General features: G+C 66.2%; 54 protein-coding genes and 2 pseudogenes (1 of these 56 running past the window's edge). 22 read left to right on the top strand and 34 right to left on the bottom strand.

Translation table 11 applies throughout. The features are described 5' to 3' along the window. Together AC3A6P_RS23470 and AC3A6P_RS23465 are read right to left on the bottom strand one after the other, a co-directional pair. A protein-coding gene (locus AC3A6P_RS23470) for an ArsR/SmtB family transcription factor (protein WP_487694250.1) crosses the window boundary here: on the bottom strand, positions 1–41 show its beginning. Its footprint begins 346 nt before the window's first position; the window shows 41 of its 387 coding nt (coding positions 1–41); the start codon lies at positions 39–41; the stop codon falls past the left edge of the window. 68 nt (positions 42–109) lie between these two features. Next, positions 110–463 (bottom strand): ArsR/SmtB family transcription factor, encoded by a 354-nt coding sequence (locus tag AC3A6P_RS23465; protein ID WP_487694249.1) that lies wholly within the window; start codon positions 461–463, stop codon positions 110–112. A gap of 108 nt (positions 464–571) precedes the next feature. Here AC3A6P_RS23465 and AC3A6P_RS23460 point away from each other — a divergent pair, with 108 nt between their 5' ends. Continuing rightward, entirely contained in the window at positions 572–2,527 is a 1,956-nt protein-coding gene (locus tag AC3A6P_RS23460; RefSeq protein WP_487694248.1) for a heavy metal translocating P-type ATPase, read from the top strand. Here AC3A6P_RS23460 and AC3A6P_RS23455 read toward each other — a convergent pair. From AC3A6P_RS23455 to AC3A6P_RS23445, 3 genes are read right to left on the bottom strand one after another with little or no spacing between them, the layout of a single operon-like run. Further along, the gene (locus tag AC3A6P_RS23455; RefSeq protein ID WP_487694246.1) at positions 2,506–2,661 is read right to left on the bottom strand and encodes a hypothetical protein; all 156 of its coding nucleotides are present in this window, start codon (positions 2,659–2,661) and stop codon (positions 2,506–2,508) included. The two genes, AC3A6P_RS23460 and AC3A6P_RS23455, sit on opposite strands and share 22 nt — an antisense overlap. Positions 2,662–2,681: 20 nt before the next feature. Beyond that, positions 2,682–3,422 carry a FadR/GntR family transcriptional regulator gene (locus AC3A6P_RS23450; RefSeq protein WP_487694245.1) on the bottom strand — a complete coding sequence of 247 codons (741 nt, stop codon included), beginning with the start codon at positions 3,420–3,422 and terminating at the stop codon, positions 2,682–2,684. A gap of 54 nt (positions 3,423–3,476) precedes the next feature. Further along, the gene (locus AC3A6P_RS23445) at positions 3,477–4,124 is read right to left on the bottom strand and encodes a M15 family metallopeptidase (RefSeq protein ID WP_487694244.1); all 648 of its coding nucleotides are present in this window, start codon (positions 4,122–4,124) and stop codon (positions 3,477–3,479) included. 109 nt (positions 4,125–4,233) lie between these two features. Between AC3A6P_RS23445 and AC3A6P_RS23440 the strand changes: the two genes are divergently transcribed. Then, complete coding sequence (locus AC3A6P_RS23440; RefSeq protein WP_487694243.1) at positions 4,234–5,121, top strand: NAD(P)-dependent oxidoreductase; 888 nt, start codon at positions 4,234–4,236, stop codon at positions 5,119–5,121. A 28-nt stretch (positions 5,122–5,149) separates the two neighbouring features. On the opposite strand, the gene AC3A6P_RS23435 is transcribed toward AC3A6P_RS23440, so the two are convergent. Together AC3A6P_RS23435 and AC3A6P_RS23430 are read right to left on the bottom strand one after the other, a co-directional pair. Next, the gene (locus AC3A6P_RS23435) at positions 5,150–5,980 is read right to left on the bottom strand and encodes an SDR family oxidoreductase (protein ID WP_487694242.1); all 831 of its coding nucleotides are present in this window, start codon (positions 5,978–5,980) and stop codon (positions 5,150–5,152) included. A 91-nt stretch (positions 5,981–6,071) separates the two neighbouring features. Beyond that, complete coding sequence (locus AC3A6P_RS23430; RefSeq protein WP_487694241.1) at positions 6,072–6,974, bottom strand: enoyl-CoA hydratase; 903 nt, start codon at positions 6,972–6,974, stop codon at positions 6,072–6,074. Between the two features lie 161 nt (positions 6,975–7,135). On the opposite strand from AC3A6P_RS23430, the gene AC3A6P_RS23425 reads away from it, so the two are divergent. Both AC3A6P_RS23425 and AC3A6P_RS23420 read left to right on the top strand, forming a co-directional pair. Continuing rightward, positions 7,136–7,300 carry a hypothetical protein gene (locus AC3A6P_RS23425; protein WP_487694240.1) on the top strand — a complete coding sequence of 55 codons (165 nt, stop codon included), beginning with the start codon at positions 7,136–7,138 and terminating at the stop codon, positions 7,298–7,300. Then, positions 7,301–8,848: an alpha,alpha-trehalose-phosphate synthase (UDP-forming) gene (locus AC3A6P_RS23420; RefSeq protein ID WP_487694239.1), complete on the top strand. Its 1,548-nt coding sequence runs from the start codon at positions 7,301–7,303 to the stop codon at positions 8,846–8,848. A gap of 13 nt (positions 8,849–8,861) precedes the next feature. Here AC3A6P_RS23420 and AC3A6P_RS23415 read toward each other — a convergent pair whose 3' ends face one another. The 12 genes from AC3A6P_RS23415 to AC3A6P_RS23360 form a co-directional block, all read right to left on the bottom strand. Then, on the bottom strand, positions 8,862–9,356 hold the full coding sequence (locus tag AC3A6P_RS23415; RefSeq protein WP_487694238.1) for a mammalian cell entry protein: 495 nt from the start codon (positions 9,354–9,356) through the stop codon (positions 8,862–8,864). Then, entirely contained in the window at positions 9,356–10,084 is a 729-nt protein-coding gene (locus tag AC3A6P_RS23410) for a mammalian cell entry protein (RefSeq protein ID WP_487694237.1), read from the bottom strand. Before AC3A6P_RS23410 ends, AC3A6P_RS23415 begins: the two co-directional genes overlap by 1 nt. Beyond that, complete coding sequence (locus tag AC3A6P_RS23405) at positions 10,084–11,781, bottom strand: MCE family protein (protein ID WP_487694236.1); 1,698 nt, start codon at positions 11,779–11,781, stop codon at positions 10,084–10,086. The genes AC3A6P_RS23410 and AC3A6P_RS23405 overlap by 1 nt, the downstream gene beginning before the upstream one ends. Beyond that, complete coding sequence (locus AC3A6P_RS23400; RefSeq protein ID WP_487694235.1) at positions 11,781–12,953, bottom strand: MCE family protein; 1,173 nt, start codon at positions 12,951–12,953, stop codon at positions 11,781–11,783. The genes AC3A6P_RS23405 and AC3A6P_RS23400 overlap by 1 nt, the downstream gene beginning before the upstream one ends. A 2-nt stretch (positions 12,954–12,955) precedes the next feature. Further along, entirely contained in the window at positions 12,956–14,407 is a 1,452-nt protein-coding gene (locus tag AC3A6P_RS23395; RefSeq protein WP_487694234.1) for an MCE family protein, read from the bottom strand. Further along, the gene (locus AC3A6P_RS23390; RefSeq protein WP_487694384.1) at positions 14,404–15,465 is read right to left on the bottom strand and encodes an MCE family protein; all 1,062 of its coding nucleotides are present in this window, start codon (positions 15,463–15,465) and stop codon (positions 14,404–14,406) included. Before AC3A6P_RS23390 ends, AC3A6P_RS23395 begins: the two co-directional genes overlap by 4 nt. Continuing rightward, complete coding sequence (locus tag AC3A6P_RS23385; RefSeq protein ID WP_487694232.1) at positions 15,452–16,489, bottom strand: MCE family protein; 1,038 nt, start codon at positions 16,487–16,489, stop codon at positions 15,452–15,454. Before AC3A6P_RS23385 ends, AC3A6P_RS23390 begins: the two co-directional genes overlap by 14 nt. 15 nt (positions 16,490–16,504) lie before the next feature. Further along, on the bottom strand, positions 16,505–17,707 hold the full coding sequence (locus AC3A6P_RS23380) for an MCE family protein (RefSeq protein ID WP_487694231.1): 1,203 nt from the start codon (positions 17,705–17,707) through the stop codon (positions 16,505–16,507). 7 nt (positions 17,708–17,714) lie between these two features. Continuing rightward, positions 17,715–18,569, bottom strand: a complete 855-nt coding sequence (locus AC3A6P_RS23375; protein ID WP_487694230.1) for an MlaE family ABC transporter permease — start codon at positions 18,567–18,569, stop codon at positions 17,715–17,717. Beyond that, a complete protein-coding gene (locus AC3A6P_RS23370; protein ID WP_487694229.1) occupies positions 18,566–19,330 on the bottom strand; it encodes an MlaE family ABC transporter permease in 765 nt (254 codons plus the stop codon). Before AC3A6P_RS23370 ends, AC3A6P_RS23375 begins: the two co-directional genes overlap by 4 nt. A 277-nt stretch (positions 19,331–19,607) precedes the next feature. Further along, complete coding sequence (locus tag AC3A6P_RS23365) at positions 19,608–20,543, bottom strand: 3-oxoacyl-ACP reductase (RefSeq protein WP_487694228.1); 936 nt, start codon at positions 20,541–20,543, stop codon at positions 19,608–19,610. Positions 20,544–20,556: 13 nt separating this feature from the next. Next, complete coding sequence (locus AC3A6P_RS23360) at positions 20,557–20,748, bottom strand: ferredoxin (RefSeq protein WP_487694227.1); 192 nt, start codon at positions 20,746–20,748, stop codon at positions 20,557–20,559. A 188-nt stretch (positions 20,749–20,936) separates the two neighbouring features. Here AC3A6P_RS23360 and AC3A6P_RS23355 point away from each other — a divergent pair, with 188 nt between their 5' ends. The 6 genes from AC3A6P_RS23355 to AC3A6P_RS23330 are packed head-to-tail and all read left to right on the top strand — an operon-like array spanning position 20,937 to position 28,158. Next, positions 20,937–22,118: an acyl-CoA dehydrogenase family protein gene (locus AC3A6P_RS23355; RefSeq protein ID WP_487694226.1), complete on the top strand. Its 1,182-nt coding sequence runs from the start codon at positions 20,937–20,939 to the stop codon at positions 22,116–22,118. Between the two features lie 11 nt (positions 22,119–22,129). Then, a complete protein-coding gene (locus AC3A6P_RS23350) occupies positions 22,130–23,227 on the top strand; it encodes an acyl-CoA dehydrogenase family protein (protein ID WP_487694225.1) in 1,098 nt (365 codons plus the stop codon). A gap of 3 nt (positions 23,228–23,230) precedes the next feature. Then, the gene (gene fadD17 / locus AC3A6P_RS23345) at positions 23,231–24,772 is read left to right on the top strand and encodes a long-chain-fatty-acid--CoA ligase FadD17 (RefSeq protein WP_487694223.1); all 1,542 of its coding nucleotides are present in this window, start codon (positions 23,231–23,233) and stop codon (positions 24,770–24,772) included. 1 nt (position 24,773) lies between these two features. Then, positions 24,774–26,324, top strand: a complete 1,551-nt coding sequence (locus AC3A6P_RS23340; RefSeq protein ID WP_487694222.1) for an FAD-binding protein — start codon at positions 24,774–24,776, stop codon at positions 26,322–26,324. Then, positions 26,321–27,451 carry a 3-ketosteroid-9-alpha-monooxygenase, oxygenase component gene (locus tag AC3A6P_RS23335; protein ID WP_487694221.1) on the top strand — a complete coding sequence of 377 codons (1,131 nt, stop codon included), beginning with the start codon at positions 26,321–26,323 and terminating at the stop codon, positions 27,449–27,451. Before AC3A6P_RS23340 ends, AC3A6P_RS23335 begins: the two co-directional genes overlap by 4 nt. Next, positions 27,448–28,158 (top strand): DUF6597 domain-containing transcriptional factor, encoded by a 711-nt coding sequence (locus AC3A6P_RS23330; RefSeq protein ID WP_487694220.1) that lies wholly within the window; start codon positions 27,448–27,450, stop codon positions 28,156–28,158. Before AC3A6P_RS23335 ends, AC3A6P_RS23330 begins: the two co-directional genes overlap by 4 nt. Here the strand turns inward: AC3A6P_RS23330 and AC3A6P_RS23325 are convergent. Together AC3A6P_RS23325 and AC3A6P_RS23320 are read right to left on the bottom strand one after the other, a co-directional pair. Next, positions 28,095–28,490, bottom strand: a complete 396-nt coding sequence (locus AC3A6P_RS23325; RefSeq protein ID WP_487694218.1) for a VOC family protein — start codon at positions 28,488–28,490, stop codon at positions 28,095–28,097. The two genes, AC3A6P_RS23330 and AC3A6P_RS23325, sit on opposite strands and share 64 nt — an antisense overlap. 58 nt (positions 28,491–28,548) lie before the next feature. Continuing rightward, positions 28,549–30,104: pseudogene (locus tag AC3A6P_RS23320) on the bottom strand (acetolactate synthase large subunit). 50 nt (positions 30,105–30,154) lie between these two features. Between AC3A6P_RS23320 and AC3A6P_RS23315 the strand changes: the two are divergent. Next, positions 30,155–31,246 (top strand): DNA alkylation repair protein, encoded by a 1,092-nt coding sequence (locus tag AC3A6P_RS23315; RefSeq protein WP_487694217.1) that lies wholly within the window; start codon positions 30,155–30,157, stop codon positions 31,244–31,246. A gap of 5 nt (positions 31,247–31,251) precedes the next feature. Here the strand turns inward: AC3A6P_RS23315 and AC3A6P_RS23310 are convergent, their stop codons facing one another. The 3 genes from AC3A6P_RS23310 to AC3A6P_RS23300 form a co-directional block, all read right to left on the bottom strand. Then, entirely contained in the window at positions 31,252–32,742 is a 1,491-nt protein-coding gene (locus AC3A6P_RS23310; RefSeq protein WP_487694216.1) for an arylsulfatase, read from the bottom strand. Between the two features lie 106 nt (positions 32,743–32,848). Further along, positions 32,849–33,970: an NAD(P)H-dependent flavin oxidoreductase gene (locus AC3A6P_RS23305; RefSeq protein WP_487694215.1), complete on the bottom strand. Its 1,122-nt coding sequence runs from the start codon at positions 33,968–33,970 to the stop codon at positions 32,849–32,851. Continuing rightward, the gene (locus tag AC3A6P_RS23300) at positions 33,967–35,634 is read right to left on the bottom strand and encodes an acyl-CoA synthetase (protein ID WP_487694213.1); all 1,668 of its coding nucleotides are present in this window, start codon (positions 35,632–35,634) and stop codon (positions 33,967–33,969) included. Before AC3A6P_RS23300 ends, AC3A6P_RS23305 begins: the two co-directional genes overlap by 4 nt. 60 nt (positions 35,635–35,694) lie before the next feature. Between AC3A6P_RS23300 and AC3A6P_RS23295 the strand changes: the two genes are divergently transcribed. Further along, complete coding sequence (locus AC3A6P_RS23295; protein ID WP_487694212.1) at positions 35,695–36,495, top strand: crotonase/enoyl-CoA hydratase family protein; 801 nt, start codon at positions 35,695–35,697, stop codon at positions 36,493–36,495. Between the two features lie 51 nt (positions 36,496–36,546). Here AC3A6P_RS23295 and AC3A6P_RS23290 read toward each other — a convergent pair whose 3' ends face one another. The 3 genes from AC3A6P_RS23290 to AC3A6P_RS23280 all read right to left on the bottom strand — a co-directional run bounded on the left by AC3A6P_RS23290 (position 36,547) and on the right by AC3A6P_RS23280 (position 39,584). Then, positions 36,547–37,749: a cytochrome P450 gene (locus tag AC3A6P_RS23290; RefSeq protein WP_487694211.1), complete on the bottom strand. Its 1,203-nt coding sequence runs from the start codon at positions 37,747–37,749 to the stop codon at positions 36,547–36,549. Positions 37,750–37,777: 28 nt separating this feature from the next. Next, complete coding sequence (locus tag AC3A6P_RS23285; protein ID WP_487694383.1) at positions 37,778–38,461, bottom strand: acetoacetate decarboxylase family protein; 684 nt, start codon at positions 38,459–38,461, stop codon at positions 37,778–37,780. Between the two features lie 91 nt (positions 38,462–38,552). Continuing rightward, positions 38,553–39,584, bottom strand: coding sequence for an LLM class F420-dependent oxidoreductase (locus tag AC3A6P_RS23280; RefSeq protein WP_487694209.1), 1,032 nt, complete (start codon positions 39,582–39,584; stop codon positions 38,553–38,555). A 49-nt stretch (positions 39,585–39,633) separates the two neighbouring features. Here AC3A6P_RS23280 and AC3A6P_RS23275 point away from each other — a divergent pair, with 49 nt between their 5' ends. The 7 genes from AC3A6P_RS23275 to AC3A6P_RS23245 all read left to right on the top strand — a co-directional run bounded on the left by AC3A6P_RS23275 (position 39,634) and on the right by AC3A6P_RS23245 (position 45,800). After that, on the top strand, positions 39,634–40,611 hold the full coding sequence (locus AC3A6P_RS23275) for a Zn-ribbon domain-containing OB-fold protein (protein WP_487694208.1): 978 nt from the start codon (positions 39,634–39,636) through the stop codon (positions 40,609–40,611). Positions 40,612–40,623: 12 nt separating this feature from the next. Next, positions 40,624–41,691, top strand: coding sequence for a thiolase domain-containing protein (locus AC3A6P_RS23270; RefSeq protein ID WP_487694206.1), 1,068 nt, complete (start codon positions 40,624–40,626; stop codon positions 41,689–41,691). Then, on the top strand, positions 41,691–42,860 hold the full coding sequence (locus AC3A6P_RS23265) for a thiolase domain-containing protein (RefSeq protein ID WP_487694205.1): 1,170 nt from the start codon (positions 41,691–41,693) through the stop codon (positions 42,858–42,860). The genes AC3A6P_RS23270 and AC3A6P_RS23265 overlap by 1 nt, the downstream gene beginning before the upstream one ends. Beyond that, the gene (locus AC3A6P_RS23260) at positions 42,857–43,255 is read left to right on the top strand and encodes a nuclear transport factor 2 family protein (protein ID WP_487694203.1); all 399 of its coding nucleotides are present in this window, start codon (positions 42,857–42,859) and stop codon (positions 43,253–43,255) included. Before AC3A6P_RS23265 ends, AC3A6P_RS23260 begins: the two co-directional genes overlap by 4 nt. A gap of 139 nt (positions 43,256–43,394) precedes the next feature. After that, on the top strand, positions 43,395–44,042 hold the full coding sequence (locus AC3A6P_RS23255; protein ID WP_487694202.1) for a hypothetical protein: 648 nt from the start codon (positions 43,395–43,397) through the stop codon (positions 44,040–44,042). Between the two features lie 103 nt (positions 44,043–44,145). Further along, the gene (locus AC3A6P_RS23250; protein ID WP_487694201.1) at positions 44,146–45,324 is read left to right on the top strand and encodes a 3-ketosteroid-9-alpha-monooxygenase, oxygenase component; all 1,179 of its coding nucleotides are present in this window, start codon (positions 44,146–44,148) and stop codon (positions 45,322–45,324) included. After that, positions 45,321–45,800, top strand: a complete 480-nt coding sequence (locus AC3A6P_RS23245; RefSeq protein WP_487694200.1) for a hypothetical protein — start codon at positions 45,321–45,323, stop codon at positions 45,798–45,800. The genes AC3A6P_RS23250 and AC3A6P_RS23245 overlap by 4 nt, the downstream gene beginning before the upstream one ends. Before the next feature lie 8 nt (positions 45,801–45,808). Here the strand turns inward: AC3A6P_RS23245 and AC3A6P_RS23240 are convergent, their stop codons facing one another. Next, a complete protein-coding gene (locus AC3A6P_RS23240; RefSeq protein WP_487694382.1) occupies positions 45,809–46,600 on the bottom strand; it encodes a phthiotriol/phenolphthiotriol dimycocerosates methyltransferase in 792 nt (263 codons plus the stop codon). Positions 46,601–46,770: 170 nt separating this feature from the next. Here AC3A6P_RS23240 and AC3A6P_RS23235 point away from each other — a divergent pair, with 170 nt between their 5' ends. Next, positions 46,771–47,409 carry a sensor domain-containing protein gene (locus AC3A6P_RS23235; protein WP_487694199.1) on the top strand — a complete coding sequence of 213 codons (639 nt, stop codon included), beginning with the start codon at positions 46,771–46,773 and terminating at the stop codon, positions 47,407–47,409. 9 nt (positions 47,410–47,418) lie between these two features. On the opposite strand, the gene AC3A6P_RS23230 is transcribed toward AC3A6P_RS23235, so the two are convergent. The 3 genes from AC3A6P_RS23230 to AC3A6P_RS23220 are packed head-to-tail and all read right to left on the bottom strand — an operon-like array spanning position 47,419 to position 50,526. Further along, positions 47,419–48,561, bottom strand: coding sequence for a sulfotransferase family protein (locus tag AC3A6P_RS23230; RefSeq protein ID WP_487694197.1), 1,143 nt, complete (start codon positions 48,559–48,561; stop codon positions 47,419–47,421). Positions 48,562–48,601: 40 nt separating this feature from the next. Then, entirely contained in the window at positions 48,602–49,375 is a 774-nt protein-coding gene (locus AC3A6P_RS23225) for an SDR family oxidoreductase (RefSeq protein WP_487694381.1), read from the bottom strand. Between the two features lie 23 nt (positions 49,376–49,398). Further along, positions 49,399–50,526, bottom strand: a complete 1,128-nt coding sequence (locus AC3A6P_RS23220) for a hypothetical protein (protein WP_487694196.1) — start codon at positions 50,524–50,526, stop codon at positions 49,399–49,401. Positions 50,527–50,634: 108 nt separating this feature from the next. Between AC3A6P_RS23220 and AC3A6P_RS23215 the strand changes: the two genes are divergently transcribed. Beyond that, positions 50,635–51,537 carry an IclR family transcriptional regulator gene (locus tag AC3A6P_RS23215; protein WP_487694195.1) on the top strand — a complete coding sequence of 301 codons (903 nt, stop codon included), beginning with the start codon at positions 50,635–50,637 and terminating at the stop codon, positions 51,535–51,537. Here the strand turns inward: AC3A6P_RS23215 and AC3A6P_RS23210 are convergent. Beyond that, a complete protein-coding gene (locus tag AC3A6P_RS23210; protein ID WP_487694194.1) occupies positions 51,530–53,638 on the bottom strand; it encodes a RecQ family ATP-dependent DNA helicase in 2,109 nt (702 codons plus the stop codon). The two genes, AC3A6P_RS23215 and AC3A6P_RS23210, sit on opposite strands and share 8 nt — an antisense overlap. A gap of 128 nt (positions 53,639–53,766) precedes the next feature. Between AC3A6P_RS23210 and AC3A6P_RS23205 the strand changes: the two genes are divergently transcribed. Continuing rightward, positions 53,767–55,233: an alpha/beta hydrolase gene (locus AC3A6P_RS23205; protein ID WP_487694193.1), complete on the top strand. Its 1,467-nt coding sequence runs from the start codon at positions 53,767–53,769 to the stop codon at positions 55,231–55,233. Here the strand turns inward: AC3A6P_RS23205 and trhA are convergent. Then, positions 55,230–55,916 carry a PAQR family membrane homeostasis protein TrhA gene (gene trhA / locus AC3A6P_RS23200; RefSeq protein ID WP_487694380.1) on the bottom strand — a complete coding sequence of 229 codons (687 nt, stop codon included), beginning with the start codon at positions 55,914–55,916 and terminating at the stop codon, positions 55,230–55,232. The two genes, AC3A6P_RS23205 and trhA, sit on opposite strands and share 4 nt — an antisense overlap. A 195-nt stretch (positions 55,917–56,111) precedes the next feature. After that, positions 56,112–56,300 (bottom strand): annotated as a pseudogene (locus AC3A6P_RS23195) (4-hydroxy-2-oxovalerate aldolase); the annotation flags it as partial.

Below are 56,300 nucleotides of genomic sequence, written 5' to 3'. Positions count from 1 at the left end.
TCACCCAACCGAGCCGGGCGTGGATCCTTATCTGCATTCATACGTAGATAGTAAGCCAGTCAGACACGGAGGCAACCCGGACACCCGGAGGAATGTGGAGGACGGCGCCTCAGGCGGTGACGTCGCGGGCACCCAGGCGCAGGTGCTCGATGTGGTACACCGCTTCGTCCAGAAGCAGTGCCACGTGGTTGTCGTACAACCGGTACACGATGTTGCGACCACTGCGCTCGCCGCTGACCAGGCCGAGCGCCCGCAGCAGCCGGAGCTGATGCGATACCTGAGGCTGCTCCATCCCCACCGCTGCCGAGAGTTCGGTGACCGTGCAGGGCGATTGACGCAGCCGGGTGAGAATGAGCAGACGGTTGGGCGAGGCGAGAGCCTGCAGGGTCTCGGCGACTTTCGCCGCCGCTGCGGCGTCGAGCGACGCCGCAGGCGTCACCGCACCTTCGACGCCGTGCCCCATTCGCCCATTCAAGCACAACGGCTTGACATCACTTGATACATATACAACTGTATATGTCTCCAGGTATATCTTCGTGTGTTGAGTGGCGATTTCAGGGGGAACCGACCGATGAGCCTGACTGTGGCTGAACCAGTTGCTGCGCAACACGTTTCCCGTGGTGCGCGCTGGATCGGCATGTTGTGGTCGGTACCGTCCGTGCGCTGGGCAGCGGTGGCGCTTCTGCTCTTCTGCCTTGGGCTCATCCTGCAGGTGAGCGGCGCGCCCGAACCGTTGTGGTGGGCTGTCTACCTGGCGTGTTACGCCACCGGCGGCTGGGAACCCGCGCTGGAGGGCCTCAAAGCGTTACGCGAGCGCACGCTCGATGTGGATCTGCTGATGATCGTGGCCGCGATCGGCGCGGCGGCGATCGGGCAGGTCACCGACGGCGCTTTGCTGATCGTCATCTTCGCCACGTCGGGTGCACTGGAGGACCTTGCGACCAAGCGCACCGAGGATTCGGTGCGCGATCTGCTGGACCTCGCTCCGGAGACTGCGGTGGTGGTGGGCCACGACGGACGCGAGCACTCGGTCCCGGCCGAGGATCTGGCCGTGGGCGATGTCGTTCGTATCCGCCCCGGCGAGCGCATCTCCGCCGACGGTGTGGTGACCTCCGGCGCCTCCGACGTCGACCAGGCGTCCATCACCGGAGAACCTTTGCCCGCCTCGAAAACACAGGGCGACAACGTTTTCGCGGGAACCCTCAACGGGTCCGGCACCCTCACGGTCACCGTCACGCAGGACCCGTCGACCACCGTGGTGGCGCGCATCGTCGCGCTGGTCAGCGAGGCCTCGGCGACCAAGGCCAGGACACAACTGTTCATCGAAAAGGTGGAGCAGCGGTACTCCGTCGGGGTGGTGGTCGCCACGATCGCGTTGTTCGCCATACCGTTGACATTCGGCGCTGATCTGCAGTCGGCCCTGTTGCGCGCGATGACGTTCATGATCGTGGCTTCACCGTGTGCCATCGTGCTGGCCACCATGCCCCCGCTGCTGTCGGCCATCGCCAACGCCGGCAGGCACGGCATCCTGGTCAAGTCGGCCGTGGCGATGGAGCGCCTGGCCGATGTCACCACCGTCGCCCTCGACAAGACCGGCACGCTGACCCTGGGCTCACCGAAGCTCACTGATATCCGGTGTGCCACCGACGATTTCGACGAAGACGAGATTCTCCGGCTGGCCGCCGCAGCCGAGCAGTACAGTGAGCATCCGCTCGGCCAGGCCATTGTCACCGCGGCTCGTGACCGCGGAATCACAGTTCCGGCGGCCGATGGTTTCGAAGCGCTGATCGGCCGCGGTGTCCGCGCGCGCGTCGGCGGCCGCACCGTCGAGGTCCTCGGCCCCCGCGAGCACGCCGAGACGCCGGGCCTGGCCGAGATCGAGGCCGCCGGCGCCACCGCGGTTGTCGTGATCGATGACGGAATCCTCGTCGGCGTCATGGGACTGCGTGACGAACTGCGGTGCGATGCTGCGCCGGCCGTCGCGGCGTTGACCCGGCAGATGGCCACCCCACCCGTTCTGCTTACCGGCGACAACACCGACGCCGCTACGGCTTTGGCTCGCACAGCCGGGATCGGCGAGGTCCACGCGGGCCTGCTGCCCGACGGGAAAGCCGACGTGGTGGCCGCGCTGGAGGCGACCGGCCAACGGGTGCTGGTGGTCGGCGACGGGATCAACGATGCCCCGGCGATGGCCAGCGCGCACTCGTCGATCGCAATGGGCCGCTCGGGTTCTGATCTCGCGCTCGAGACGGCGGATGCGGTGACGGTGCGTGACGAACTGGTGGTGATCTCTACGGTGGTGGAGTTGGCGCGCCGGGCCCGCCGGGTCGTCATCGCGAACCTGGTCATCGCCGCGACGTTCATCACGGTCCTGGTGACCTGGGACCTCGTGGGCCATCTGCCGTTGCCGCTGGGAGTGGCCGGGCACGAAGGTTCCACAATCCTGGTGGCACTCAACGGGCTGCGTCTGCTGACCGACCGGGCCTGGCGACGCGCTCAAGGGCGTTACGTCTCGTCGGCGAGCTGATGCCGGTCCTGATGCTGACCGGGCGCATCAGGGTCGTCGTTCTTGTGGTTCAACTGCTCCTGTAACTCACGCTGCTCCGCGGTCGCTTTGGTGGCGTCCTCGGGCGTGGCGGGGGGATTGTTCTGCTGCTCCATGACCGCTGGGGTGCCCAGCCTCAGCCGGAAGCCAAACCCTTGTCGGCGTTGTGTGCGGCCACGGCGGCGTTGAGTCGGCAGGCGGCGCCCTCCATGTGGGTGCGCATCGCCTCGCCGGCGGCGTCGCCGTCGCGCACCTCGATGGCCTCGTAGATCGGCACGTGTTCGCGGTATGACGGTTCCCGCGACGGGGCGGCGTCCATGACATTGCGGATCCAGACGTTCAACAGCGACGAGATGCTGCTGATCATGTTCGACAGCACCGTATTCCCGGTGGCCCCGGCGATGCTGAGGTGGAAAGCGACGTCGGCGTCGACGAACTCGTCGGTGTTGGTGGCGTCCCGCATCCCGTGCAGATGGTCACGGATGATCGCCAACTGGTCGTCGCTGCGCCGCTCGGCAGCCAGCCGCGCCGTGATGGGCTCGATGTGCTTGCGCGTCTCCACGAGGTCGGACGTGCGCTGCTCTCCGACCAACAGGCCCCACTCGACGACCCTCGGCAGCAGAGATGAATCGGGCGACCGCACGTAGGTGCCGTCGCCCTGACGGACCTCCAGCAGACCCAGCAGGCCGAGGGACTTGAGCGCTTCGCGCACCACGAACCGGCCCACGCCGAACGATTCGGCGAGCTGGCGTTCCGACGGCATCCGGGTGCCCGGCTTGATCTGACCGGAGAACACCGCGTCGAGCAGAGCCTTGGCCACCTCGGACGACAGCGGCTCGCGAGGAGCCTGCTGAATACGCGCAAATTGGTCGCCCACCGAACCACTGTAGCTCAGGACCTTTCCGGCGCCGGAAGGGTCCGAGCAACCGCGTCAGTTGATCGGCACGTCGAGGATGGGGCGATCCTGGGCGGCACCCGGCCCGTCGAAATGCCACCACTCCCCCGAATACACGGTGAATCCGCCGGCTTCCATCGCCTCCCGCAGCCGGGTGCGATTCGCCTGAGCGGCTGGGCTGACACCCTCGGTTGCGTACGCCAGCGCATGGGGTGAAAAGTCATCGAACCCCGTACCCATGTCCGCCCCGGCGATGGTGACATCAACCGATCGTCCGGCGGTATGGCTGCGCGCGAACGGCCCCGGCCTGGCCACCCATGCCGGGTCCGGTGTGTGTTCGAACATCGTCACCTGCACACCATGCGGCCGGTAGCAGTCCCAGAAAACCAGCACCTCACCGTTCTCCCGCAACCTGGCTGCCGCGGTCGCCAGACCGGGTGCCAACGATTCATGGATCAGGCACCGCGCATCGGCGGGGTACAGCGGCATGCCGACAAAATTGTTCGCCGTGGCGTAACGCAGGTCGATCACCGCGTCAGGGACGGCGGTGCGGACATCGACCAGGCCGGCGGATTGCGCCTGTTCGGAGATCGGGGGTATCGGCTCGGCCGATGCCGTGCCGGAATGACCGGCTGCCGCCAGGCAGCACGCGGCGAACACCATTCCCACCCGTCGGTACCCCATGCCGGTCAACCCTCCAGTTCCGCGACCATCTTGGCAATCCGGAGGCGATCCCGTCCGGTTTGTCACCCGACGGCGCGCCCTCCTGAGCGGGAAGAGTAAACCTGGACCTGTGCGTATCGGATTCATCGGGCTCGGCAACATGGGTGCGGCGATGGCCGCGAACCTCCTCAACGCCGGACACGAGGTGACGGTGTTCAACCGCTCCGCGGCCAAGGCCGACCCCTTGGTACAACAGGGAGCGATCCGCGCCGACGGGGTGGCCGATGCGTGCGTCGGTGACGTCGTGTTCACGATGCTCTCCGACGACGACGCCGTGCACCACGTCGCCTTCGGCGACGAAGACCTGCTCGGCGGCATCGTGGACACACTGGCGCCCGGCGCCACACACATCTCGTCGAGCACCATCAGCCTGGACCTCGCCACCCGGCTGACCCACGCGCACGCCGACCACGGCCAGCGTTTCGTGTCGGCACCCGTGTTCGGCCGGCCTGAGGCGGCCGCGGCGGCCACGTTGTTCGTGGTGGCTGCGGGCGCACCGGAGGCCGTCAACGGCGTCGCTGCGCTACTGCATGCGATCGGTCAGCGGACATTCGTGGTGGGTGAGGACCCGCCGGCGGCCAATCTGGTGAAACTCAGCGGCAACTTCCTGATCGCATCGGTGATCGAGTCCCTGGGCGAGGCGATGGCGCTGGTGGCCAAGGCAGGCGTGGACAAGGGACAGTATCTGGACGTGCTGACCTCGACGTTGTTCGGCGCGCCGGTGTACCAGACCTACGGCAGGATCATCGCCGACGACGCGTATTCGCCGGCCGGCTTCGCGGCGCCGCTCGGGTTGAAGGACATCGGCCTGGTGCTCGATGCCGGTGAACGCCTGCAAGCGCCGCTACCCGTGGCCAGCCTGCTGCGTGACCGCTTCGTGACGCTGCTGGCCACCGGCGGCACCGACCTGGATTGGTCGGCCATTGCGAGTCTGTCCAGCCGGGATTCCGGGCGGTGAACGGCGGTTCCGCGCCGCTTCCGGGGCGTCACACCACCCCGCGTAGCCCTTCGGCCCCGAACACCGGCTCCAGCATCCCGGACAGGTCCGGTCCGCGGCGCAGGCCGTGGCCGCCGTCGACGTTGATGATCTGACCGGTGATGTACTCCCCGGCATCGGAGAGCAGGAACAACGCCAGGTTGGCGATATCGGCCACCTCACCGACGCGGGGCAGCGGGGTGCACGCGCGGTAGTCGTCGCTGATCTGCGGCGAGCTCATGATGGGCTCCACCATGTCGGTTCGGGTGAGCCCGGGCCGGATCCCGTTGACCCGCACCCAGGACGGGCCGAGCTCGTCGGCGGCGAGTTGAAGTAGCGCGTCCAACGCGGATTTCGCCGGGCCGTACGCACCGAACCAGCGGTGGGTGTTGCTCGAGGCGATGGAGGAGATGCCGACGAAGGATCCGCCGCCGCCGCGCACCAGCTCCCGGGCGGCGTGCTTGAGGACGTACATGGTGCCGTTGACGTTGAGGTCGACGGTGCTTCGCCACAGTTCGGAGTCGATCTGGGTGATCGGGCCGATGGTGTGGCTTCCCCCGGCGCTGTGGACAACGCCGTGCAGCCGGCCGTGCCAGGCCGTGGCCGCCTCGACCGCCCGGCTCACCTCGTCCTCGTTGGTGACATCGGCGGGTTCGTAGAGGATCGCCCCCTCGCCGCCCCCAGCCTTGATCTCGTCGGTCGCCGCCGCGAGCCGGTCAGCATTGCGGCCGATGATCATCACGTTGGCGCCGGCGTCCACCAGCGCGCCGGCCACCCCCTTGCCGATACCGCTGCCGCCCCCGGTGACCAGGTAGGTCCGATTCTCGACCGACAACTGCACGCTGACCCCTTCATCCGTGATCCGGTGTTGCTCCGGTAATGGAATCACGGTGATACCGCCGAGGTGAACAGATCGCGCAAACTGTCTACCGTCAGGGGGTGTCCGGGCGCGCCACCTTCGCAGGACCGGCCGTCCGCCAATCTTCCACGTCCGGCGGCATTCCGACCGGCGCCTTGTTCTCGTTGTGCACCGACCAGTGCGCGTGGCCGAGTTCATGGATGTGGAAGCCGTGCCTCAGCGCTTCGGTGAAGCCCATGGCGTCAGAGGCGGCGTTGACCGAATCCTTGATGAGCAGGGAGGCGATGGTGGGCACCTTCGCGATGCGGCGCGCGAACTCCAGCGTCTTGTCCTCCAGCTCATCGCGCGGGAAGACCTTGGACACCATCCCCAGGCGGTAGGCCTCCTCGGCCTCCAGCGAATCACCGGTCAGCAGAAGCTCTTTGGCTTTGCGCGGCCCGAACTCCCACGGATGCGCGTAGTACTCGACACCGGGCATGCCGAGCCGCACCCCCACCACATCGGAGAACTTGGCGTTGTCGGCGGCCACGATCAGATCGCACGCCCAGATCAGCATCAGCGCCGCCGAGATGGCGTTGCCCTGCACCTGGGCGATGGTGATCTTGCGCAGATCGCGCCACCGCCGGGTGTTGTCGAAGTAGTAGTGATACTCCTGCAGGTACAGCTTCTCCACACCGTGGCGGTTGGCGCCCCGGTCCCGAAAGCTGGGGTGCTGATTCGGGCCCGGCGTGTACTCCCCCACCGAAACCTCCGAGCCGAGGTCGTGGCCTGCCGAGAAGTTCTTGCCCCGCGCCGCCAGGATGATGACCCGCACGTCATCGTCGGCCTCGGCCCTCAGGAACGCCGCGTCCAGCTGCACCAGCAGGCCTCGGTTCTGGGCGTTGTGCGCCTCGGGGCGGTTGAGCCAGATACGGGCGATACGGCCCTCGTCGAGGGTCTCGTATTCGATGAACTCTGGAGTCGGTTGGTCGGCCATGTGCCACCTGTCTGTTCGCCGCGACGGGACTGACTGCACATTACGACTCGGCGCTGGAATGTCACGCACGGACCCGCCCCGAACCCCGGTGGGACCCCGCCGTCGGCCGCCATTCACCCGACGCCCACCACGCAGTTTCCGCCGTCGCATATGGTTGGAGAATGGCTCCGAAACCTGATCCCGCGGAAATCGATGATGTCGAACCCCTCGCCGATGACACCGCCAGCCAGGCGCGACGGGTAGTCGCCGCCTACGCCACCGACGCCGACGAGTGCAGGGTCTTCCTGTCGATGCTCGGTATCGGACCGGCGAAGCTCGGCGCCTAGATGACGGCCGGGGAGGACCGGCCGGCCGCTTCCGAGGATTCGGCCGGCCCTTCCTCGGCCACCCCGGTCGGGGACTCCGATTTCGTCGTGGTGGCCAACCGGCTGCCCGTCGACAAGGTGAAGCTGCCCGACGGTTCCACGACGTGGAAACGCAGTCCCGGGGGTTTGGTCACCGCACTCGAGCCGCTGTTGCGCAAGCGCAAGGGCGCGTGGATCGGCTGGCCGGGCATCATCGCCGAGGAGGACGACGAGACCGGCGACGTCCAGGACGTGGACCATTCCGAGCCCATCGTCGACAACGACCTGCTGCTCTACCCGGTGCGGTTGAGCGCCCAGGATGTCGCCGAGTACTACGAGGGTTTCTCCAACGCCACGCTGTGGCCGCTGTACCACGATGTGATCGTCAAGCCGATCTACCACCGGGCGTGGTGGGACCGCTACGTCGAGGTCAACCGCCGGTTCGCCGAAGCCACCTGCCGCGTCGCGGCCAAAGGCGCAACGGTGTGGGTGCAGGACTATCAGCTGCAGTTGGTGCCGAAGATGCTGCGGATGCTGCGCCCGGACCTGACCATCGGGTTCTTTCTGCACATCCCGTTCCCGCCGGTCGAACTGTTCATGCAGATGCCGTGGCGCACCGAGATCACCGAAGGCCTCCTGGGCGCCGACCTGGTGGGCTTCCACCTACCCGGGGGCGCCCAGAACTTCCTGATCCTGGCGCGCCGGCTCCTTGCCGCCAACACCTCGCGCGGCAACGTCGGAGTGCGGTCCCGGTTCGGCGAGGTGCAGTTCGGCTTCCGCACCGTCAAGGTGGGCGCGTTCCCCATCTCCATCGACTCCGACGAACTCGACCAGAAGGGCCGCGGCCGCGACATCCGCAGGCGGGCCAGGGAAATGCGCGCCGAACTCGGCAACCCGAAGAAGATCATGCTGGGCGTCGACCGCCTCGACTACACCAAGGGCATCGACGTCCGCCTGGAAGCGTTCAACGAGCTCCTCGAGGAAGGCCGGGTAGACCGCGAAGAGGTGGTGTTCATCCAGCTGGCCACCCCGAGCCGCGAACGGGTGGAGAGCTACCGGCTGCTGCGCGACGACATCGAGCGTCAGGTGGGGCACATCAACGGCGAGTTCGGCGAAGTCGGCCACCCGGTGGTGCAATACATCCACCGACCGGTTCCCCGGGATGACCTGATCGCGTTCTTCGTTGCCGCTGACGTCATGCTCGTCACCCCGTTGCGCGACGGGATGAACCTGGTGGCCAAGGAGTACGTCGCGTGCCGCAGCGATCTCGGCGGCGCGCTGGTGCTGAGCGAATTCACCGGCGCCGCAGCCGAATTACGGCAGGCCTACCTGGTGAACCCGCACGACCTCAACGGTGTCAAGGACGCCATCGAGACCGCGCTGAGCCAGGACCCGGAAGAGGGCAGGAGGCGGATGCGCGGCTTGCGCCGTCAGGTCCTGGCCCACGACGTGGACCGGTGGGCGCGGTCGTTCCTGGACGCCCTGGCCGGCAAGCCCAGCACGGAACCCTCGGAGCCGACCGGCCAGTGAGGCGCGGCCGGGCTCAGATGGGCGTGATGTAACTGATCAACCACTTGCCGCCCACCTTCTGGTAGTCGACCTTCAGACGGCTGCCGTCGTAGACGGATTCCTTGGACTTGTCGGTCACCGTCCGGTTCATGTACACCATGACCGACCCGGAGTCACGTTGCGCCTCGAGAACTCCGACGCCGACGACGTTGGCCTGGCTGACCACCTGGCGTTCACGCGCCTGCGGAATGATCTGCTCGGTGGCGCGCTGCTGGAACTCGCTCCGGTAGTCCGGCGTGAGCAGATTGTAGGCGTCGGTCAGGCTGCCTTCCACCGTCTGGTAGTCATAGCCGAAGACCTTCGGAATCTGTTCTGCCGCAAGGGGAGCCAACTCCGCACGGGTACTCTGCTGTGCTGCCGTCTGGACCCGGTCCCAGTACAGCCCGGCACCGATGGCTGCCAGTGCCACGATCCCGGCCACCACGACCACCGACAGCGACGCGAAAAACCAAGCGGCCCTGCGTCGCATCAGTTGCCTCCGTCCGGGTACTTCAGGTCATAGCCGGTCATCCGACCGTTGTCGTCCTCATGGACGATGACGCGCATCCGGTAGGCCTGCGACGGTTTGTTCACCCCGTCGATGTCGGTCACGGTGACGCGCACAGCCACCAGCACAGAACCATTGTCGGTGTCCGGGTCCACCGCCTCCAGGGCCGCACCGCTGACCACCGCCTCCGAGCTGGCATTGGTGTCACGGAACAGCGACTTGAGATTGTCCACATTGTTGTTCTGGCTCATCATGTCTCGCAGCGGCCCACTGATCCCGTCGACGAAGCGGTTCACGCTGTCGTCGACGGTGTCGGGGGTGTAGGTGAACATGTTCACCACCGTCTGCGTCGCGGTGTCGACGAACCGTTGCTCACGCGCCGCCTGAGCCTCACCGTCTCGTTGCTGATTGCTCAGTACCAACACCACCGTCGACAGCACGGCGACAACGATCAGGGCGGCGGCACCGGCCACCGCGCCCACCCGAGCCAGATTGGGCTGCCGCCGCGGCGGTGGCCCGACGGGTCGGGCGGGTTTGGCCACCACTTTCGGGGCACTGTCCACAACCGCGGTCACGGTGGTGCCGTTCACCTGACCGGCCGGCCCCGCCGCGCGAGAGGCACGCCGCCGCGCAGGTTTCCGGGCATCACCGGCCGGCGGGACATCCGCAGCGTCGTCGACGTCGGATCCCCCAGCGGGAGTGTCAGCCATCAAACCGGCCTCGGATCGAGCATGAGATCTACCCAATTCTCGGCGGGTCGGTGGTCGGAGTCGCCCGCGGCGTACACGCCGGTTCCACCCGCCGGATCGATGAACGTTCCATCCTGGTCGTAGGTAGCGTACGCCGGACCACTGGCCTGTGGTTGTGGTGCCTCCGCGGGCAACGGGCCGGCCGGCAGCGGAGCCGGGGCCGGTGGCACCGGAGCACCCGGCGGTGGCGGCGGAGCGGGCCGCCCGTACGGCGGGGCCACCTGATCAGGTGGTGCGAAGAACGGCCACGGCGGCGGCGGTGCGTTGTTGTTCGGCGGCACCGGCAACGGGAACGGCGCATTGGGCGCCGGCCCCGGACCCGGCTGCACCCCTGGCGGCAGCTGCACCACCGGTGGGCCCGGGTCGTAATCGGCTTCCGGCGGGATCATCGGGAACTTGTTGGGTGGCAGCACATTCCGGCCATCCTCGATCGGCGTTCCGTACGGGACCGGCGGACCGCGCCACGGATTGTTGCCGATCGGCACGTATCCGACCGGATCACGGCACAGCTGAATGGTCGGTGCCCGCTTGCCCGGAAACTCCTGGCACGGGTAGTTACGTGCACCGCGCACCACCGCCGGGTCGTTCTGGGCGGTCTTGCAGTACAGGTCGGTGGGCAGGTCGCGCACCGTCTCGTCACCGGGGGAACGGATCTCGGTGGCCGGGATGAAGCCGACATTGCACGTCGGCGGGTCACCGAGGTCGATCTTGAAGTCCAGCTTGCCGCCTTCGTCCACCGGGCTGCCACCACCGACCGTCAGCAACGCGGCCATCAACGCCGGGAAGATGACGAACGACTGCTCCAGCGCCTTGTGATAGATCACGCCGATGCGGCCGAGGTTGGCCAGGTTGGCCGCCAATACCGGGAAGCTGGGCCGGATCCCGCTGAATGCCGTGGACGCGGCGTCCGCCGCGCCGGGTGCGTTCTGCAGCAGTTGACGCACCTGCGGGTCGGCCTGGGTGACCTCGCCGGTGAGCCGTGCCAGCCCGTCGGCCAGGGACTTGATGTCGTCCCCGCTGCGGATCTGGGCGTCCAGGAACGGCCCGGCCTGATCGATCAGCGCCGAGGTCTGGCCGTAACTGTGGTTCGCCTCGTCGATCAGCAGCCGCGACGACTGGATCAGCCGTGCCAGTTCCGGCCCGGACCCGTTGAAGGCGTTGAACGTTTCCCGGAGCAGGTCCTGCAGACGACTGTTGTCGATACTGCTCACCAGTTGATCAGCCTGTTGCAGCATGCTGGCGATGTCCTGGCCGATGAACGTCCGGTCCTGACCGATCGAGGCGCCGTTGGCCAGCATCGTCGTCGACGGGTCCTGCGGGGGCACCAGATCGATGTACTGCTCCCCGACCGCCGAGACGCTCTTGACCGTCGCGGTGACGTTGTCGGGTACCGGTGTGCCGCTGTTGAGCCGCATGTCGGCCACCACACCGTCGGTGGTCAGCCCCACCGACTCCACCCGGCCGATGGTCACCCCACGGTAGGTGACGTTGGCGTTCTGGTAGAGGCCGCCGCCGGCAGCGAAATTGGCCTCGATCTTGTACGACCCCAACCCGACCTTCGCAGGCACGTGGAGGTAGAAGATCGCGATGGCGCCGACGGTGAGGACGGTGACGATCGCGAAAATCGCCAACTGGATACGCGAGAGCCGATCGAGCATCAGCCACCACCCCCCTCTCCGTGCTGAGTCGCCGTACCTGCCGGGATCTGGAACGGATCCGCCGCCTGGCCGGACAGGTTCGCCATCGAGCCGATCAGGAAGTCCGGCGGGTTGAGGATCTCGCTCATGTGCTTCATGTTCGGGTCGAGTCCTGAGGTGGTGAAGATCGATTCGCCGAGTCGCCGCAGCGTGAGGTCGAAGGTGACGAACACGTTGAGGTAGTCACCACGCACGGCCTGACGCAGATACTTGTAGTGGAACGGGAACGTCGGCAGGAACGCCAGGTCCTTGATGAAGTAGTCGGCGTTGTCGTTGAGCGCCTTGATCGCCGGATAGAAATCCGTCAGATCCTGCGCGAAGTCCACTTTCGTCTTGGCCAGGATGTCCGAGGCGACGCCGGCGAAACTCTGCAACGCCGCGAAGGTGTCGACGATGTTGCCGCGGTTGTTGTTCAACACCTTCAACGCCTCGGGCAGCGTGTCCAGGGTGCGGCCCAGGCTGTCCTTGCTGCGCGCGAGGATTCCGGCGAACCGGTCCAGGCCCTCGGCGGCGGCGATGATGTCACCGGTCTGCCGCTGCAGAGAGGCGGTCAGCTCGGCGAGCCGGGGAATCAGGGCTTCGAAGGTGCCGCTGCGCCCGGCGACCGACGCGTAGAGCTCCTCGGTGATGTCCTGCAGCGCACCGAGATTGCCCTTGTTCACCACCACGCCGAGCGAGGCCAGGACCTCCTCGGTGGTGGGATACCGGCCGGCGCTGGTCTCCGGGATGTTGGAGCCCTCCTGGAGTTTGGTCGCCGAAGCATCGGCGGCCGGCGGTACCAGTTCGATGTGCTGGCTGCCGAGCAGCGACGTCTGGGCCACCCGGGCCGTGGCATTCTCCGGCAGGTCGACATTCGAATCCAGCGACAGCTTGACCGCCGCGTAGAAGGTGCCGTCGGGCCGCTGCACAGCATCGATACCGGACACGCTGCCGACGGTGACGTCATCGACCATCACCGGCGAGTTCTGCGGCAACGTCGCCACGTCGGGCAGCTCCACCGTGATGGTGTACGAGCCGGAGCCGTGCCCGCGGGTGCCCGGCATGTCCAGTGAGTTCAGTCCACCGAACGAGCAGCCCGCGAGCATCAGCGCGCCGGTGCCCAGTGCGGTGGCCTGAAACAGCTTGTGTCTCATGTTCATCCTCCAGCTCCCGCAGGAGGCGGCGGCACCGGCCACGGCGGCGGAGGCAACGACGGTGTGCCCGGCGGAGGCGGTGCCAGCACACCGGGTGCATCAGGTGACACCGGCGGTCCCGGCGGGGCTCCGCTGCCGACGATGTGCGGCGGCCCGGGTGAGATCTGTCCCTCCGCGATCGGCGGCGGCAGCACCATGTCGCCCAGTGTCGCTCCCGGCGGGATCGACGGCGGCGTCACGCCCGGGGCGGGCTGCCACTGCAGGTACGGTACGGGCGTCTTGGCCTTGGCCTCGGTGGCCGGGGTGTCATAGATGATCTGACCCTTGTAGGCGGTGATGCTGTTGATCGGGTGGAACAGCAGCGGCGGGAAGTTCATCGTGATGCGCCGCAGCACCGGACCCATGCGCTGCCTGCAGATCTCGGCGCGTTTGTAGTTGTCGGGGTTGGCGCCGGTGTCGAACGTGCCACCGCAGATGAACTGCACCGGGTTGGCGAAGTTCGGCAGTGACAGCGAGCCGCCGACGGTGCCTTGTGCGGGGTTGTAGATGTTGTAGAAGTTGGCCAGGCCGTTGGGCGTGACGTGCAGGATCTGCTCGATGTCATCGCTGTGCTCGGTCAGGATGTTGGTGAAGTCGGCGAGCTTGTTCACCGAGTCGATCAGGGTCTGGTTGTTGTCGCCGACGAACTGGCGCACATCCTCGAGTGCGGTGTTGAGCGTGCCGAGGGTGGCGTCGAGACCTTGCGAGCTGTCGGCGAGCACCTGGGACACCGACGCGACGTGATTGGAGAACTGCACGATCTGTTCGTTGCTCTGTGACAGCGCGTTGACCAGAACCTGCAAGTTCTTGATGGTCCCGAACAGATCGGTGCTGGAGTCGCCGAGCCGGCCTGCCGTCTGCGACAGCTCACGCAGCGCGTTGCGGAACGAGTCGCCGTTGCCGTCGAACGTGGTCGCGGCCTGATCGACGAACTCGCTCAACGGACCCTGCAGTCCACCGTTCTGCGGGCCGAGTTGTTGGGACAGCTTGGTGAGCTCGGTCTTGACGTCATCCCATTCCACCGGGACGCCGGTGCGATCGATTCCGATGGTGGCCCCGTCGGCCAGGGTCTGCGCACCGGTGGCCGAGTCGTAGGCCGGGGTGAGTTGAATGAACCGCGCCGACACCAGGTTCGGCGCGACGACGATGGCACGCGCGTCGGCGGGGATCTTGACTGCGTCGTCGATCGACATGGTGATCTTCACATCGGACGCGGTGGGTTCGATGGAGTCGATGGAGCCCACCGGAACTCCGACCACGCGGACGTCGTCACCCGGATACAGGCCGACCGCCGAGGAGAACAGCGCCACCACCTTGTGCGTGCCACGTCCCGGCCACACCAGGTACAGCCCGACGCCCAGCGCCGCCACCAGGACGACGACCACACCGATGAGAAGACCCCTGTTGCGCGTCATGGTGACTTCGGCCTGATGATGAGTCGTTCGGCGATGAGGCCCTTCAGGTAGTCCGACAGGCTGTCCGGCAGCTTGCCGGGCTGGAAGTAGGTGTCCAGCAAGACTTCCGAGATGGTGGCGGGTGGCAGACCGTACAAGTTGATCTGGAACCCGGACGTCGAGCCCACCACCTCACCCAGTGCGGTGGCGTACGGCGGCAGGCGGCGCAACGCCTCACCGATGTGCTCGCGACGCTCGAGCAGGTTGTCCATCACCAGGTTCAAATTCGCCAGGGTGGGACCGAACTGCTCACGGTTGTCGGCCACGAAACCCGAGATCTGCTGCGACACCTCGTCGATGCCCGCGATCAGCGAGCTCAGCGCCTGCCTGCGTTCGTCGAGTGCGGCGAACAGCTGATTGCCGTCGACGATCAGCTGGTTGACCTGGCCGGCCCGCTGCCCCAGCGATGCGGTGACGGTCTGCGCGCGCTGCAGCAGCTGACCGAGCGCCTCGTCCCGGGCGTTGAGGCTGCGCGACAGCGAGGTCACCCCGTCGAGCGCACCGCGCAGTTCCGGCGTGGCATCGCGCAGCGTGTCGGTCAGGATGCCCAGCGCCTGTTCGAGTTTGGGCTTGTCCAGCGCAGCAGTGTTGCCACCGAGGTCCTGCAGGGCGGTCGCCAGCGTGTAGGGCGTGGTGGTGCGTCCCAACGGAATCGTCGTCGAGGTCCCGCCGCCTGCGGGTGTCACGTCGAGGGACTTCTGGCCGAGCACCGTGTCGGTCTTGATCGCCACCAGCGACTGATCACCGACCCGGATATCGCGGTCGACGGTGAACGTCACACGCGCGGCAGTGCCTGCCAGACCGACCGATTCGACGTGGCCGACCTTGATCCCGGAGACGTTGACGTCATTGCCGGGCGTGATGCCACCGGCGTCGGTGAAGAAGGCGTCGTACTTCTTGCCCTGCGGCCAGAACGGCAGTCCGGTGTAACCGAACGACACCAACACCAGGCACGCCACCAGGACGATGCCGAAGATTCCTGTGCGGACGGGGTTGCGTCCGTCGTCACTCTGGGACAGGAGCGCACCTCCCCTTGGACGGGTCCGGCGGACCGCCGAACGGGATCAGGATGTCACTACCGGCAGGCCCGTTGATCTTCATGCGGATCGAGCAGTAGTAGATGTTGAAGAACGAGCCGTAGGCGCCGAGTGCGTTGAGCCGCAGGTAGTTCTCGGCGAGCGGCTCGATGACGGCGTTGACTTCGCCCTTACGTCGGTCGAGCTCGCCGGCCAGCGGGCGCAGGTTCTCCAGCACACCCTGCAGCGGGCGGCGGCCGGCCTCGAGCATCTCGGTGAGATCGGTTTCGGCCGATGCCAGCGGGCCGATGGCACCGGCGATGGGATCGCGGCCCTGCGCCAACCCGGTGATCAGCTGCTGCAGCTGGTCGACGCTGGCATCGAACTGCGCACTCTTCTCGTCGACGGTACCCAGCACCGTGTTCAGGTTGTTCACCACGTCGCCGATCAGTTGGTCGCGGGCGGCCAGGTCGGTGGTGAATGTGCTTGTCGACGAGAGCATTTGAGCCAGGGCGCCGCCCTGACCCTGCAGCAACTCGATGACGGCATTGCTGATCTCGTTGACCTTGGAGCCGTCGAGACCTTTCAGCACCGGGCGCAGTCCGCCGAGCAACGCATCGAGATCCAGTGCGGGATCGGTGTTCTCCTGCGGGATGGTGGCCCCGGCGGGGAGTTTACGAAGCTCGCCCGGCCCGGAGGTGATCTCCAGGAACCGGTCGCCGACCAGGTTCTCGTACCGGATGGCAGCCCGTGTCGAAGTGTAGAGCTGATAGCGGTCGTTGACGTCGAATTCGACGTCAACGGTGTTGTCCGGGTTGAGTTTCACCGCCTGCACCGCTCCGACGGGAACCCCGGCGATGCGCACGTCCTGCCCGGCCTTCAGCCGTGCCGCGTTGGTGAAGTTGGCGTGGTAGGTATTGCCCGCCGAGAACCGGAACTCCCCGAAGACCACCACGAGGCCGGCCGCGACCAGCAGCATCACCACGGTGAAGATGCCGACTTTGATCGGGGTGCCGCGGTTATCCATGAGACCAGCCGGCCATCAGAAGTCGTCCCCTTCTGCGAACGCTCCGTTGAACAGGAACTGCAACGTCGAGGGTGCGTCGAACTGCAACTCGGTGTTCGGCTCGTATGGGACGTAGGCGTTGTCGGTGACCAGGAACGGTGAGCGGTACCAGGTACCGCCGACCTGCTTGTTCGGCATGTCCGGCAGGCCACGGCAATTCGGGCCACCGGAAGCGTTGACGATCGGCAGGCTCTCCGGGTACGTGTAGGCCGGGGCACCGGGCAAGAAGTTCGATGACACGAACAGACCCGGCCGGGTGCCGCCCAGTACCGGGGCGAACTTGTCGACGGCCTCGCCGGTGCCCTTGAGCACACACCCGATGATGGGCGAGTACTCGCCGACCACCTTCAGCGGCGCCCTGGCCCGGTTGATGGCGGCGATGTAGTCCTCGGCCGCCGGCGACAAGGTGTCGAAACCGGTGTTGGCCAGGCCGGTGGCGGCCAGCAAGGTGGCGTTGAGATTGTCCTGCTGATCCACGATGGTCCGGCTCAGCGTCGGCGCGTTGTTCATGACCGTCACCAGGTCCGGTGCCGCGTCGGCGTAGATGTTGGCAACCTGCGCGGTCTGCTGCAGATCGCGCTGTACGGTCGGCAACTTCGGATTCAGTTGCGCCAGATACTCGTTGAGGCCGGCGATGGTGGCGCCCAGGTTGTCGCCGTTACCGCGCAGGCCCTCTCCGAGAGCGGTCATGGTGGCGTTGAGGTTCACCGGGTCGATCTTGTGCAGCACGTCGGTGAGCGTCTGGAACAGTGTGTTGACCTCGAGCTGCACCGACGACGCCTCGACGGTGGCGCCGGGGCGCAGGGAGCTGTCCAGCGCATCCTCGGGAGGTACGAACTCCACCGACTTGGCACCGAAGACAGTGTTGCCCGCGATCTTCACCTCGGCGTTGGACGGCACGTAGGGCAGATCGTCGGCGTTGATCTCCAGTGTCAACTTGGCCTGGTCGCCGGCGTACTCGATGCTCTGGACCTTGCCGATCTGGATACCGCGGTACTTGACCTTGGCGTCCTGCTCCATCACCAGACCGGCGCGTGGTGACAGCACGGTCACGGTGTCGGTGGAAGTGAAGGCGGCGGTGTACCCCAGGTAGGTGACCACGGCGGCCGCCGCGATCACCGCGGCGAGTATCAGTGCCGCGACCCGCACGTGTGTGCGTCTCGATTGCCCGTCAGCCATGTGCCCGCTACCCCGACAGATTGAAGTTGCCGGACCCGCCGTAGACAGCGAGCGAGATGAACAAGACGATGGTGACGACCACGATCAGCGACGTGCGGACCGCCTTGCCGACGGCGATACCCACGCCCACCGGGCCCCCGGAAGCGTTGTAGCCGTAGTAGGTGTGCACCAGCATCACCGCCACGGACATCACGATGGCCTGGAGGAACGACCACAGCAGGTCGCTGGGCACCAGGAAGGTGTTGAAGTAGTGGTCGTACAGGCCGGCGGACTGCCCGTTGATGAACACGGTGGTGAACCGCGCCGCGAAGAAGGCGGCCAGCACCGACAGCGCATACAACGGCACGATCGCGATCAGTCCGGCGATCAGGCGGGTGGACACCAGGTACGAAACCGAGTGCACCGCCATGGATTCCACGGCGTCGATCTCCTCGGCGACACGCATGGCGCCGAGCTGTGCCGTGGTACCCGCGCCGATGGTGGCCGCCAGGGCGATTCCCGCGATGACCGGGGCCACGATGCGCACATTGAGGAACGCCGACAGGAAGCCGGTCAGCGCCTCGATGCCGATGTTGCCCAGCGACGAGTAACCCTGCACCGCGATGACACCGCCGGAGGCCAGCGTCATGAAGGCCGCGACACCCACCGTGCCGCCGATGATGGCCAGTGCGCCCACACCCATGGTCATCTCGGCGATCAGTCGGACCGTCTCGCGCCGGTAACGCGTCAGCGCGTTGGGGATGTACCGGATCGACTCGCCGTAGAACAGCGCTTGTTCACCGAAGCTGTCCACCGCTCGCGGCGCCCCGGAGAGCAACCGCTTCAATCGCAGCGTCGCGTCATAACTGCCGAATGCGCTCATGAGTCCAGCACCCTGACGCCGATGGCCGTCATGATCACGTTGATGACGAACAGACAGATGAACGCGTAGACCACGGTCTCGTTCACGGCGATGCCGACACCCTTGGGCCCACCCGCGACGGTCAGACCGCGGTAACAGCCGACAAGGCCGGCGACGACGCCGAACAGCAAGGCCTTCACCTCGGCCAGGAGCAGCTCCGGCAGGCCGGTGAGCACGGTCAGGCCGTTGATGAAGGCACCGGGGTTGACGCCCTGCAGGAAGACGGAGAAGACGTAGCCGCCGGACAGGCCGATGGCGCACACCAGGCCGTTGAGCAACAGTGCCACGAAGGTCGACGCCAGCACCCGCGGCACGACGAGCCGGTGGATCGGGTCGATACCGAGCACCCGCATGGCGTCGATCTCTTCGCGGATGGTGCGGGCCCCGAGGTCGGCGCAGATGGCGGTGGCGCCGGCCCCGGCGATCACCAGCACGGTCACCACCGGCCCCAGCTGGGTGATGGTGCCGAAAGCCGTTCCCGCACCGGAGAGATCGGCGGCGCCGATTTCACGCAGCAGGATGTTCAGCGTGAACGCCACCAGCACCGTGAAGGGGATGGCGACCAACAGAGTGGGGACCAGGGAGACACGCGCGATCATCCAGGTCTGGTCCAGGAACTCGCGGAACTGGAACGGCCTGCGGAATGCGGCGCGGAAGGTGTCGAAGGTCATCTCGACGAAACCGCCGACAGCCCGGGCTGGAACCGCGAGCTGCTTGATCAACGTCGGTTCCCTTCTCGCTCGGGCCGGGTTCGGATTCCGGACTCTAACAGGCTTGGCGAAGCCTCGTGGGGCTATTCGGCCAGCACCTCTCGCGCCCCGGTTTCGGACGTCGATCACTGTGAGCCGGATCATACTAACTAGAACACGTTCGCAGTGTCAAAGAACGGACAAATGAGACAGAACTGGTAGGTATGTCCAGGTCACGCCCGTTAGGCGTAATTCCATTCTGAAACGTGTTCTAGTTCTACCACGTGGGGCGGAGCCGATGGTGACAACATCAGTTGCCCATCAGGCCCGTCGCCGAAAAGCTCAGGTTCGGATCGCGTCCAGCAAAGTAACCGGCCAGGGTGTCACTGAGGTCGGACGGCGCCCACGCCGACCCTTGCGCCGTGAACTGATGCTCGGCGGTAGGGGCGGCGACCAGGGTCACCGACGGTCCGTAGACGATGAACACCTGACCGTTGACCCGCTCGGCCGCGGGCGAGGCCAGGAAGCGCACCAGACTCACCACGTGCTCCGGCGACAACCCGTCCACTTCGCCGTCCCCCAGTTCGGGCGCATCGCCGAACACATCGGCCGTCATCGCCGTCCGCGCCCGCGGGCAGATGGCGTTGGCACGCACCCCGTACCGCTCGAGGCCGCGCGCCGCGGACATGGTGAGTGCGGTGATACCGGCCTTGGCGGCACCGTAGTTGGCCTGTCCCGGGGGTCCCGCCAACCCCGCCTCGGAGGAGGTGTTGACCAGGCGCCCGTACACGGTGCCCCCACTCTCCTTGGCCTTGTTTCGCCAGTAGGTGGCCGCATTGCGCGTCAGGAGGAAGTGCCCGCGCAAGTGCACGGCGATCACCGCATCCCAGTCCTCGTCGGACATGTTGAACAGCATGCGATCCCGGGTGATACCGGCATTGTTGACCACGATGTCCAACCCGCCGAGCCCGTCGGCCGTCGCCACCAGTTCATCTGCGGTGGCGCGGTCGCTGATGTCGCCCGCGACGGCGACGGCCTTGGCACCGGCATCAGCACAGGCCCCGGCGATCTCGTCCAACACATCGGAGTTGTCGATCGCCTTCGCGATGTCGTTCACGATGACGGTGGCTCCCGAGCGAGCGAGACCGATGGCTTCTGCGCGGCCCAGGCCTGCGGCTGCACCGGTCACGACGGCGACCTTGCCGGACAGATCGATGCCTGGGTCTGCGCCTGCGTTCGAAGTCAAGATACGAATACCTCTAGTCTTTGCGGATCAGGGCGGCGCGTGGGCATTCGGCCACCGATTGCTCGGCCAGATCCTCCTGGTCGGAAGGAATCTCGTCGACTTTCATCACGGCGTAGTCCTCGTCGTCCAGGTCGAACAGATCCGGCGCGATTCCCACGCACACGGCGTTACCTTCGCAACGATCACGGTCAACTTCAACCCGCATGACACCCTCCTCGCGACCCATGGGTCCTCGCATTCCGGCGGCCCGGCCCGGTGATGCGATCACAATACGACCCAACCGGGCGCCAGACCGGCGAAGCCAACCTGGACCCCAAGACTAGAACGTGTTACAACGAGGATGATAAACCGGAGCCCGGAAGCAGACGTACTCGACCAGTGAGGAAGTGGGCCATGCGCATCGGCTACACCCCCGAGCAGGAGGAATTGCGCCGCGAATTGCGGGCGTACTTCACCGCGCTCATGACTCCGGAGCGGGCCGAGGCGCTGGCCTCCAACGACGGGGAGATGGGGCGCGGCAACGTCTACCGCGAAACCGTCGCGCAGATGGGCAAGGACGGCTGGCTCACGCTGAACTGGCCCAAGGAATACGGCGGCCAGGAACGCACGCCGATGGAGAGCCTGATCTTCAACGACGAGGCCGCCATCTCCGGAGTCCCGGTGCCCTTCCTGACCATCAACAGTGTGGCGCCGACGATCATGCACTTCGGCACCGAAGAGCAGAAGAAGTTCTTCCTCCCCAAGATCGCCGCCGGAGAGTTGCACTTCTCGATCGGTTACTCCGAGCCCGGCGCGGGCACCGACCTCGCGTCGCTGCGCACCACCGCCGTCGCCGATGGCGACGACTACGTCATCAACGGCCAGAAGATGTGGACGTCGTTGATCGCGTACGCCGACTACGTATGGCTGGCCGTCCGGACCAACCCGGAGGCCAAGAAGCACCGGGGTATCTCGATGCTCATCGTCCCGACCACCGCCGAAGGTTTCTCCTGGACGCCGGTGCACACCATGTCCGGTGTCGACACCAGTGCCACCTACTACCAGGACGTGCGCGTACCCAAGTCCGCACTTGTCGGCGAGGAGAACGCCGGCTGGAAACTCGTCACCAACCAGCTCAACCACGAACGGGTGGCGCTGGTCTCGGCGCAGCCGATCTACGTGGCGCTGAGCGGCGTGCGCGAGTGGGCGCAGAACACCAAGGACATCCACGGCAAACGGCTCATCGACTCCGAGTGGGTGCAGCTCAACCTGGCCCGCGTGCATGCCAAGGCCGAGGTGCTCAAACTCATCAACTGGGAGCTGGCGTCAGCCTCCGATTCCGCACCGTCACCGGCCGACGCCTCGGCCGCCAAGGTGTACGGCACCGAACTCGCCACCGAGGCCTACCGGCTGTTGATGGAGGTGCTCGGCACCTCGGCGACACTGCGCGCGGGATCACCCGGTGCGCTGCTGCGCGGGCGCATCGAGCGCATGCACCGCTCGGCGCTGATCCTGACGTTCGGCGGTGGCACCAACGAGATCCAGCGCGACATCATCGGCATGGTCGCTCTCGGCCTGCCCCGAGTGAACCGGTAGAAGGAGCTCGCATGGATTTCTCGACCACGGAAGCCGCCGACGACCTGGGTGGACTGGCCCGCACCATCACCGAATCGGTGTGCACCCCCGAACATCAGCGTGAACTCGATGGACTGGAGCAACGGTTCGACAAGGAGTTGTGGCGCAAGTTGATCGACGCGGACATCCTGTCCACGGCGGCCCCGGAAGACCTGGGCGGCGGCGGGTTCGGAGTGCTCGAGCAGGTGGCCGTGCTGGTGGCGCTCGGCAGGCAGGTCGCCGCCGTCCCCTATCTGGAGTCGGTGGTCCTGGCCGCGGGAGCGTTGGCGAAGTTCGGAACCGAGGCGCTTCACCAGCAGTGGGCGGCGCCGGCGGTCCAGGGCCAGAAGGTGCTGACCATCGCTCCCGACGGTGACATGGGTGAAGGCCCGGTGCAGGCGGCGGTCACCGACAACGGGTATCGCCTGACCGGCGCCCGCACCCAGGTGGCCTACGGCCCGGTGGCCGACGCCTTTCTGGTTCCGGCCGAAACCGGCTCCGGTACAGCGGTTTTCCTGGTGGCCGCCGACGATCCTTGGGTCACCGTCACCTCGCTGGAGACCACGGGCCTGGGCAGCGTCGGACATCTCGAACTCAACGGTGTCGAGCTGGGTGCGGACAGGGTGGTAGGCGATCAGGAGGTGCTGGACTGGTTGCGCACCGGGGCACTGCTGGGCCGCAGCGCTTTCCAGCTCGGCGTCCTCGAACGGGCGCTCGAACTGACCGCTTCCTACGCCCGCGAGCGTGAGCAGTTCGACCGCCCGATCGGCAGTTTCCAGGCGGTGTCCTCGAGGTTGGCCGACGGATACATCGACATCAAGGGGCTGCGCCTGACGCTGACCCAGGCGGCGTGGCGGCTGTCGGAGGATCTGCCCGCCGAGATCGATGTCCGTTCGGCCGCGTTCTGGGCTGCCGAAGCGGGACACCGTGTTGCGCACACCACTGTTCACGTACACGGGGGCGTGGGCATCGACATGGACCACCCGGTGCATCGGTACTTCCTGGCGGCCAAACAAACAGAATTCGGCCTCGGCAGCGCCACCGGCGCACTGTTGGCGATCGGCCGCGAACTGGCCGACACTCCCGTCTAGGCGATGACCGAGTCCACTCGAGGCCCTACCGTCACCGGCCTGCTGGCACCGCTGGCGGGTGTGGAGGACCGGGGTGTGTCCGCCATCGCGGCAGACACTGTTTCCTTCGTCTCCTGGCGCGAGCACATCCAGGCCGGCGCCGACCTGGCCGCGGCGTTACGGGCCAGGCTCGACCCCGGGAAACCTCCTCATATCGGTGTGTTGCTGGGCAATACACCGTTCTTCTGCACGGTCCTGGTGGCGGCGGCCCTCGGCGGGCTGGTGCCGGTGGGGCTGAATCCCACTCGGCGCGGGGCGGCCCTACAACGCGATATCGACCACGCCGACTGCCAGTTCGTGCTGGCCGACCACGCCAGCGCGCAACCCGGTATCCAAGCCCTGGATGTCGAATCCGATTCGTGGAACGCGGAATTGGCTTCATACCGGGGAGCGCCGGTCACCTTCCCGGCTGTTGATCCCGACGACTTGTTCATGCTGATCTTCACCTCCGGCACCAGCGGCGACCCCAAGGCGGTGCGCTGCACCCACGCCAAGGTGGCGTTCCCCGGAGTGATGTTGGCCGAACGGTTCGGGCTGGGGCCGCAGGACACCTGCTATCTGTCGATGCCCCTCTTCCATTCGAACGCGATCATGGCCGGCTGGGGCCCCGCGGTGGCGGCGGGCGCCTCGATCGCGTTGCGGCGCCGCTTTTCGGCATCACAGTTCTTGCCCGACGTGCGCCGCTTCGGCGCCACCTACGCCAACTATGTGGGTAAACCGCTGTCGTACATCCTGGCCACGGAACCTCGTGACGACGACGCCGACAACCCGTTGCGTGTCGCGTACGGCAACGAGGGCGCCCCGCGTGACCTCGACCGGTTCGCGCGGCGTTTCGGTGTGCAGGTGGTCGACGGGTTCGGCTCCAGCGAGGGCGGAGTGGCGATCGCCCGGACCCCCGACACCCCGGACGGCGCCTTGGGGCCGTTGGCCAACGGAGTGTCGATCGTCGACGTCGACACCGGTGAACCCTGCCCGCCGGGTGTCGTGGGTGAACTGGTGAACCTCACCGGCGCGGGACAGTTCATGGGCTACTACAACGATCCCGACGCCGAGGCGCAGCGTATGGCCGGGGGGATCTACCACAGCGGCGACCTGGCCTACCGCGACGAGGCGGGGTTCGCGTATTTTGCAGGCCGACTGGGTGATTGGATGCGCGTCGACGGCGAGAACCTGGGTACAGCGCCCATCGAGCGGATTCTGGCGCGCTACCCCGGCGTCGTCGAAGCCGCCGTGTACCCCATACCCGACCCGGACGTGGGTGATCAGGTGATGGCGGCGCTGGTGCTGTCGGCGGATGCCCCGTTCGACGTCGAGGACTTCCACACGTTCCTGTCCAGCCAGAGCGACCTCGGGCCCAAGCAGTGGCCGTCCTACATCCGGATCGCCCAACGCCTGCCCCGCACCGAGACCTTCAAGATCCTCAAACGGCAGCTGTCGGCAGAAGGTCTGGACTGCGCCGACGCGGTGCACACGATCAGCCGTCCCAGCCGCCGGGCGCCGGTCTGAGATGGCCGACTGGCACGAGCACTGCGATGTCCTGGTGGCCGGCTCCGGCGCCGGCGGTGTGACCGGCGCCTACACGGCGGCCCGTGAAGGCCTCGAGGTGACATTGCTCGAAGCGACCGAGAAGTACGGTGGCACAACGGCATACTCCGGCGGCGGCGGTATGTGGTTTCCCACCAACGCGGTGTTACAGAGAGCCGGCAGCGACGACACCATCGACGACGCGCTCGAGTACTACACGGCGGTCGTCGGTGACCGGACCCCACGCGCCCTGCAGGAGGCCTACGTCCGTGGGGGCGCCCGCCTGATCGACTACCTCGAGACCGATGAGCTGTTGAAGTTCCAGGTGCTGCCCTGGCCTGACTACTTCGGCGCGGCCCCCAAAGCTCGGGCCGACGGTATGCGGCACATCGCCGCAAAGGCGCTGCGGGTCTCGGTCGCCCCCGATCTTCGCGAGTTGGTGCGTGGACCGCTGGACACCGACCGACTGGGAGCCGCCGTACCGGAGGACTACTACGTCGGGGGACGCGCCCTCATCGCACGATTCCTGGCGGCAGCGCGCCGATTTCCGAACAGTTCGGCACGGCTGAACACCGAGTTGGTCGAGTTGGTGGTCGACGACGGTGCGGTGGTCGGTGCGGTGGTGGACTCCGGCGGGGAACGTCGCGCGATCCACGCCCGCCGCGGGGTGCTGCTGGCCGCGGGCGGTTTCGAACACAACGAGGCGATGCGCGCACAGTACGGGGTGCCGGGTTCGTCACGGGACACCATGGGGCCGTGGGGGAATCGCGGCTCGGCACATCTGGCGGCAATCGCGGCGGGCGCGGATGTCGATCTGATGGAACAAGCCTGGTGGTCGCCCGGGCTCACCCACCCTGATGGTCGCTCCGCTTTTGCGCTGTGGTTCACCGGCGGCATCTTCGTCGACGACAACGGGCGCCGGTTCGTCAACGAATCGCTTGCCTACGACCGACTGGGCCGCGCCGTGGTTGCGGCGATGGCCGACGGATCGGTGACCCTGCCGTACTGGATGATCTACGACGACACCGAAGGTGTTGTGCCCCCGGTGAAGGCCACCAACGTGTCCATGGTCGCCCCTGAGCAGTACGTCGCTGCCGGGTTGTGGCACACCGCGCACAGTCTCGACGAGCTCGCCACCCGGATAGGGGTACCTCCGGCCAATCTGGTGCAGACCGTCGACCGGTTCAACCAGCTCGTCGCCCGAGGTGTGGACCGCGATTTCGGCCGCGGTGACGAACCGTATGACCGTGTCTTCTCGGGCGGGGCCTCACCGCTTCACCCGATCACCAAGGCCCCGTTTCATGCGGCGGCGTTCGGGCTCTCGGATCTGGGCACCAAAGGTGGTCTTAGAACCGACGACGTAGGACGGGTGCTGGACACGACAGGCACCGTCATCCGCGGGCTGTATGCGGCCGGCAACACCATGGCAGCGCCGAGTGGGACCACCTACCCGGGCGGCGGAAATCCGATAGGTACCAGCATGGTCTTCAGCCACGTGGCCGTGCTCGACATGTCAGAAGGGTTCGGGCGATGACTGATATCCGCGAGATCGACACGGGCGCGGCGATGACGCGCTTCGCACGAGGCTGGCACTGCCTGGGTCTGGCCGAGGACTTCCGCGATGGAAAGCCGCACGGCATAGACGCTTTCGGAACCCGCCTCGTGGTGTTCGCCGATAGCACCGGCGCGTTGCAGGTGCTCGACGGCTACTGCAGGCACATGGGCGGTGACCTCGCCCACGGCTCGGTCAAGGGCGATGAGGTGGCCTGCCCGTTCCATGACTGGCGTTGGGGTGGTGACGGCAAGTGCAAGCTGGTGCCGTACGCCAAGCGCACACCCCGGCTGGCGCGCACCCGCAGCTGGCCCACCACCGAGGTCAACGGTCAGCTACTGATGTGGCACGACCCCGAAGGCTCGACTCCCGCACCGGAACTGACTCCTCCCACCATCGAGGGGTACGACGAGGGCCGGTGGTCGCCGTGGCAGTGGAGTTCGGTGCTCATCGAGGGTGCGCACTGCCGCGAGATCGTCGACAACAACGTCGACATGGCGCACTTCTTCTACATCCATCACGCCTACCCGACATACTTCAAGAACGTCATCGATGGCCACACCGCCAGTCAGTTCATGGAGTCCAAACCGCGGCCCGACTACACCGCAGACCCCGACAAGCTCTGGGAGGGAACATATCTGCGCTCCGAGGCGACCTACTTCGGGCCGGCCTACATGATCAACTGGCTGCACAACGACCTGGGCCCCGGATTCACCGTCGAGGTCGCCTTGATCAATTGCCACTACCCGGTGACGCACAACTCGTTCACGCTCCAGTGGGGCGTGTCCGTGCAGGCGATGCCGGGGCTGCCCGCGGACAAGGCGGCCAAACTGGCCGCCGCGATGAACCGGTCGTTCGGGGACGGGTTCCTCGAGGACGTCGCGATCTGGAAGAACAAGACCCGCATCGACAACCCGTTGCTCACCGAAGAGGACGGCGCGGTGTACCAGCACCGCCGCTGGTACGAGCAGTTCTATGTGGATGCCGCCGACGTCACCGCCGAGATGACCGATCGGTTCGAGCAGGAGGTCGACACCACCCACGCCTATGACATCTGGCAGCAGGAGGTTCAGGACAACCTCGCGAAGCGGGTTAATGTCGAAGTGTGAGTTATCGCGAGCTGCCACCACCGGCACCGCTGCGCGAGCTGGCTGAATGCATCTGGGTTTCGGACGGTGCCCGGCGCGCACGGGTGCTGCCGGACGGCTGCATGGATCTCATCACGCTCGACGGTGAAGTGGTGGTCGCCGGGCCCGACACCACTGCGCACCTGAGTCGGCAAGACGAAGCCGCGGCAGGTATCCGGTTCCGGCCGGGGGCACTCCCCCGGCTGCTCGCGGTGCCGGCCGCCGACCTGCGTGACCGACGGGTCCCGCTGCGGGACCTGCGACCCGAGTTGTCCGGGGCGCCTCCGCTGACGGCCGCACTGCGGCTGTTGGATTCGGAGACGTCCACGACCACCTCACCCTGGTCCCTGGCTCTGCTTCGTGAGGTCACCGCGCGGCTGGCCGCTGGGACCCCGGTGCGCGCCGTGGCCGAGGACGCCGGTTACTCGGCCCGCAACCTGCAACGGCAATGTGGCGCGGTGTACGGCTATCCCCCGGCGACACTGCGGCGCGTTCTGCGGTTCCGCCGGGCGTTGACCATGGTGCGTGCGGGTGTGCCGACCGCGGACGCGGCGGCACGCGCGGGTTATGCCGACCAACCGCACCTCCACCGGGACGTACGCGATCTGGCGGGAGTACCGCTGGGTCAGCTCGCCAATGCGGCGAACAGATCCACGGACGTACCGTCTGGGTCCTCGACCGTCGCGTAGCGCTGACCCCACGGCGCGTCGAACGGCTTCAACATGCCGGCGTGCCCGGCGGCGGTCAGCGTCGTGAACAGTGTGTCCACCTCCTCCGGAGTGGCCACCCCGAAGGCCAGCGCCACCCGTCCCGCCGACTCCGGGGCCGTCCACCCCGGATGCATACCGGCGATCACCTCTTCGGTGTCGAAGGCCAGTTTGTTGCCGCCGGGCAGCGCCACCTCGACGTGTGGCCCGTCGGCGGCGGGCACGTCGAGGCCGAGCAGCCGGTAGAACTCCAACGCTCGCTGCAGGTCGCCGGTGACGATCTCGAACACCACTGATGTCGGTTGAATGCTCATGGACTCCACGCTAGGCAGGCCAGACGCCGCCGTCGTGAACAAATCGGACAACCCGTCGTCAGCCCAGCAGGGACGGAACCATTGCCTCGATCAGATGCGGTCCGGGCTCGTCGAACGCCTTCTGCAGAGCGGCGACGAGTTCCTCGCCGGTGGTGACCCGTTGCGCCGGGACCCCCATGCCCTGGGCGATCGACACGAAATCCAATGTGGGACGGCTGATGTCGAGCAGGTCGCGCGCTTTGGGTCCCGGGGCGTCCGCAGCCTCGGCGCCGACACGTTGCAGTTCGACCCGAAGGATGTCGTAGACCCCGTTGTTGTAGACCACGGTGGTGATGTTCAGATTCTCCCGGGCTTGGGTCCACAACGCCGATGCGGTGTACATGGCCGAGCCGTCGGCTTGCAGCGAGAGGACCGGGCGGTCCGGAGCGGCGATCGCGGCGCCGATCGCCGCGGGCAATCCGTACCCGATAGCGCCACCGGTCAGGGTCAGCACGTCGTGTGCGGGCGCGCCGGCGGTGGCGGCGGGCAGTCCGACTCCCCGGTGTTGGCCTCGTCGACGATGATCGCGTTCTCGGGGAGTAGCGCGCCGACGGCCTCGGCCACCTTCATCGCGTTCAGCTCGCCGGTGGGGGCGGCGGGACGAGTTGATGCGGCCACCGGCGGTTCCACGTCCGCCGCGATCTCGTCGGCCAGCGCCGACAACGCCGCAGCCGCGCCGGCGTGGCCTGCCAGCACATGCACATGGCAGCCGTCGGGCACGAGGTCACTTCGCCTGCCGGGGTAGGCGAAGAACGACACCGGGGAACTGGCGCCGGCGAGGATCAGATGCTGCGCACCTGCCAGCTGAGCTTCGGCCGCCTCGGCGAAATAAGCCAGGCGCTCGACGGGCGGGATGCCGGCCCCGCGCTCCAAGCGGGTGGGAAACGTCTCGCACAGCCACCGTGCCCCGGACGCGGATGCAACACGCGCCGCCGCGGAAAGTCCGGGCAGCCGGTTGGCGTCACCTCCGGTGAACAGCACAGTCGGGGCACCGGAGCGCAGCACCTGCGCGGCCGTGGCCACCGCGTCGGCGTCGACGGATTCGACGGAGGTGAGCGCACCGCGCGCGGTCACTGCCGCACCGCCGGTCCAGGACACGTCCGCGGGCAGGATCAGGGTGGCGACCTGCCCGTTGCGCGCGGCCGCGACCGCCTCGGCCGCGTCGCGGGAGACCGTATCCGGACTGGTGCATCGTTTCACCCAGCCGGACACATTGCTCGCCAGCGCCTCGATATCCGATTCCAGCGGCGCGTCATAGTCCTTGTGGGTCAACGCATGGTCACCGACCACCACCACGAGTGGGACCTTGGCACGGCGCGCATTGTGCAGGTTGGCGATCGCATTGCCCAGCCCAGGTCCGAGATGCAGCAACACCACAGCCGGCTGTTCGGCGATCCGGGCGTACCCGTCGGCGGCCCCGGACGCCACCCCCTCGAACAGCGCCAACACCGCCCGCATCTCGGTCACCGAATCCAGCGCCGCCACGAAGTGCATCTCCGATGTGCCGGGATTGGCGAAGCAGACCCCGACACCGCCGTCGACGAGAGTGGTCAGCAGGGCCTGGGCTCCGTTCACGGGAGCCAACATACCGGCGCGCTGTCAGAGCCCGTCGCTACCATCGCGCCATGCCCTTGGCCGAAGAGCTCATCAACGAGGCGACGGCGGTCGCGTTGGCCGGCGCCGTGGAACAGGCCACCGGCACCGCTGCGGCGAGCCTGCGCGCAGCCGGCACCGCCCTGGCACCGTTGCCGTTGCGGGCCCGCTCCGACCTGCTCCGCGATGCCCTACTCAACGATGTTCCCGGCGACTTCGCTGCGTTGGCCGCGGCGGTGCGCGCCTGCGCGCAGTCGTTGACCGGCTGGATGGTCTGGCCGGTCACCACGGCCGTCGCCGAGCGCGCCGTGTCCGATGCCAACACAGCCGCCTTCGATGACGCCATGGCGTTGCTGGCCGAGCTGACGGGCCTGCTGACCGCAGAGTTCGCCATCCGCCCACTGCTGCGCCATGACGTCGACCGGGCGCTGCCCATCGTCGTCAAGTGGACCGCGTCGTCCGACCCCGCCGTCCGTCGCCTCGCCTCCGAGGGCACCCGCCCGTATCTGCCGTGGGCCATCAGGGTCCCGCAGATACTCAGCGCACCGGGTGTCATGGTGCCCGTGCTCGATGCGCTGTACCGCGATCCCGACACCGCGGTCCGCCGTTCGGTGGCCAACCACCTCAACGATCTGAGCCGCGATCACACTGATCTGGTGGTCGACACCGCGGCCCGCTGGCTTGCGGCACCGGATGACAACACACCGGCCTTGGTGCGTCACGCTTTACGCACCCTGGTCAAGCGCGGTGAACCGAAGGCTCTGCGGCTCTTGGGCTTTGGTGCGGCGACAGTGACCATCGACGGACCCGTACTGAGCCGGTCCCGGGTGCCGTTCGGCGCGGACGTCGAACTGCGCGCCACTGTTCGCAACGACGGCGAGGAATCCGCCCGGCTGGCCATCGACTACGCCGTCCACCATCGCAAGGCCAACGGGGCCCAGGTGGCGAAGGTCTTCAAGCTGACGACCAGGACCCTGGCCCCCGGCGAAGCGGTGACGGTGACGAAGGTGCATTCGTTCCGGCCGATCACCACCCGCAGGTACTACCCCGGCGCACACGCAGTCGATATCCGGGTCAACGGGATCACTTCGGCGTCAACCGAATTCGATCTACTGCCGGACTGACCGCCTCAGGAGTCCGGGATACCCGCCTGCAGTTTGGCCATCACCTGTTGCAGGTTGAAACTGGCCGACTTCTGTCGCTGCGGGAACTCGACGAGTGTCTGCAGCATCTGACTGACGTAGACCTGTGCCGGTGTGAAGACGAAGACCCGGTCGAGCACCCAATCGAAGTAGGTGTTGGACGTGATGTCGGCACGTTCGTAGGGATCGGTACGCAGGTTGAACAGTTTCGGCGCTCGAAGTTCGGTGTACGGCTCGAGCCAGATCCTCAGGGTGCCGGTGGCCCTCTGTTCCAGGAACACGATCTTCCAGTTGTCGTACCGAAGCCCGGTCAGATCACCGTCGTCGGACACGTAGAAGAAGTGCCTGCGTGGGCTCTTGTCGACCGCGCCGGTGATGTAGTCCAGCTGGTTGTGCCCGTCGAGGTGCACCTTGTAAGTGGTTCCCCCGAGGTCGGTCCCCTTCTTCAACCGCTCGGCGATGTCAACGTCGCCGGCCGCGGCCAGCAGCGTCACGAACCAGTCGTTGTGACTGACGATCCCATTGAGCACTGAGGCCGCGGGGATGTGTCCCGGCCAGCGCACCAGGGCCGGAACTCGGTAGGCACCTTCCCAGTTGGAGTTCTTCTCATTGCGAAACGGCGTCATGCCGGCGTCGGGCCAGCTGTTCATGTGGGGTCCGTTGTCGGTGGAGTACATGACGATGGTGTCGTCGGCTATACCCAGCTCATCCAGGGTATTCAGCAGGTCGCCGACGATATCGTCATGGTCGAGCATGGTGTCGTGGTACTCGGACTGGCCTTCGCCCGCGCGCCCGATACTCTCCGGCTTGGGGTGGGTGCGGAAGTGCATGTGCGTGGAGTTGAACCACACGAAGAACGGCGTCTGCGCCTCATGCTGTCGTTTGATGAAGTCGATTGCGGCGTCACGGAATTCGTCGTCGCAGGTCTCCATGCGCTTCCGGGTCAGCGGACCGGTGTCCTCGATGCGCTGGGTGCCGTCGCCGTTGGCCCAGGTGTGCAAGACACCACGGGGCCCGAACTTCTTGCGGAATTCGGGGTTCTTCGGGTAGTCGACGTTCTCCGGCTCCTCTTCGGCGTTGAGGTGGTACAGGTTGCCGAAGAACTCGTCGAAACCGTGCATGGTGGGCAGGAATTCGTCCCGGTCGCCCAGATGGTTCTTCCCGAACTGACCCGTGGCGTAGCCCTGGGCCTTCAGCGCCGTGGCAATGGTCGGGTCTTCGGCCTGCAGACCGACGGGCGCACCCGGCATTCCCACCTTGGTGAGGCCGGTACGGTACGGGTTCTGCCCGGTGATGAAAGCGGCTCGCCCTGCGGTGCAACTCTGTTCACCGTAATAGTCGGTGAACAGCGCACCCTCGCGTGCGATTCGATCGATGTTGGGTGTTCGGTACCCCATCAGTCCGTTGCTGTAGCAGCTCAGATTGCTCTGACCGATGTCATCGCCCCAGATGATGAGAATGTTCGGTTTGTCGCTCACCGCGGCGCTCCTTCAGGACGGGCGCCATCTGCTGGATGCCCACGACGCGGGATGTTAGTCGGCTCGCCTCGTCGGGGAAGCCACTATCGGAAAGGACATCGCCGAATCAGTTCCCGCGGATGCCGTCCAACCGCGTGGTGGCGTCCTCGAAACCGGCGACCAACTCGGCGATGATGTCGGCGACCGGTCGGATCTCGTTCATCCGGCCGACGATCTGGCCGACGGGCATCGCGACGGTCGTCGGGTCGGTGGACTCACTCATCCGCTGATGGGCCTCGCTGACCAGGATGTTCTGCAGCGGCATCGGCAGCGGCTCCGGCGCGCCCTCGGCGTCCCAGGCGTCGGTCCACCGGCTCTTGAGCAGCCGGGCCGGCTTGCCGGTGTAGATCCGGCGTCGCACGGTGTCACTGGACTCGGCCGCCAGCAGTGCCTGCTGGATCACCGAGGTGCCGCCTTCGGTGCGCACCCCCAGGTCGTACTCGGCTGCGGTCAGGAACGCCGATCCCATCCAGACGCCGTGGGCACCGAGCGCCAACGCGGCGGCCACCTGCCTACCGGTACCGATACCACCCGCCGCGAGCACGGCGGCGCTCTCACCAACCGCGTCGACGATTTCCGGCCACAGAACCATCGACCCGATTTCACCGGTGTGCCCGCCGGCCTCATGGCCTTGGGCGACGACGATGTCGACGCCGTTGTCGACATGTCGTCGGGCATGTTTGGCCGACCCGGCCAGCGCCGCCACCGGAACCCCGGCCGCGTGGGCCTGGTCGATGACGTCCTTCGGAGGCGAACCCAACGCGTTGGCGATGAGCTTGATGGGGTGTTTGAGCGCCACCTCGACGTGGCTGCGCGCCACCGAATGCAGCCAGCCCAGCACCCCTTCGGACTTTTCCTCGTCCTCGGCCAGTGGCGGCACGCCCAGGTCTGCGAGGGTCTTGTCGACGAATTCGCGATGCGTCTGCGGGATCAGTTTGTTGATGTCGACGCTGGTGCCCTCGGTGGGGACCTTGGCGGGCATCACGATGTCCACGCCGTAGGGCAAGCCGCCGGTGTTCTCATCCATCCACTGCAGGACGTTCTCGAGGTCATCGGCGTCGTTGAAGCGCACGCAGCCCAGCACGCCCAGCCCCCCGGCCTTGCTGACCGCGGCGGCCACCTTCTCCGACGGGGTGAAGACGAAGATCGGGTACTCGATCCCGAACCGGTCACAGAGTTCGGTTTTCATGCTCCCACTGCTCCTGCCGCGTGTTTGGCGTGGACGTCATCGGCGGGCCGTTCCTCGGTGGTGTCCTTGGCCCAGCGGTAGTCGGGCTTGCCCGCGGGTGAGCGTTTGATCTCGTCGACCAGCCACAGGCTGCGCGGCACCTTGTAGCCGGCGATCTCGGTGCGCACGAAGGCATCCAGTTCCGCCAGCGTCGGGCGGGTGCCCTCGCGTGGGTGCACCACGGCGGCGACATGTTGGCCGAAGCGTTCGTCGGGAACACCCACCACCAGGGCGTCGAAGACGTCCGGATGGCCCTTGAGCGCGGCCTCGACCTCTTCGGGGTAGATCTTCTCGCCACCGGAATTGATGGACACCGAACCGCGGCCGAGCATCGTGACGGTGCCGTCGGCCTCGACCTCGGCGTAGTCACCGGGAATGGCATAGCGCACGCCGTTGAACGTCTTGAACGTCTCGGCCGTTTTTTTCTCGTCCTTGAAATACCCGACCGGGATGTGTCCGCGCTTGGCGATCACTCCGCGCACACCCGACCCCGGTGTGACCTCGTTGCCGTTCTCGTCGAGCACCACGGTGTTCTTGTCGATGGTGACGCGCGGACCACCGGTGTGCGACTGGCCTTTGGCCACCACGCTGGTGCCGCCGAAACCGGTCTCCGAGGATCCGATGGAGTCGGTGATGATGCGGTTGGGCAGCAGTTCGAGGAACTTCTCTTTGAGGCTGGTGGAGAACAGCGCCGCCGTGCTGGCGAGCAGGAACAGCGATGACAGATCGTATTCGTTTCCCGCGTCCTGGTGGGCCAGGAGTGCATCCAGCAGCGGGCGGGCCATCGCGTCACCGGTGAAGAACAGCAGGTTCACCTTGTGGTCGTGAATGGCTTTCCAGACCTCGTCGGCGTTGAATTCCGGCGCCAGCACCACGGTTTGGCCGGAAAACAGCGCCATCCAGGTGGCCGACTGCGTGGCGCCGTGGATCATCGGCGGAATCGGGTACCGGATCATCGGGTTGTTCTCGGCGGCCTGCTTGGCCAGGTCGTACTCGTCTTTGATCGGCTCACCCGTGGCGAAGTCGGTGCCGCCGAACAACACCCGGTAGATGTCCTCGTGGCGCCACATCACGCCCTTCGGGAAGCCGGTGGTGCCGCCGGTGTAGAGCAGGTAGATGTCGTCTTCGCTGCGGGGGCCGAAGTCGCGTTCCGGCGAGCCCTGCGCCAGCGCGGCTTCGAACTCGACACCGCCGTATCCGCCGAAGTCGTCATCGGAGCCGTCTTCCACCACCAGAACCGTCTTGACGTTCGGCGTCTCGGGCAGCACATTGGCCACGCGGTCGGAGTACCGGCGCTCATGGATCAGCGCCACCATGTCGGAGTTCTCGAACAGGTACTTCAGTTCGCCCTCGACGTAGCGGAAGTTGATGTTCACCAGGATGGCACCGGCTTTGACGATGCCGAGCATCCCGATCACGATTTCGATCCGGTTCCGGCAATACAGCCCTACCTTGTCGTCCTTCTTGACACCCTGGTCGATGAGATAGTGGGCCAGGCGGTTGGCCTTGTCCTCCAACTGGGCATAGGTCAGCTGCTCGTCACCCGAGATCAGGGCGACACGGTCAGGCACAGCGTCGATGGCGTGCTCGGCGAGATCGGCAATGTTCAGGGCCACGGAACCCAAACTAGAACGTGTTACATTTCAAGACAAGTCTCAAGCGAAGATGCAGGAAGGCGGCCCCTTGTGAGCGAGCCCCAGAAAGAGCCCGACGCCCTCGTTGAGCAGCGCGGACACACCCTGATCGTGACGCTCAACCGGCCGCAGGCGCGCAATGCACTTTCCACTGAGATGCTCTCGATAATGGTCGAAGCCTGGGACCGCGTCGACAGCGACCCGGAGATCCGGACGTGCATCCTCACCGGCGCCGGCGGCTACTTCTGTGCCGGCATGGACCTCAAGGCCGCGACGGCCAAACCGCCGGGCGACTCCTTCAAGGACGGCAGCTATGACCCGTCGCGCATCGACGGTCTGCTCAAGGGGCGCCGCCTGACGAAACCACTGATCGCTGCCGTCGAGGGCCCCGCGATCGCGGGCGGTACCGAGATCCTGCAGGGCACCGACATCCGCATCGCCGGTGAGAGCGCCAAATTCGGCATCTCCGAGGCGAAGTGGAGCCTCTATCCGATGGGTGGGTCCGCGGTGCGCCTGGTGCGCCAGATCCCGTACACCATTGCCTGCGATCTGCTGCTGACCGGACGCCACATCACTGCCGCGGAGGCGCTCGAGTACGGCCTGATCGGCTACGTGGTGCCCGACGGCTCCGCCTTGGACAAGGCCCTCGAGATCGCCGAGGTGATCAACAACAACGGGCCACTGGCCGTGCAGGCCATCCTGCGCTCGATCCGGGAGACCGAGGGCCTGCACGAGAACGACGCCTTCAAGATCGACACCAAGATCGGTATCGAGGTGTTCCTGTCCGACGACGCCAAAGAAGGCCCGCGGGCGTTCAAGGAGAAGCGGGCGCCGAAGTTCCAGATGAAGTAGCGATTTCGGCGCGCTCGTAACCGCTGAGCGGTTACGAGCGCGCCGAAATCCCTAGTTGACCCGGGCGCTGGGGGTGAAGACCACCGGCATCGACTCCAGGCCGCTGACGAAGTTGGCCGGCCGCAACGGCAATGCAGAGGGATCCGCCAGGCGCAGATCGGGCAGCCGCTGCAGCACCTTGCCCAGCATCAACTTCAGCTCCAAGCGGGCCAGCTGATTGCCCAGGCAGAAGTGCGAGCCGAAGCCGAAAGCGACGTGGCTGTTCGGATTTCGATCGATGCGGAAGTTGTCCGGATCACCGAAGACCGCCTCGTCGAAGTTCGCGGACTCGAACATCAGCATGATCTTCTCGCCGGCCTTCAGCGATGTGCCGTGGAATTCGGTGTCGGCCGTCAAGGTGCGGCACATGTTCTTCACCGGCGAGGTCCAGCGCAGCATCTCCTCGATGGCCCCGGGTAGCAGCTCGGGGTCGGCCACCAGACTCTCCCACTGGTCCTGATGGCGCAGAAGCTGTTCGGTGCCGCCGGAGAGGGTGTGCCGCGTGGTCTCGTCGCCACCGATGAGGATCAACAGCGTCTCGAAGACGATCTCGTCGTCGGACATCCGCTCGCCGTCGACCTCGGCGTTGACCAGGATGGAGAACAGGTCATCGGTCGGCTCGGCTCGCCGCTTGGTGATGACGTTCTTGGTGAATTCCGTGTAGGCGGCGAACGTCTCCATCAGCTTCATGATGGTCTGCTCGTCCACGGTGGAACTCAGCCCGCACACCAGGTCGTCGGACCACTTCAGCAGCATCTCGCGTTCTTCGGGGAGCACGCCGAGCATGTCGCCGATGACCGCCATCGGCAGGGGCGCGGCGATGTCGCGGACGAAATCGGCCTCTCCCCGCTCGCACACCCCGTCGATCAAGGTGTCGCACAACCTCTCGATCGAGGGCACTTTGTCCATCACGCGTTTGCGGGTGAAGCCGGAGTTGACGAGCTTGCGCCGCAACACATGTGCGGGGTCGTCCATGTCGATCATGTAGGGCATACCGGGTTGGTCCGGCCGGATACCGCCGGTGTTGGAGAACAACTCCGGATTGCGCTCGGCGTCGAGCACCGCCTGGTACGTGGCGGCGGCGGCCAGGCCGTTGCGGTCGCGGAACACCGGCTGGTTGGCGCGCATCCACCGGTAGGCCTCACGCGCGTTGCCGTCGGCGTAGAAGTTGCCGTCGGCCAGGTCGACGTCGAGGCCGGGCAGTGTGCTCGTCATGGATGATCTCCTGCTCGTCGGTGGGTGCTCAGTGCGAAATCACTCGGGCGTCAGCGAAAGTCATGTCGACGTTGGCCGCCGAACTCGACACGAGCGCACGTCTGGGCAAGCCCAGGGATGCCAGTTCGCGTGCGTAGGGATGTTCGCCGAGTCGGAGGACGACACCACCGGGCCGGTACCGCACGCCCGAGAGCACCATCTCCCCCGCGGTTTCGCGGGTGACACCGTCGAGGTGTGAGTACGTCGAATGCACCTGCTTGCGGCCGGTGAGCGCCGCGGGTGTCGGCAGACCGGGCCGGAACTCCATGCTGACCACCCGTTGGCCGTCGATGCTGACATCGAAGCCGAACTGACGCCCGTTACGAACGGTGAAGTCCGCCATCACTTTCGGATAACCCCAGATGGTGCGGCCGGCCTCCAGTGTGAACGGCTGATCGACCGGCAGATGGTGCACGAAGGCACCCGCCGACTGCAGCGCCTTCACACCGGTGGCCGTAGAGCCCGGCGGATTCACCATCACGTTGGTGCCGTACTCGTAGTACTGGCCCAGGTCGGTGTCTTCGTAGCGCATCAGCATCAGCACCACGAGCGCCTTGCCCCGCCCGAAGCGGCAGACCTGCAGGCCGCTGTAGTCGATCATCCGCTGGGCAGCATCAGCGTCGACGGCGAACATCGCGGTGTGCTGGTGCGCGGTCCGCACGCGGACCGGCATGGTCAGGACGGTGCCGGCGATGGTGTGCTGAGAGGTGGCTTGGCTCACACCGTCAATCTAGAACGTGTTCTAGACACATCGCAAGAAGTGTCTACACGAGCTGGGCCAACTCCTGGATCTGCTCGACGGAGCGGGCGCCGATCACCATCATGGTGACGCCGGCCTCTTCCCAGACCTTGATCTGGGACTTCACGTGGTCGACATCGCCGACGATGGCCGCGTCATCGACCAGCTCGTCGGGAATCACCTTGGCCGCTTCGTCTTTTCGGTTGCTGCGGAACAGCTCGGTCACCTCGTCGACCACCTCCGAGTAGCCCATGCGGCGGTACACATCGGCGTGGAAGTTGGTGTCTTCGGCCCCCATTCCGCCCATGTAGAGCGCCAGGAACGGCTTGATCATCTCGAACACCGCCGGACGGTCATCGGTGACCACCACCTGGGCCGTCGCGCAGATCTCGAAGTTCTCGCGAGTCCGGCGCGCGCCCGGGCGGGCGAATCCCTCATCGAGCCAGGAGTTGTAGGTGTCGGCCATCCGGGGGGTGTAGAAGATCGGCAGCCAGCCGTCGCAGATCTCGGCCGCCAGCGCCACGTTCTTCGGGCCCTCGGCGCCGAGCATCACCGGGATGTCGGCGCGCAGCGGATGGGTGATCGGCTTGAGTGGCTTGCCCAACCCGGACGTGCCTTCGCCCGTGAGAGGCAGCGGATAGTGCGGGCCCGCACTGGTCACCGGGGCTTCGCGAGCCCAGACCTGGCGCAGGATGTCGATGTACTCGCGGGTGCGCGCCAGCGGCTTCGGGAACTTCGCGCCGTACCACCCCTCCACCACCTGCGGGCCGGACACCCCGAGCCCGAGGATGTGCCTGCCGCCGGAGAGGTGGTCGAGGGTCAGTGCTGCCATGGCACACGCGGTGGGGGTGCGCGCCGACAGTTGCACCACCGAGGTGCCCAGTCGCAGCCGCGACGTCGACGAACCCCACCAGGACAGCGGTGTGTAGGCATCCGAGCCCCACGCCTCGGCCGTGAACACCGTGTCGAATCCGGCGTCCTCCGCGGCGGTGACGAGCTCCGCGTGGTTGGTGGGCGGCTGCGCACCCCAGTACCCGAGTTGGAGACCCAGTTTCATGGGAGGACCTTTCTTGCCACGATTGTTAGAACCTGTTCTACTCGATGCTGTGACCGCCAGCCAGAGCAGCCCGGCGCTGATCGATCAGCATGAGCCGCCGCTTTCCGCACCGTTGAAACTGTCATTCGACTACACCCGTTCAGTCGGTCCGATCCTCGGTCAGTTCTTCACCGCACTACGCGATCGCCGCATCGTGGGCAACCGCGGATCCGACGGTCGGGTGCATGTGCCACCGGCCGAGTACGACCCCGTCACCTATGAACAGCTGACCGAGATCGTACCGGTGGCCAGTGTCGGAACCGTGCTGTCGTGGACATGGCAGTCGACCCCGCTGGAGGGCCAACCGCTGGACCGTCCTTTCGCGTGGGCGCTGATCAAACTCGACGGCGCGGACACTCCACTGCTGCACGCGGTCGACGGGAAGGTCGGCACCGGCGACCGGGTGCACGTGCACTGGGCCGACGAGACCGTGGGCGCCATCACCGATATCGCCTACTTCGTACCGGGTGACACCCCGGAACCGGACGGCGAGGCTTCCGACAAGGACCCGGTGACCATGCTCGTCACCCCCACGTCCATCGAAATCCAGCACACCGCTTCACTTCCCGAGACCCGGTTCCTGAAGGCCCTCGAGGAGGGCACGCTGCTGGGCGCGCGGTCGGGTGACGGCGGCAAGGTGTACTTCCCGCCCAAGGAGGCCGACCCGGCCACCGGCAAGGAACTCGACCAGTTCGTCGAACTGCCCGACAAGGGCACCGTGACCACGTTCGCCATCATCAACATCCCGTTCGCCGGGCAGCGCATCAAACCGCCGTATGTGGCGGCCTACGTACTGCTCGACGGCGCCGACATCCCGTTCCTGCATCTGGTCACCGAGATCGAGGCCAGCGAGGTGCGGATGGGCATGCGGGTACAGGCCGTGTGGAAACCCCGCGAGGAGTGGGGCCTGGGCATCGACAACATCGATCATTTCCGGCCTACGGGTGAACCCGACGCTGACTACGACTCCTACCGCCACCACCTGTAAAGGGATACTCCCGTGACTGACATAGCTGTCGTCGGCTTTGCGCACGCGCCCCACGTCCGCCGCACCTTGGGCACCACCAACGGTGTCGAGATGCTCATGCCGTGTTTCGCCACCCTCTACGACGAGCTGGGCCTGAAGCAGACCGATATCGGTTTCTGGTGCTCCGGATCCTCGGATTACCTTGCCGGCCGCGCCTTCTCGTTCATCTCGGCCATCGACTCGATCGGTGCGGTACCGCCGATCAACGAGTCGCACGTGGAGATGGACGCCGCCTGGGCGCTCTACGAGGCCTACATCAAACTGCTGACCGGCGAAGTGGAGACCGCGCTGGTGTACGGGTTCGGCAAGTCGAGCGCGGGCACCCTGCGCCGGGTGCTGGCGCTGCAGACCGACCCCTACACCGTCGCCCCGCTGTGGCCGGATTCGGTGTCGATGGCGGGATTGCAGGCCCGCTTCGGCCTGGACTCCGGCAAATGGACGGCCGAGCAGATGGCCCAGGTGGCCCTGGATTCCTACGCCGCCGGCGGACGCACGGACAACGAGGCGGCGACCGGGACCATCGAGGAACTGTTGAGCCGCCCCTATTTCGCCGATCCTCTGCGCCGTCACGACATCGCACCCATCACCGACGGTGCGGCGGCCATCGTGCTGGCCTCCGGCGATCGGGCCCGCGAACTGCGGGAGAACCCGGCCTGGATCACCGGTATCGAGCATCGCATCGAGACACCGATACTGGGGGCCCGCGATCTGACCACCTCCCCCTCGACCGAGGCGTCGGCCAAAGCGGCCACCGGCGGGGACACCGGATCCATCGATGTCGCCGAGATCTACGCGCCGTTCACCCATCAGCAGCTGATCCTCACCGAGGCGATCGGACTCAACGGCTCCACCAGGATCAACCCCTCCGGCGGCGCCTTGAGTGCCAACCCGATGTTCGTCGCCGGTTTGGAGCGCATCGGCTTTGCCGCCCAACACATCTGGGACGGCAGCGCCCAGCGCACCTTGGCGCACGCGACCAGTGGGCCTGCGCTGCAACAGAATCTGGTGGCCGTGCTCGAGGGAAGGGACGGTAGGAACTGATGGCCGGTCAGAGAGCAGCGGTGCTGGGCACCGGGCAGACGAAGTACGTCGCCAAACGCCTCGACGTGTCGATGGCCGGTTTGGTCCGCGAAGCCATCGATCGGGCGCTGGCCGATTCGGGTCAGACGATGGCCGATATCGACGCCGTGGTCGTCGGCAAGGCGCCGGACTTCTTCGAAGGCGTCATGATGCCCGAGTTGTTCCTCGCCGACGCCGTGGGAGCGACGAACAAGCCGCTGATCCGCGTGCACACCGCCGGTTCGGTGGGCGGTTCCACCGCTGTCGTGGCCGCGTCGCTGGTGCAGTCCGGCAAATACCGCCGGGTGCTGTCGATGGCATGGGAGAAGCAGTCCGAGTCCAACGCCATGTGGGCGCTGTCGATCCCGGTGCCGTTCACCAAACCGGTGGGCGCGGGCGCCGGCGGCTACTTTGCCCCGCACGTACGCGCCTACATCCGCCGCTCGGGAGCCCCGAATCACATCGGGGCCATGGTCGCGGTGAAGGACCGCCTCAACGGCGCCAAGAACCCGTTGGCGCATCTGCACCAGCCCGACATCACGCTGGAGAAGGTGATGTCGTCGCAGATGCTGTGGGACCCCATTCGCTTCGACGAGACCTGCCCCTCCTCGGACGGTGCGGCCGCCATCGTGATCGGCGACGAGCAGGCCGCCGACGCCCGGGTGGCCGACGGGCACCCGGTGGCCTGGGTGCATGCCACCGCGCTGCGTACCGAGCCGCTGGCCTACTCCGGCCGCGATCAGGTGAATCCCCAGGCCGGCCGCGACGCCGCCGCCGCGCTGTGGAAATCGGCCGGCATCACCAGCCCGATCGACGAAATCGACGTCGCCGAGGTGTACGTGCCGTTCTCCTGGTTCGAACCGATGTGGTTGGAGAATCTCGGTTTCGCACCCGAAGGGGAAGGCTGGAAGCTCACCGAGGCCGGCGAGACCGCGATCGGCGGGCGGATTCCGTTCAACCCGTCCGGCGGGGTGCTGAGCTCCAACCCGATCGGCGCGTCAGGCATGATCCGGTTCGCCGAATCGGCCATCCAGGTGATGGGTAAGGCCGGTGAACACCAGGTCGAAGGTGCGCGCAAGGCGCTCGGACATGCGTACGGCGGCGGCTCGCAGTACTACTCCATGTGGGTCGTGTCCTCGGACAAACCATGAGTGCGGTTCATGAGGCGGGCGCCCGCTCACGCGCCGCGGCCGTCGCGCGGGACAAGGACGCCTGGCTGGCACTGTTCGCCGACGACGCCATCGTCGAAGACCCGATCGGGCCGTCGCATTTTGATCCCGAGGGCAAGGGCCACCGGGGTAAGGAGGCCATCGCGGCGTTTTTCGACAAGGCGATCGCGCCCAGTGAGTTGGAGTTCCATTTCGAGGACAGCTTCGTGTGCGGTAACGAGGAGGCCAATGTGGGCTACATCCTCATCACCGCCCAGGGTTACCGGGTCAAGGCCGAAGGCGTGTTCACCTATCGGGTGGACGACGCCGGTCTGATCACCGCCCTGCGGGCCTATTGGGAGTTGCAGCGCGCGGCCGCCACCGCCACCAAAATCTGAGGAACCACGATCTGAGGGTTGTGGTCGGCGTCATTTTGCCGCCCCGCTGAGTGCACCGGTAGCGTCGAAGGTCAGGCCTGTCGCCTAGGCTTTCCCTTGCTCCCCTTTCCCTATTCAGATGGCTTTGACTGATTTTCGTATGCGCACACCTCAGAACCGATACCTCGCCCTGACCGTCGCCTCGGCCGCCGCCCTCAGCGTCGCGCTCGGCGGCTGTACGCCGGCACAGCAATCGTCCACCGGCAGCACCAGCACCACGTCGAGTCCGGCGGTGCCGACCCTGCCGGCGTTCACCCCGACCACCACCACCAGTGCGGCCGAACAACCCGTCGATTACAGCCGGTTCCTGCTGACCGCCGAAGACCTCAGCGACGGGGAAGACACGTTCATACAGCGGTCGTCGACGCCCGATGCCGACGGCACACCCGGCGCCAGCGCGTTCTTCGTCAACGACCAGGACACCCGCGCCATCACCGACACGATCGTCGCCTACCCCGACGCACAAGCCGCCAGTGCTGCGCTGCAACAGGTGGTGGCGGACCCGTCGAAGGTGGTCCGCGGCGGTGAGCCCCAGCCGTTCCCGGTGGGCACCGATGGCACCCTGTTCCGAGGTACCGCACCGGACGGTAGCAAGGATGTGACGCTGCTCGTCTTCACCGAGGGGCGTGCACTGGTCAGGCTCCGATTCGAGAGTGCCACCGGTGACCCCACCACCGATCCGTTCGTGACCAGCGTCGGCAAGATGCAGCAGATCGCGCTGCGGACCGGCCTCGCCGACTCCGAATAACCCACCCGTCACGGGGTATGTCGCAGGTCGTGGCGTTTACATTGCGCGCCACCCGGGAAAAACTGTAACGTGTTCTAGTTAGTGAGCAACGACTGGAGGCGTCATGGCTACCGAGACGGCCGGCATTCGCGAGATCGACACCGGTGCGCTGCCGGACCGCTATGCCCGTGGCTGGCACTGTCTGGGGCCCGTGAAGGACTTCCTGGACGGGAAGCCGCATGGGGTGGAGATCTTCGGAACCATGCTGGTGGTGTTCGCCGATTCTCAGGGCGAACTGAAGATCCTCGACGGCTACTGCCGCCACATGGGCGGAAACCTCTCCCAGGGCACCATCAAAGGTGACGAGGTAGCGTGCCCGTTCCATGACTGGCGCTGGGGCGGCGACGGTAAATGCAAGCTCGTTCCCTACGCCAAACGCACCCCTCGCCTGGCCCGCACCCGCGCCTGGACCACCGACGTACGCGGCGGCCTGCTGTTCGTGTGGCATGACCACGAAGGCAATCCACCGCCGGAGGAGGTGCGGATCCCCGAGATTCCGGAGTTCGCCAGTGACGAGTGGACCGACTGGCGATGGAACACGTTGCTGATCGAGGGCTCCAACTGCCGCGAGATCATCGACAACGTCACCGACATGGCCCATTTCTTCTACATCCACTACGGATTGCCGACGTACTTCAAGAACGTCTTCGAGGGTCACATCGCCTCGCAGTACCTGCACAATGTCGGCCGGCCGGATGTCAACGACCTGGGCACCACCTACGGCGAGGCGCATCTGGATTCCGAGGCGTCGTATTTCGGCCCGTCGTTCATGATCAACTGGCTGCACAACAACTACGGCGGTTACAAAGCCGAATCCATCCTGATCAATTGCCACTACCCGGTGTCCCAAGACTCCTTCGTCCTGCAGTGGGGCGTGATCGTGGAGAAGCCCAAAGGCCTGGACGAGAAGACCACCGACAAACTGGCCCGCGTCTTCACCGAAGGCGTGAGCAAGGGTTTCCTGCAGGACGTCGAGATCTGGAAACACAAGACCCGTATCGACAATCCGCTGCTGGTCGAGGAGGACGGCGCCGTCTACCAGATGCGCCGCTGGTATCAGCAGTTCTATGTCGACGCCGCCGATGTCACCTCGGATATGACCGACCGCTTCGAGATCGAGGTGGACACCACGGCCGCCAACGAGAAGTGGAACGTCGAGGTCGCCGAGAATCTGAAACGGCAGGAAGCCGACAAGGAGCAGGCACCCGCATCACAAACTCCTGAGGAGCAGCCGGCGCGATGACCCTGCGCGACGAGCGAACCACACCGCCGGACGTGGACCGGTTGGCGCGCTCGATGCTGCTCCTGCTCGGAGAGGGTCACGACGAGTCCGACGACGACCGTCCCGAGGTCGACGGGCGCGGTGGCGGGTCCTGGCGCAAAGCACCGGACTTCGCCTCCGACCCGGACCGGGCGGCCGCAGTGCGCGAAGCCAGCCTCCAGGACCGCGAACGGTATCTCAGTTCAGGCCTGACGCCGGTGGACTGCCGGTTCTGTCACGCCACCGTAGCGGTGAAGAAGCTTGGTCCGGGACACACTGCGGTGCAGTGGAATTCGGAGGCATCTCAGCGATGCGCGGTGTTCGCCGAGTTACGCGCCGAAGGCGGGAACAGCTCCCGTAGCCGTAACTGTCCGCGACTGGCCGACAGCATCAAGCACGCCGTGGCCGAGGGCTGCCTGGAGGAGGTCTCCAGCGCGCCCTCGCCCGGCGACGGCTAGCGTGTGTTTCAGTCTTTGACGAAATCGAACACCCGGTAGACCAGCTCGCCCTTCTCCACCGACTGGTGCAGCTTCTGTCCCTGCACCCCACTGATATCGCGGAAGATCTTCCGCAGCGGCTTCGGGGCGTGTTTGGCGATCAACTCGGTGTGCCGCGCCGAGTTCTTCTCCAGACCCCGCTGGACCTCGGTGATGATGTCGGCGCGGGAAAGCTCGCGCAGCGGTGAGGCCGCCATGTCCGCTTCCCACTGGGCAATCTGGTCGTGGCCGCGCAGATCGGCGTACAGGAAGTGCCCTCCGGGTCTCAGCACGCGCGCGACCTCGGACAGGAACACCGAGAAATGTGGATAGAGATGAGCCGCCTCGACATTGATGACGGCGTCGAAGGATCCGTCGGGAAACGGCAGCTTCTCGGCGTCGCCGTGCACGAACTTCAGACCGGGCAGCGGGTGGCGCTGACGGCAGTACTCGATGCCGGCCGGATTGAGATCGAGACCCGTGTAGCTCTTGGTCTTGAGGTACCGCGAGATGTAGGACGCGGCGCCGCCGTGGCCGCAGCTGACTTCCAGGACGTCCTTGCCCTCGAGATCCATCTGCGCCGCGGTCCGGTGGTACAGCTGGATCGAGTGTCGATCGATCTCGTCTCCGGGCTCCAGCGGGATTGCCATCGGCGGATCTTCTTCGTACCCCCAGTTGAGGAAATGCGCCTCGTCGTCACCGAGTCGCTTCGTCATGATGCGGTACCCGTAGCTGGAGATGAGTTTGCCGAAATGCCGGTGCGTCATTCCGACGAACCCCATCAGCCAGTCTTGATGGCGGCGTTGTTTGGTGATGTTCCCCATGGCAACGATTCAAACAGAGCAAACCGGATCTGTACGACCTAAAGCCCGTCCACCGCTCGGTTTAGTTGCCAAGTCAATAAAAATGCCTCGCGGTCCCCAGTGCGTCGCCTGATCCCTACACTGTCGACGTGGGCAAACAGGCTCTGATGGTCGCGCTGTGCATCGCACTCGTCGGCTGTACAAAAGTGGTGGACCCGCCGCAGGCACTGCCCGGCATTCCCGTCGCGCCCATCCCGGCCGGCCAGGTCGCGGACCTGATGAGCAAAAACGTCGAAGAACAGGACGGAAACCTGTTCGTGAGTGTCGAGCCCGCCCGCTGTAGCGGTGTGGCACAAGAAGTCGACGCTCCGTTCATCTTCGACCACAACCCGGCCGCGCACGACGGCGGCCATTGGGTGCAGGCCGGCAATCCGCAGATCTTCGTCGAGGAGATCGTCGGGGTGTTCCGCGCCAACTTCGACGCCGAAGCCGCACTCGCCGACGCCCGGCGCATCATCGAGTCATGCCAGGGCGTCACCTTCACCGTCACCAGCATGACCGACCGCTCATATGACTTCCGGCTGCTGCCACCGCGGGAATCCGGCTCGCCGGACATCGTACTGTGGTCTTTCACCAGCCCGGACTGGGCGTGCGACAACGCCTTTGTGGCGGCCCACAACGCGGCGATCGAAATCACCACCTGCGCCGAGGCAAACGGCTACGACGTGACAGCGCTGGCCGAGGATGCCCTCAAACGTATTGAGGCGCTGGCCAATACGGTGGCCTGATGTCGACGCTCACAGTCCGGCGAAGCGTTGTTTCACCTCGTCGTCGGTCAACCCGTAATCGGCCAACGAGTACGTGTGCTTCGGCGCACGGGGGCCCTTCTTGCTTTCCTCGTGTGTCGCGACCATCGCCTGCCGGGCAGCGTCGGTGAACTCGATACCGAACGCGCGGTAGATATCGTCGACCACACTGATGGGATCCTTGATCAGCGCGAAGTAGTCGAGATCGTAGAACTGAGCGGGATCGTGCTTGGCACGTTCGGCGTTGAACAACTCCAGCCCCCGCGACCAGGTCTCCATCGAATCGGCCCCGATGACATCACCGAAGAATGTGTTCGACCAGCCCTCGGTGGTGTGCTCGGCCAAGGAACACATCGATGCCATGATGGTCTCAGCGGGCCGATGACACTGCACCACAAGGGCATCTGGATACGTGGCGAACAGGGCATCGAGCGCGAACAGGTGGCTGGGGTTCTTCAGCACCCAGCGCTTGTCGCGGTCGTTGAGTCCGATCAGCTGCAGGTTCTTGCGATGCCGCTGATACGGCTTGGTCCAGTCCTGACGCGCCAGCCACTGCGAATAGGTCGGCAGATGTGCCAGCGTCTCGTAGGAGACCGAGTGCAGGGACTGACGCAGCAACTGCCAGCACTCCTCCACTTCGTCGGCGGTCATGTAATGCAAACCGGTGTAGTCCGGGTTCTCCTCGTGCGCCTTGGTGAACTGCGCGTCCAGCTGCTGGAAAACCGGGTTCTCTGACCAGGTTTCACGCGGTGGCCGCGGTTGCGGAAACTCCGCCAGCCATAGTTCTAGCCCTTGGTGACGAGGATCGGCCGCCAGCAGCCGGTGCACGGCCGTGGTGCCCGTGCGGGGCAGGCCGGTGACGAAGATCGGGCGCTCGATGGCGACCTCGGAGTGTTCGGGGTGTTGTTTGAACGCGGCCTCGGACACCAGCCGCGCCACCAGTGCGTTGCGGACGAAGAAGCGTTGCATCTTGCTGCCCAGTTCGGTGAGATCGGCATCGCGTTGGTAAGACTCCAGGAGCACCCCCAGCGCTTCGCGATAGTTGTCGTCGTCGGCGCCGAAATCGTCGAGCCCGCAGGCTTTGACGGCCGATGCATGGAGATCTTCGACCGTGCCGACGTTGGTTCGGGTCATCGTCGCCCCTCGCTCGCTCGATCCTCACTCAGTCCCACCGTCATGCCTTGTACTCCCCGCAGTTGACGTCCAGGGCCTGCCCGGTGATGCCGCTGGACAGATCGCTGGCCATGAACAGGATGGCCGAGGCCACCTCATCCTCGGTGGGCAGCCGTTTGAGGTCGGACGCCGCCGCGGTGGCCTTGTAGATCTCGTCCACCGTGGTGCCGTATTTGCCGGCCTGGTGGGTGAAGTAGCTTTCCAAGGTTCCACCCCAGATATAGCCGGGGAGAATGGAATTCACGCGGATGCCCTGGTCGCCGAGTTCGGTGGCCAGCGACTGGGACATCGCCAGTAGAGCCGACTTGGCCATCTTGTAGGCACCGTACTTGGCCTGGGAGTGGCGCACCACCATCGAGTTGACGTTGACCACCGAACCAGTGGCCTCGGCGAGAGCGGGGGTGAAACCCTGGATCAGCCGCAAGGCACCGAAGACCGTGAGTTCGATGGCCTCACGCATGTGCTCGAACGTGGTGTTCGCGAGGGGTTTCATGGACGGCACCCGGAACGCGTTGTTGATCAACACATCCACCTTGCCGTAGGCCTCGAGAGACTCCTCGACCAGGTTGGCCACCTGGGCTTCGTCGGTGATATCGGTGCCCACGGTCACCGCTCGCCTCCCAAGACCGGTGACCGTCTTGGCGACGTCGTCCAGTCGCTCGACGGTGCGCGCAGCGAGCACCAGGTCCGCGCCCTCTTCCGCGCAGCGCCGTGCCAGCGTCGTGCCCAGCGCCGGACCGACGCCGCTGATCACCACCACCTTGCCTGCCAGCAGGTTGTTGTGCGTACCGGTCACGGCTAGCCCACCATCCTCTCGCCGATCTGTTTTTGGCGCAGGGCGATCCGCTGGCGCCAATCCTGTTCGGAGATCTTGTTCGTGTCGTGGTACGGCAGCACTTCGGCGATCCGGTCGATATCGACGATCTCCGCGGTGGGTCCGTCGGCCTCGGTGAGCTCACGCGAAACCCGCTGCCAACGGAACTGCAGATAGCCCTTGCGGTGCCCCAGCGTCTCGCACCAGTTCGTCACCCCCGGGTTGATGTCGGAGACCACGATTCGGATCTTGCCGTCCGGATCCGCCTGTGCCTGAGTGCCGTTGAGAGAAGTCTGATGGTTGATGTAGTCCAACGAGATGTACCACAGGCTGCCCAGCTGGAAGCCGAGATACGGCGCGTCGGTGACCGGCAGGGTGATGACCATCGCCTGCTGCGGGTCCAGGTCGTAAGGCCCCACCGACGAATACTGGGTGGCCAGTCCTCCGGGTGTGAGCCGCGGCGCCACCAGGGTGTTCACCGGCAGGTTGTTGTAGAACCACTGCGGGAACTGCAGCCACGTCTTGACCCGCTGCACCAGCTGCTTACCTGCCACGGCGTACCGCTTCTCGATGATCTCGCGGGTCAGCGGTGGAGGCGCGGTGCCTGCGGTGTCGGTACGCGCGATCGCGAAGGAGCCGCGTTGCGCCGACCAATCGTTGTAGACCTCGCGGATCACCAACTGTGACGGCACTTCTGGGGTGAACCTCCACTCGAAGGTACCGTCGGGCGCGATGTCGAGCTTGCGGTCGTCGAAGGCCGTCTCGCTGTCGGGTACCACTTCGTCGGTGTATTCGCCTCCCAGCAATTGGAAGCTGACATCGGTGGTGGTACCGCGCTTGCCGGTGACGACATACTCGTGACCGGGCTGTACGCGGGTGCCGAAATACATGGTGTCGGGATTGTCCAGACCCATTTTGGTGAACGGGCCCGTGCCGCTGTGCAGAAAAGGATGATCGCGGTCGTAGTCGAAGGCGACGTGCGTGCACGCGGCGATACAGCCGGCGAGATACTGCAGTCCTTCCAGCAGGTCGGCCTCGGATTCGATGAACGGCGCTGCTGCCACCAACTTCTCCGCCTCACCGATGGCCTCGATCAGGGGCTGCGAGTACATGCAGTTACCGTCCTCTCGGTCCATTATTCGACCGCGCTGGTAGAGTTTCCGACTGCAGATTAGAACGTGTTCTAGTTCGCGTCAACGCCGCCGTCACAGAGGACCGAGATGACCGACACGAGCGGGCGCGCTTCGCCGCCCACCGGGCGCGTCGTCGCCGTGCTCGAGTTCCTGGCCCGCCACCCGCACGACCAGTTCGGGCTGTCCGAGCTGGCGCGGCGGCTCGGGCTGAGCAAGCCGACGTGCCTCGGGATCATTACCACGTTGACCGAGTGCGGTTATCTGATCCGCGACGCCACCGACAAGACCTACCGACTGGGACCCGCACTGATCGCGCTCGGCCACATCGCCCAGGAGTCCATGCGGGTCAACCCCGCCGCGCGCGAAGCCTTGCGCGCCCTGTCCCAGGACTACGACACCACCGCCGCTCTGTCTGCCGTCGTCGATGATCGGATCACCCTGTTGGAAATGGTGGCCCCGCCGGGTGTCCGCACCGCGGTTCAGGTGGGCCAGAGCTATCCGTTCGCCCCGCCGGTGGGTCTGATGTTCGTGCTGTGGGATGACAAAGCCCTCAGGGCGTGGTTGGCCCGCACCCCCACCATTCCGCTGCGCACCGACAGCCACCGGCTCGAGCGGGTGGTCGCCGAATGCCGCACCGCAGGTTATCTGGTGGAACTGCTGACCCCCGGCGGCCGCCGGCTCTACGCATTGATGGCAGGCATGTCCTCCACCCTGCCCGACGAACTACGGGCACTGCTGGGCGAGATGATCTCCGATATCGGTGAGCGGGTCTATCTGCGCGACGAGGCGGGTGTCTCCAGAGCGCAGCGGCACGATGTCGGCGTCATCTCCGCACCGGTGTTCGACCATCACGGCAGACAGGCGATGGTGGTGTCACTGCAGATCGGACGTGCCCTGACCGATGCCGAGATCACCCGGCACGCCAGAGGTTTGATGAGAACCGCCGCGGCGCTGACCACTGCGCTCGGCGGCCACACCCCCGTCAGCTGACGGCGGCCAAGGCGAACGGCAACACCGCTGGGGCCCCGGCACGGCGCACGACGCGGGCCGCCATGGTCAGGGTCCAGCCGCTGTCGGTCACATCGTCGACCAGCAGAACCGGGCCGGCGATGTCACCCAACTCGGGAGGACTCCACGAATCATGAAGCGCCGCCACCCGGTACGCGGAGTTCGCGGCGGTGACCGGGCGCCGGTCCGGCGCGTACCGCAGGGTCCCCAGGTTGGCCAGTCTGCCGAGCTCGGACAGTCGGGCCACCATCGACGTGATCAGGATGGGGTGCCGCGCAGAATCCAACCCCATCACCGCCACCGGCCGCGTGTCCCAGTCCCACGCGGCCAAGACGTCGACCGCGGCGCGCACCATCACCTCGGGCACGGGGGCGTCGTCCTCGTCGAGCAGTCGGCGCAGGCGCTCGCCCCAGCCCAGATCGGTCAGGCGGCCGATGACCCGTCCGGGTTCCGGACCATCGGTGATCCGGCCGTTCAACTGGACGCCGATCTTGCCCAGCCCCGTCGGCCACTGCTTGCGCGGCGTGATCTCCACACCGGGGCGAAGCAACCGCGACTGGGTGTCGGCGACGGCGGTGTCGTCCACGTCCGCGGTGAAGGTGGGCCCGGCACAGTTGTCACAGCGCCCACACCGCTCGTCGGCAGCCAGCTCGGGGTCATCGAGTTGGTTGCGCAGGAAGGACATTCGGCAGCCGGTGGTCGACTGGTAGTCGAGCATGGCTTGTTGCTCACGCCGCCGGGCCTCCTCGAGTGTGCGGTAGCGCTGCTCGTCGTAGGACCAGGGCTCACCGGTGCTGATCCAGCCGCCTTTGACCCGGCGTACCGCACCGTCGACATCGAGCACCTTGAGCACCATCTCCAGTCGGGTGCGCCCGAGATCCACCAGTGGCTCCAGGGCCGGGGTGGATTGCGGCCGGTCGGTATCCAGTGCATGAATTACGTTGCGTACCATGGCTTCCGAGGGGAAGGCCACCGAGGCGAAGTAGCGCCACACGTCCTGGTCCTCACGGCCGGGCAGCAGGATCACCTCGGCGCTGTCAGTGGACCGGCCGGCACGGCCGACCTGCTGGTAGTAGGCGATGGGCGAGGAGGGCGCCCCCAGGTGCACGACGAATCCGAGATCGGGTTTGTCGAAGCCCATACCAAGAGCCGAGGTGGCAACCAGTGCCTTGACCCGGTTGGCCAACAGATCAGCCTCGAGTTGTTCGCGTTCGGCGGTCTCGGTGCCGCCGGTGTAGGCGGCCACCTGATACCCGCGCTCGCGCAGCAGAGTGGCCACATCGTGGGTCTGCGCCACGGTGAGGGTGTAGATGATGCCCGACCCCGGCAGCGAATCGAGCTGCGCGGCAATCCATGCCGCGCGTTGGGCACCGCCGCCGGCCTGTACCACCGACAGTCGCAGGGACTGACGGTCCAGCCCGCCGCGCAACACCACCGTGTCACGGCCACCCACTCCCAGCTGATCCGCGATATCGGTGACCACGCGGTCGTTGGCGGTGGCGGTGGTGGCCAGCACCGGGATGTCGCTGCCCAGTTCGCCGATCAGGGTCCGGATCCGTCGGTAGTCAGGACGGAAGTCGTGGCCCCAATCAGACACACAGTGCGCCTCGTCGATCACCACCAGTCCGGCATCGGCGGCCAGTGCCGGCAGAACGTTGTCACGGAAGTCGGGGTTGTTCAGCCGTTCTGGGCTGACCAGCAGCACGTCCAAGTCGCCGCTCTTGACCTGTTGGTGGATCTCGTCCCAGTCCGTCACATTGCTGGAGTTGATGGTGGCCGCCCGCACCCCGGCCCGCTCGGCGGCACCCACTTGGTTACGCATCAGCGCCAGCAGCGGCGAGACGATGACGGTGGGCCCGTGCCCGCCGGCGCGCAGCAGTTTCGCGGCGATGAAGTACACCGCCGATTTGCCCCACCCGGTGCGTTGGACCACGAGCGCCTGTTTGCGCTGGACCACCAGAGCCTCGATGGCGGTCCACTGGTCGTCGCGCAGGACGGCGCCGGAACCGGCCAGCTGTTCCAGCAGGGCTTGTGCATCGTGTCGGGTCGCGACGGGCGAGCGAAGCGACGGGGAATCAACCATGCCCCCAAGGATGCCCGCTGACTGTGACAGGGTTACAGATTGCCTTCCAGATGTCTCGCGAATTCTGCGAACCCGGCCCGCCGCCGTACGACATCGGCTATATCTGGCAAATGCACATACGGGGGTTTGTGGGTGGGGTCGGAGGGCTGGCGGTCGCTCTCGGCATCGGATCGGCGGTCACACTGGGCTGGGGCTGCAGCGTCGCCGGGGCGGATGCGCCGGAGCGTTCTTCGTCGTCGTCTCGGACGTCAGCCGAGCGTGCGGATGGCCCAACCCAGCAACGGCGCAGCGCCGACCGGCACACGCAGAAGCAACCCGACGAGGGCTCTCCGACGACACGGAAGAAAGGCCGCGCCGCCGACACCCAGCAAACTGACGAGGACACTGCCGAATCCCGTACACCCCGGGCGCAACGGATGTCGTCGACGCCGGACCCGAGAACGACGGTGCGCGCGTCGCAGACCAAGGCAGACACCGATGCCGCCTCAGTGGACCGCAGGCCTTCGCCGACCGAGAACGCGATCGCCGTCGGGGTACTCGCGTACGCCGGCCGTGAACTCGAGCGGGCACGACGGATGCCGGAGAAGTCAGAGCCGGCAACCCCGGTGGGCCTGGCGCCGGGCATCGTGGTTCCGCCGTCACTCACCGATCATCACGAGGTCACCGGCCCGCCGTCGCTGGTCGACCAGATCACTGTCCTGGGCCTGCAGGTCTTGCGTTCGGTCTCCGAGATGATCGGCATCGATCTGGTGATGAAGAGCGGTGAGGCGATCCTGTCGCCGAGACCGCCGTGGTTCACCACCCTCGGACTCGACGTGGACAGGTCCGAACACGAAGGGCAAGACGTCTGGACCATCACACCGCCGAAGCCGACCGGCGAGGTGGTGGTGGCTGCCCACGGCAGCGGATTCATGTATCCGCCCAACATCATTCACTGGCTGGACTACACCCAGATGGCCCGGCAGACGGGCGCCACCGTGATCGTGCCCAGGTACCCGCTGATTCCCGACGGCGGCACCGCCGCCAACAGCGTTCCGCCCATGGCCGACTTCATCGCGGCCCAGGTCCGGCTACACGGTGCCGACCAGGTGAGTGTGTACGCCGATTCGGCCGGCGGCACGCTGGCGATGCTCGCGGTGCAGAAAATCGTGCGGGACTGCAACAGTGACTCGACGTGCCTGGCGGACAGTGTGCCGTCGCGCATGGTGCTCGTGTCCGCGAGTCTCAGCGGGCCCGAGATCTACACCGATCCCAACGTCGTGCTGGTCAGGGACCCGGTGTCACCCATCCCGGACCCCGGTGACTTCGATGAATGGAACGCAGGCGATCCGCTGCTGTCAAACCCGATGCTCGGACCGACAGTGGGCATGCCGCCGGCCACGGTGTACATCGGCACCCGGGAGATCGGCGCACCCGGTGTCCTGGCCTACGGAGACCACCTTCTGACCGAGAATCCGGACGCCGCCTTCCACGTCGTCATCGGGATGGGGCAGATCCACGACTGGGCACAGGGCGGGGGTCTGCCGTTGAACTCGCAGACCGCCCTCTACCGGGATGATGTCTACCGTCAGCTCGGCATCGTCGACCGGCTCTAGTGCACCACCAGCCAGATCGCGACGAAGTGGCAGGCTGCTGCCGCGGCGGTGAACGCATGGAAGAACTCGTGATGCCCGAATGTCGTGGGCCAGGGATTCGGCCAGCGCGTGCCGTAGAGAACCGCGCCGATGTTGTAGAGCACACCGCCGGCGGCGAGTAACGCGACGACGGTGACGCCTGCACCGTCGAGCAGCGTCTCGGCGAACCAGATTGCCACGTAACCCAGTAGCAGGTACAGCGGTACTCCGACCCACCGCGGGGCAGACGGCCAGCACATCTTCAGGGCGACGCCGGCCGCGGCTCCGGTCCACACGATGGTCAACACCTCCGCGCCGACGGGCGCCGGCATGGCCAGGACCGCAAGCGGTGTGTAACTGGCCGCGATGAAGACGAAGATCGCCGAGTGGTCCAGGCGCATCATCCACTTCTCGGCCAGCGGCGAGCCCCAGCGGACCCGGTGGTAGGTGGCACTGATGGTGAACATCGCCACGATGGCGGCGACGTACACCGACGCGGCCCATCCGGCCTGCGGGGAGGCGGCGAACCAGGCGACCTGGATCAGCGCCGCACCTGCGACGACGGCGACGACGGCCGCGCACAGGTGGATCCAGCCGCGGGCACGGGGTGTGCTGACGAGCTCGGCGACGGCTGCGGCTCCGCTTGCCGTGGTTACGTTGCTCAGGTGGCCTCCGTCGTAGTGAGCGGCCCGGACCTTGCGCGCGCAAGCGGAACACTAGCCGGGTGAACAGGCGCCATGCCGGCTATGGGGCTGCGGCACGGTGAATGTCACCGGAACGTGAGGTTTCGCCGGCTCGCCGAACGGGGGCAGGTCGTACCCGTCAGTGCCCTCCGCTCGGCCGTGTCAGCTCCCACCCGTTCAGGTGGCCGCTTCCATCTCGCGCTTGATCTCGAGCGCGATGTCGATGAGTTGGTCTTCCTGACCACCGATGAGTTTGCGCTGGCCGGCACGGTGCAGCAGCTTGTGTGCCGGCACGCCGTAGCGTTCGGATTGGCGGATGGCGTGTTTGAGGAAGCTGGAGTACACCCCGGAATAGCCCATGATCAG

It is taken from the genome of Mycobacterium sp. Soil_C_30, from assembly GCF_057656995.1.
Note: the sequence above shows the minus strand (reverse complement) of the source record. Positions and strands in the feature narration are given on the sequence as shown.

What these genes read in the sequence shown, in the direction of transcription:
- AC3A6P_RS23265 (WP_487694205.1), top strand. Translation starts at nt 41,691, where the DNA reads ATGGCCGGTCAGAGAGCAGCGGTGCTGGGCACCGGGCAGACGAAGTAC.
- AC3A6P_RS23425 (WP_487694240.1), top strand. Translation starts at nt 7,136, where the DNA reads ATGGCTCCGAAACCTGATCCCGCGGAAATCGATGATGTCGAACCCCTC.
- AC3A6P_RS23460 (WP_487694248.1), top strand. Translation starts at nt 572, where the DNA reads ATGAGCCTGACTGTGGCTGAACCAGTTGCTGCGCAACACGTTTCCCGT.
- AC3A6P_RS23335 (WP_487694221.1), top strand. Translation starts at nt 26,321, where the DNA reads ATGACTGATATCCGCGAGATCGACACGGGCGCGGCGATGACGCGCTTC.
- AC3A6P_RS23380 (WP_487694231.1), bottom strand. Translation starts at nt 17,707, where the DNA reads ATGGCTGACGGGCAATCGAGACGCACACACGTGCGGGTCGCGGCACTG.
- AC3A6P_RS23210 (WP_487694194.1), bottom strand. Translation starts at nt 53,638, where the DNA reads ATGGTTGATTCCCCGTCGCTTCGCTCGCCCGTCGCGACCCGACACGAT.
- AC3A6P_RS23280 (WP_487694209.1), bottom strand. Translation starts at nt 39,584, where the DNA reads ATGAAACTGGGTCTCCAACTCGGGTACTGGGGTGCGCAGCCGCCCACC.
- AC3A6P_RS23410 (WP_487694237.1), bottom strand. Translation starts at nt 10,084, where the DNA reads ATGGCTGACACTCCCGCTGGGGGATCCGACGTCGACGACGCTGCGGAT.
- AC3A6P_RS23305 (WP_487694215.1), bottom strand. Translation starts at nt 33,970, where the DNA reads ATGAAAACCGAACTCTGTGACCGGTTCGGGATCGAGTACCCGATCTTC.
- AC3A6P_RS23220 (WP_487694196.1), bottom strand. Translation starts at nt 50,526, where the DNA reads ATGTACTCGCAGCCCCTGATCGAGGCCATCGGTGAGGCGGAGAAGTTG.
- fadD17 (WP_487694223.1), top strand. Translation starts at nt 23,231, where the DNA reads ATGACCGAGTCCACTCGAGGCCCTACCGTCACCGGCCTGCTGGCACCG.
- AC3A6P_RS23385 (WP_487694232.1), bottom strand. Translation starts at nt 16,489, where the DNA reads ATGGATAACCGCGGCACCCCGATCAAAGTCGGCATCTTCACCGTGGTG.
- AC3A6P_RS23465 (WP_487694249.1), bottom strand. Translation starts at nt 463, where the DNA reads ATGGGGCACGGCGTCGAAGGTGCGGTGACGCCTGCGGCGTCGCTCGAC.
- AC3A6P_RS23375 (WP_487694230.1), bottom strand. Translation starts at nt 18,569, where the DNA reads ATGAGCGCATTCGGCAGTTATGACGCGACGCTGCGATTGAAGCGGTTG.
- AC3A6P_RS23240 (WP_487694382.1), bottom strand. Translation starts at nt 46,600, where the DNA reads ATGGGGTTCGTCGGAATGACGCACCGGCATTTCGGCAAACTCATCTCC.
- AC3A6P_RS23350 (WP_487694225.1), top strand. Translation starts at nt 22,130, where the DNA reads ATGGATTTCTCGACCACGGAAGCCGCCGACGACCTGGGTGGACTGGCC.
- AC3A6P_RS23250 (WP_487694201.1), top strand. Translation starts at nt 44,146, where the DNA reads ATGGCTACCGAGACGGCCGGCATTCGCGAGATCGACACCGGTGCGCTG.
- AC3A6P_RS23355 (WP_487694226.1), top strand. Translation starts at nt 20,937, where the DNA reads ATGCGCATCGGCTACACCCCCGAGCAGGAGGAATTGCGCCGCGAATTG.
- AC3A6P_RS23405 (WP_487694236.1), bottom strand. Translation starts at nt 11,781, where the DNA reads ATGCTCGATCGGCTCTCGCGTATCCAGTTGGCGATTTTCGCGATCGTC.
- AC3A6P_RS23400 (WP_487694235.1), bottom strand. Translation starts at nt 12,953, where the DNA reads ATGAGACACAAGCTGTTTCAGGCCACCGCACTGGGCACCGGCGCGCTG.
- AC3A6P_RS23215 (WP_487694195.1), top strand. Translation starts at nt 50,635, where the DNA reads ATGACCGACACGAGCGGGCGCGCTTCGCCGCCCACCGGGCGCGTCGTC.
- AC3A6P_RS23455 (WP_487694246.1), bottom strand. Translation starts at nt 2,661, where the DNA reads ATGGAGCAGCAGAACAATCCCCCCGCCACGCCCGAGGACGCCACCAAA.
- AC3A6P_RS23360 (WP_487694227.1), bottom strand. Translation starts at nt 20,748, where the DNA reads ATGCGGGTTGAAGTTGACCGTGATCGTTGCGAAGGTAACGCCGTGTGC.
- AC3A6P_RS23325 (WP_487694218.1), bottom strand. Translation starts at nt 28,490, where the DNA reads ATGAGCATTCAACCGACATCAGTGGTGTTCGAGATCGTCACCGGCGAC.
- AC3A6P_RS23415 (WP_487694238.1), bottom strand. Translation starts at nt 9,356, where the DNA reads ATGCGACGCAGGGCCGCTTGGTTTTTCGCGTCGCTGTCGGTGGTCGTG.
- AC3A6P_RS23315 (WP_487694217.1), top strand. Translation starts at nt 30,155, where the DNA reads ATGCCCTTGGCCGAAGAGCTCATCAACGAGGCGACGGCGGTCGCGTTG.
- AC3A6P_RS23290 (WP_487694211.1), bottom strand. Translation starts at nt 37,749, where the DNA reads ATGACGAGCACACTGCCCGGCCTCGACGTCGACCTGGCCGACGGCAAC.
- AC3A6P_RS23395 (WP_487694234.1), bottom strand. Translation starts at nt 14,407, where the DNA reads ATGACGCGCAACAGGGGTCTTCTCATCGGTGTGGTCGTCGTCCTGGTG.
- AC3A6P_RS23245 (WP_487694200.1), top strand. Translation starts at nt 45,321, where the DNA reads ATGACCCTGCGCGACGAGCGAACCACACCGCCGGACGTGGACCGGTTG.
- AC3A6P_RS23445 (WP_487694244.1), bottom strand. Translation starts at nt 4,124, where the DNA reads ATGGGGTACCGACGGGTGGGAATGGTGTTCGCCGCGTGCTGCCTGGCG.
- AC3A6P_RS23230 (WP_487694197.1), bottom strand. Translation starts at nt 48,561, where the DNA reads ATGACCCGAACCAACGTCGGCACGGTCGAAGATCTCCATGCATCGGCC.
- AC3A6P_RS23260 (WP_487694203.1), top strand. Translation starts at nt 42,857, where the DNA reads ATGAGTGCGGTTCATGAGGCGGGCGCCCGCTCACGCGCCGCGGCCGTC.
- AC3A6P_RS23420 (WP_487694239.1), top strand. Translation starts at nt 7,301, where the DNA reads ATGACGGCCGGGGAGGACCGGCCGGCCGCTTCCGAGGATTCGGCCGGC.
- AC3A6P_RS23340 (WP_487694222.1), top strand. Translation starts at nt 24,774, where the DNA reads ATGGCCGACTGGCACGAGCACTGCGATGTCCTGGTGGCCGGCTCCGGC.
- AC3A6P_RS23255 (WP_487694202.1), top strand. Translation starts at nt 43,395, where the DNA reads ATGCGCACACCTCAGAACCGATACCTCGCCCTGACCGTCGCCTCGGCC.
- AC3A6P_RS23285 (WP_487694383.1), bottom strand. Translation starts at nt 38,461, where the DNA reads ATGCCGGTCCGCGTGCGGACCGCGCACCAGCACACCGCGATGTTCGCC.
- AC3A6P_RS23430 (WP_487694241.1), bottom strand. Translation starts at nt 6,974, where the DNA reads ATGGCCGACCAACCGACTCCAGAGTTCATCGAATACGAGACCCTCGAC.